We start from the raw sequence: 57671 nt of genomic DNA on the forward strand, positions 1-57671 counted from the left end.
GATGTCCCTGTAATCAGTACTTGATCCGCAACCCCATCCGCTGGGTTATCACTGTCGATCGGAGTAACCTCTTCTATCTCGACGGCAGGTAGTACACTATCCACCGCGGCTTCCGCCGTAACCTCGTCAGATTCATTACCCGCTGCATCTTTAATACTTACTTCAACTTCTAAAGTTTCACCTTCATTCGGCGCATCCACTTTAACGATGATTTCACCTGCAGCAATGTCATCAGCCGTCAATACTGTTTCTTCACCGTTGACGATAACACTGTCACCAGCGATTGCATCTACAGGCAAGTCAATCTTAACGTCGACTTTGCCGTCTGCATCAATTTCATCTGCGGAGATCCACTCATCGCCATTACCAATGATGACCGAATCAGGTGCTGAGGGAGCTGTAGTATCCACAGTTGCTTCAGCTTGAGTCGGATCCGACTCATTACCGTCCTTATCTTTGATAATCACATCAACTTCTAAAGTTTCGCCTTCATTCGGCGCATCCACTTTAACGATGATTTCACCTGCAGCAATGTCGTCAGCCGTCAATACTGTTTCTTCACCGTTGACGATAACACTGTCACCAGCGACTGCATCTGCGGGTAAGTCAATCGTAACGTCGACTTTGCCGTCTGCGTCAATTTCATCTGCTGTAATCCATTCGTCACCATTCCCAATCACCACTGATTCTGGTGCACTTGGTCCTTCATTCGTTTCGCCTGTCCCATTCTCAGAATCATTTCCTGAATCATGCCCTGCCCAAGCTAAAATGCCGCCTGCGACCAATGGAACTGCTGCCCAAGCCCATGGAGAAGTAGCATCACTCTCACCATATAATAGAGGCCCTACATCATTGAGTTCTGCATAGGTCGCACTTAATGCTTCACCATTAGAGCTAAACTCAACCCAGAGTAATTTATGATTAATATCATCTTGCAAGACAAGGCTATTATCTGCATCAAAAAAGCCCATTATTGTTATTAATTCACCACTCTTTAAGACAACAACAAGATTGTTACCTTCCTTTCTATATTCTTTAATATCTTCTGAAGAGATTTTAAGTTGAACGACCGAGGGGCTCTGCGCTGACAATTGTATTTTGTCTGATGCATTTACCTCGATGCCTTGGTGAGACTTTTTATCAATTAACGTAACTTTCTGATCCATGAGTACATCCTTTTTGCTAGTTTCTTTTTTAAGTATTTTGAAGCTGTAAACTGAGTCACTAAATGAAATGTGTCAGGTAGTAGAAATTGATAATTGGTCATTTGTATAAACCAATTGACTATTCGGTTTAGTTTCTAAGTTTTATATTTTTAATTATCTTAACATTGAATTTTTTTAATAAAATACATCTGTCTTATATGAAAATCCCAAAAAATGGGGATTCAAAAATTGTTTAAAATATCTACATAAAATAGTTAAAGTGGACTTGCTAAAATTTATTAATCACAATATTTATCTTTTTAAACATGAGAATCAATATTCAAAAATCACATTAAAAGCTCTATTCGTTGGCATTTTTTTAATCAAAAATAGAGGTTTTTTTGTTCTGTGAATTATATTTTTTTAAGTTTCTATTTATAATCTTATTTTTAGCTTTTTGTTATTTTATGTAAAGTCAACTAAAAAGGTTGGTTTTCTACCTCAATCAATATCGTTCTCACCAAAAATAGTGATAAAAATTTGATTTTTCACTCATAAATTGTGTCTCGTTACTGAGGAAAAAGTTAATGTTTAGAAATTCCATACATGAGACCATCTCAATAATTTTCATCTATTTTACATAGCAGAAGATCTAATGGGTTAGCCAGTTTTTACAAGGGATAAATCAAGAGCGATAAAATATTTCAGGCCCGCAAATGACTTTGCGACCCTGAAATATCCCAGTATCTATTGTTCGTTAAATATTAGATTTAGATACGGATCGAATGCTAAAAATGGCTTGTGTTCAATTGTGCATTGAAGCAAGCTATTTAAATCATTGAAAATTAAAACTTCACTAAGTCACCTTTCAACGCCACACCTGCGAGTGCCGTACCTTTCGCGCATTGGTAAGTCGTCGTACTCCGTGTTTCATTCGACTTATAGAAACTCACAAGATTGGTCACAGCATTTGCACCATTGGCTTTGGCGGTATTTTGGAATTGAATCAATGCTGAACGAAGTACATGATCACATGAACTTTCCGCAGATTTAGCAAAACCGTTGGTCTTTTTATTGGTCACTAAGCCCTTTTCAATCACCTTGCCGCCCGACTTGGTACCTGCCAAATAAAATTTTACCGAGCCATCTAACACACCATCTGCAACTGCACGATTCACTGCTTCTTGAAACTTAAAATCATACATTTTATCGGCAGCCTGAGCTGATGCAATCGCACCTAAAGACAACACAGCGACTGCACAGATTTTTTTGAATAACATGGTTCTACCCTTATCTTATTAGACACGTTTAAAAATCAAGGAGGTATTAATCCCCCCAAAAGCAAAATTGTTGCTCATCATCATTTGCGTTTCTGCTGAACGCATATCTGAAACAATATAATCCAGATCACCACAAGCACTGTCAATCTGATCTAAATTCAGCGTAGGCACCAACTGATTACGTCGCATCATTTCAATGCTCAGCCACGCTTCAATAGCTCCACACGCCCCGAGCGTATGCCCAAAATAACTTTTTAATGAGCTGATCGGTTTTTTACCCAAGATCCGCGCGGTCGCTTGTGATTCGGCAATATCCCCCTGATCGGTTGAGGTACCGTGTGCATTGACATAATCAATATCCGCGGCAGTGAGCTGTGCGTCTGTCAGTGCCAGCTGCATGCAGCGCCCCATCATTTCAGAATCAGGTCGAGTAACATGCTGACCATCGGTATTGCTGCCATAACCAACGATCTCGGCATAAATGGTCGCCCCGCGCGCTTGAGCATGTTCATATTCTTCTAAAATCAAACAACCTGCGCCCTCACCCACCACCAAACCATCCCGATTTGCATCAAACGGACGCGGGGTTGTCTCTGGATGGTCATTTTGCACACTGGTTGCTAACAACACATCAAACACGGCTGAACCGGCAGCACTGAGCTCTTCTGCCCCACCTGCAATCATCACAGTTTGTTTGCCATATTTGATCGCTTCATAAGCCTGACCAATCGCCATGGAACCTGAAGTACAGGCACTTGAAGTCGGCAGCGTTAAACCTTTTAGGCCAAAATATACCGTCATATTGACCGCACTGGTATGTGACATCATACGAATGTAGGTCGTGGCATTCAGTTGACTCATATTGTGCTGAATCAACATCGCGCCAAACTCACGTACCGCATCCACACTGCCCGCAGAGGAACCAAAGGCCACACCTGCATCGCCACTTTTTAAGATATCAGCATGCAGTAAACCCGCGTCTTCCAATGCTTTTTCAGCACATACAGCAGACATTAAGGCAACACGTCCCATGCCACGAGTCACTTTGCGGTTAAAATGCTTCGGTACGGTAAAGGACTCAACAGGACCAGCCAATTTACTGCGTAAATCAGGATAAATTTCCCAGTCGGGCATATAGCGAATGCCGCTTTTGCCTAGTGCAAATTGCTCAAAAATTTGTTCTGCGGTTTCCCCCAAAGAGGTAATCCCTGACATGCCTGTCACAACAACACGTTTCATTAGATTAGGCCTCCATTGACTGAAATCACTTGGCGGGTAATATAACTGGCATCATCACTACATAAAAACTTCACCGCTTTTGCGACTTCTTCCACCTGCCCCATGCGCTGCATCGGGATCATTTTCAAGGCGTGTTCTTTAACTTCTTCCGTGACCATTTCAGTTTCAATCAAGCCCGGAGCCACACAGTTCACCGTAATTTTGCGTTTGGCCAATTCCAGTGCCAATGCTTTGGTCGCGCCAATTAAGCCTGCTTTAGCAGCACTATAGTTCACCTGACCACGGTTACCCATGATTCCAGAGACTGAAGACAAGGTCACAATACGTCCACCCTTTTTCAAGCGGATCATCGGCATCATCAAAGGTTTCAGTACATTATAAAAACCGTTCAGAGAAGTCGAGACCACATCATCCCAGTCTTCATCGGTTAGTGCGGGGAAGGCACCATCACGGGTTAGTCCTGCATTCAACACCGCACCATAAAAAGCGCCATGCTGTGCCATATCTTGCTCTAAAATGGCAGCAATCTTTTCACGCTCATTCACATCGAACATCAGCACATGGCTGGCCTGCCCAAGCGCTTGAATATCCTGAGCCACTGCTTCGGCCTCAGACTGTCTTGAACGGGCATGTACCGTGACATCAAAGCCTGCCTTTGCCAACTCCAAAGCAATCGCTTTACCTATTCCACGACTCGAACCCGTGACTAAAATTCTTCTGCTCACACTAATTTCCCAATGATTTCATTCATATTTTCAGGCTCAAATACGCTCAACATGGCGCTGAACCGATGTTCTTGATATTCAATTTCACAATTAAACTGCCCCAAACCTTCGTGCAGATAACTTTGTTCGACTCGAATCTGCACGGTTGTGCCCAAACTAAAATAGGCACAAGGTAACTGCATTTTACGCGTTCCCAATAAAAAGCCAATTTTTGGTGGTAAGCCCTGAGCTTGTCCTTTATAGCCTGCATAGACGCTGATGGTCTGCGCCATCAGCTCAATGCTGCTCCATGTAGGCAAGCCTTCTGGCTCATAAAACATCAAATCAGGTGTAATGTTAAGTTCTGCAATGGCAAACTCATCATTGGCTTCAATCAAATGGCTCACGAAAACCATCGGTTTCGCATGCGGAATAAACTGTACTGCATCCATCATGGCAAAGCCGTCCCGAAAATTAAACTGATATTGCTGCCGCCAAAAGCAAAAGAATTACTCATCGCATAGCGAATCGATGTAGTCAAATTCGGAGCAAACACATAATTTTGCCCAGTCAAAGCACCGTCCAATTCACCTGCATGATGCAACGGTAACCAAGATTGATCCAATAAAACCTGCTGGCAAATAAAGGCTTCGATTGCACCCGCTGCCCCCAGACAGTGTCCCGTTTTATGTTTGGTGCTACTCAATGCCACAGTTGCATCTGAGAAAACGGTCTGTACTGCCTTAATCTCCATCGCATCATTTTGCGGCGTAGAAGTGCCATGCAAATTTAAATATCCGATATCGCTTGCTCGAAGCTGCGCAGCATCTAACGCTTTTTGCATCGCCTCCGCCGCCCCTCGCCCTTCTGGATGCGGCGCTGAAATATGCCATGCATCCATTGACTCACCACTCGATAGCAACATTACAGGTGCTGGTGCTTTGGACAATAAAAATAGCCCTGCGGCTTCACCAATATTGATGCCGTCACGATTAGCACCACAAGGCTGACAAATACTGCTCGATAAACTTTCCAAACTGTCAAAACCATTTAAGGTCAGCTTGCATAGAGTGTCGACTCCACCAACTAAGACCGCATCGGCCAAACCAGCATTCAACAGACGTTGCCCCGCAGCCATCGCTTTAGCCGCAGAGGAACAGGCAGTAGAAATAGTATAGGCAAGCCCTTCCCAACCCAAGTACTGTTGTAAGGCTTTGGCTAAACTGCCCATTTCTTGTTTTTGATGCTGTACGGACTGCGGTACTGACTGTTGAAACTGTGCTTTCAAGACAGGCTCATTATCCGCAATGCCTGAGGTTGACGTGCCAATAATCACCGCAAGGCGTTGTTTAGGAAACTGTGCAGTATAGGCACGAATCTCAGTTTCAATGTGTGTCAAAGCCGTTAGGGCAAAGCGTAAATTTCGTGAGTCTGCACCGCTCAAGCTTTCAGGCGCTGTTTGGAGCAAGGCTTGATCAAATGCCCCGACCCAGACCAAACGCCCCGCGATCAGATCCTCTCGTTGCGACAGGGTATTTTCGGTGTTTGTTAAGGCATGTTGAAGCTCAGCGGCATTTTGTCCCAAAGCCGACAGCGCCGCACTGAACTGAATGCCGACAGCTGAAACATGCTGTAGATTTTTAGTCATGATGGTCGCCTTGATCATCTTCTAAAGTATTACTCACCGCACTGATCACCATCTGATAAGGCACTTGCAGATTATCCAGCTCAATTGCGCCCTCATTTTGCTGAATTTTCAACACGGGCTGCTGCTGTATATAAATGGTATCGGCTTTCTGTACGACCGCATTTTGAGCAGCATGTAACGCAGCAAAATTCGGATAGGTCGCATACAGAATATCGCGTACCACATAATCAAAAGGCAACAGTTTCATCGGCTCAATCCGCTGTTCAACGTCTACCTTTTGACCATCAAAACTCAGCTTAAACAACAGCTGCCCTGTAAGGCTAAGTGCCAACATCTCAAGCGACTGTCCCCGCTGCTGCTGGTACAGTAAAAAGCTGAAACTCTGGGTTTTCCACTGCACTTCAATTTGGTCTTGGCGCTGGTAATTTTGCGCAGCCCACTGCGGGGTCGCGAGTCCCTGCGCTTTGGGGACCCAGCTTTGGCAGGCACTACAGAGCAGAGCACTGGCTAAAACCCAACTGACAGTTTTCAAGCGCAGCTTAAGTTTCATCAGTCAGCGACTCTTTTTTGGGTTGTTCTTCTCGGCAATATTCGGCCAAAGTACTTAAGCGTTGCTTGGCATTACGATGAATCGGGTTGCTCGTATCCCATGCATAACCTGCCAGTAAAGAAGCAATCATACGGCGGATTTTTTCATCTTGATTCTTTGAAAACACCACATCCTGAAATTCACCCGAATACCATGACTCAACATAGGCACGGAACACTTGAATGCCTTTACGCAGTGGCTTTTCATATTGCTCCATCCAGTCGACCGCCTGACCTTGCAGCACTTGCTCGACCAATGGTACCGCTAGACTGGAAGATTTTAAGGCAATGGTTACCCCCGAAGAAAAGACAGGATCGAGGAACTCGCCTGCATTGCCGAGTAGTGCATAGTTTCCAGATGCCAAATGTTTCACATCGGCAGAGTAGCCCACCAAAGTACGTACAGGAGTGTCATGTTTAGCATGACGCAGTACATGCGACAAACTGGCATCATCAGCCAAAATACGCTTCTGTAAAGCTTCTAAGTCATAGTCCGCACTGCCGTCATACCCGTATTTTTCAAAGAAATCTTGCTCCGCCACGATGCCAAATGAAGAGCGCCCATCGGCAAAGGGAATCAGCCAATACCATGCACGGTGGTCTTTTTCATGCACGGTAATTAAGATTTTCTCACGGTCAAACTCAGGGTCATTCAACAAACCATCTTCAATATGGGTAAAGACTGCACGGCGCACGGGAAAGTCCGACGGACTTTCTAAGTCAAGAAACTTTGGCAAAATGCGGCCAAAACCGCTGGCATCTAAGAGGAATTTGCCTTGAATTTGGTAGTTGTTGCCTTGCGCATCTTTGACCGTCAAAATCGGCTGTAAGGATGCGACATCGACCGCCAAGACTTCATGACCAAAACGGATATCTACCCCCATTTTTTCAGCTTGTTGTGCCAAAAGCTGGTCAAAGTTGGCACGTCGTACCTGCCATGTGGTCCCCGGGCCTTCACTAAACTTTTGGGTAAAGTCATAAAAACTGCGCTGTGAGCCTCTTAAAAAGGACGCACCATTTTTAAACTGAAAGGCATATTCGTCGGCATGCGCACGCACTGTCTCCAACAAACCCGCTTCTTCTAAAAACACCATACACTGTGGCAATAAAGACTCACCGATGGAAAAACGCGGAAAATATTGCTTTTCGATGACCGTGACCTGATAGCCTTTTTGGCGCAGCAAAGCTGCGGCTGAACTACCTGATGGTCCCGCCCCAATAATTAAAACATCTGTTTGTTGCATGGTGCTCATTGCACTGTACCCTTTGACTCAGCTCTTTGGCTGATATTGTTGAACCACTACATGTTTTACATCGGAAGAGGTAAAAAGCGTGGCATAAATAAATGAAAAAATAACGCCCAGTAAAACCGTTAAACCGAAACTGTGAATGGCGTAGGTATGACTGAAAGACAGCAAGCCAAAACTAAAGAAAGTCGACATCATGCACAGGAACAGAGCCATACCCACCACCTGTGGATGATCGTGTCCGTGGCGGTAGAAAATCGCATAGTCCACCCCTATCCCAATGATCAAGAAGGTACCCATAATGCTGAATAAATTAATCTCGACCCCCAGCCAGGCTTGAATCGCAAAAGTTGTCATTAAAGCCATGCTGACAGGCAACACCAAAGGCAGAATGGATTTTTTGCCATAAAGTGCTCCTAAGCCAATGGCTAAAATCATCAAAGCGCTAACTAATAGCCACTGTGCCTGCACACGATGCTGTTTAAACAATTCAGACAGTTGATGAACTGGACGTAACAGTTGTACATCCGCATTTTCAAGCTGTTGCACGGCTTTGACATCATGCACATTTTGCAGCATCACCAAACGTTGCGTCGGACTCATCTGCAAAAAATGCAGGGGATGATCTTTAAAGACGGCTTCGGTCAGCAACGGTTGGTCTTTTAAATGCGCTTGCCAGTTTAAAACATCCGCTACATTGAGCTGTAACGCCTGTGCATATTCCACTAAAGCGGGCTGAGGAATCGCCTGTAACATCGCAATATTGTGTTTTTGCTGCTCAAGCGATGGAATCCACTGCCCTAAAGCTTGTACAGCATCTAACTTTCCAGCCTGCTGTAAGGGCGCAAGTTTTGCCAGTAGTTGCTGTTCATGCTGCTCTAATTCTGCGGGTGTTCGGCCCTGTACCACAAAATATTCGCTGCTTTGCTGTTGCATAAAACGCGAACGAATATATTGATCTTCCTGCTTTAAGGTGACATCCATACTTTGTAAATTGCGGATATCATCATTGCTTTTCAGCAAGGCGAGGCTGCTGCCTGTCAGCAGTAGAATCAGTGAAATCATGCCATAACGCAGCGTGTTGCGGCTCTGCACATAACTGCGTGCTTTGCCAATAAAGCCCAGTGCACGTATCGCAGGTTCCGCATTCAGCGCAGGCAAACGTGGCAGCAGTAAAATACTGGTCACCCATGCGGCACTCAGTCCAACCATGGAAAAGACTGCAATTTGTTTAAAACCCGGAAATGGGGTAAAACTCAGCACCACATAGGCCAATAGCGTGGTCATCAACCCCACAAATAAACTCGGCAATAATGGTTTTAAAACAGAAAATCCATCCACCTGTCGGTGCTGAGACTGCATGGCCATAAAGTAAAATGAAAAATCGACACAGACCCCAATCAGACTGGCGCCAAAAACCAGTGTCATCAGGTGAATTTCACTAAAAATCCAATATGTTACCGCAAAGGCCACCAGACTACCTGTGCCCACCGCAACCATTTCCGTCAGCATGGGTCGTATCGAACGGAAACCAAACCAGACCAGAAGCAAAATCCCGATAGTCGAACCCACGCCAATGGTGGAAATTTCCTCTTTGGCAGAGTTAGTGCCGAACTGTGCAAACAGCAGCGTACCTGTCCAGTGCGGTTTAACTTGCAACTGGTTGAGTTGCTGATTGATATTTTGGATAAACGCAGCGGTCTGCTCTTGGTAGGCAATATTATAAGGGCTGTTATTGAGCTGAAGCACCATCAGGCGCGAGATACCCTGCTCATCACGAATCGTAGCAAAGCCCTGCTCTAAATTGATATCGGCATTGCTTTGTAAAGCGCTTAAACCCACTGCATAACGCGGGAACAGCAGCAAGGGATCTTGCTTGAGCATTTCAGCCGTGATCGGCATGCCGGGACTCATCAGTTGCAATAAGCCCTGCTCTGTCAGTGCGGCATCATCCTGCTCCCGCAAAATCTGCTGATCTGTCTTGGATAATAACCCCGCCTTGTGCTGATACAGCGCTTGGGCAAATTGATCAGGATCAAGCTGTGGACGAACAGGTAAAAACAGCTGACTTTGGTCCGCTTGGGTTTTGAGTACTTGCGTTGCCTGTTCGAGTTGCTGATCCGTTTTGGCATCCAACACCACAAAAACTTTGTCATTTAACTGCTGACTCACATATTGCTGTGCTTGTTCTAGATGAGCATCTTGATGTGCCTCAGGCAGCAAAGCAAAAATATTGGTCTCAATCTTAATGCCTTTATTCAGCCAAGCCGCGCCCAGTGCCAAAGCAATGACACACAGCACCAACAGCCACAGGGCGCTAAACTTATTTTGCCAATTGGAAAAGCGCATTTTCCGCAGCCGTTAAAGTTTGAGGTTGAGCCGTTTGCTGGCTAAAACGAATGATGGTGCGGTTATTGGCTTGTTCCAAAATCGTGATACGGTCCACATAACGCTGACCTTGTGCATCGACTTGGACAAAAAGCTTTTTAAATAGACTGCTTTTCGGCGTCAAGCTGACGTTCCACTGCGCCGGGCTGTAGTTGGCAGATACCACATTAAAGTTTTTAGCGAGTGCCGCTTCATTGCCCGACATTAACTGTAAAAACATCGTCGCTACAGAGCCATAAGGAGTCTTATCGACTTCAATTTGACTGCTAGTACGCTGTGTCTTTTGTACCAACTTACGCGGTGTCACCACCAAATCGGCTTTGACTGGACTTTGAATCTGCCATAGCACCCCCTGGTTTTTGCTGAACAGCACCGTGCCTTTGGACACATAGGTTTTATTCAAAGCGGCCAGTTTTTTCTGCTGCTCAAATTGGGCACGCACCACAGGCGTTGCACCGAGCTGGGCAAACACCTGCTTCAATTCAGTATTTTGTGCATTCACTGCGGGAGCAAGCAAAGTCATCACACTGGCTGTACAGGCAACGACAATCGCCTTAGAAAATTTGTATCGAATCATGCTTGCATTACTCCGCCTTAAACTCAGGCCATGCATTTAAACAGTCCAGCAACACCTGTGGTGACTGGAAGCACATTTCACGTTTTTCAATGTGCACCGCCACTTGCGAGGTATAGCCCTTGGTCAGCTTTCTGCCCGAAACTGCATCGAAAATCAGATATTCAATTTTCAGGCGGTTTTCCCATTCTTTTAAAATGGCACGCACGCGAATTTTTTGCTCAAACTCGATGCCTTGTACATAACGCACATGACTTTCAATCACCGGCCATGCATAGCCCGAGTCACGCATTTGGTTATAGTTATAGTGAAATTGATCTAGCAGTTTGCAACGCGCAATTTCAAAATATTTTAAATAATGCCCGTGCCACACCACATTCATGGTGTCGACATCATGAAAAGGCACTTCAATGATTACATCAGCATGCATGCTCATTTCCTATGAATATTGAACAGCAATGCTGTCTAACAGTTCTAACTGCTCAAAGCGATGAACCAATGCTTGAAGCTCTTGTTGCAAAGGACGATCTTCCTCTACATAGGTGAAGCTCTGAAGCACCCAGTGTTGAAATGCTGTTAAAACAGGGCTGAGTTCTGTATCTACACCTTTGAGTTTAACCGCCTGAACTGCTGCACAGCTAAGTGCCGCAACCACTTGTTCGGTCAGAGTAATGACACGACTGGCATCACGCGCAGCAATGGTGCCCATGCTGACTTTGTCTTGATTATGACATTCGGTTGAGCGTGAGAAAATTGACGCAGCGAGCGTCTGTTTCAACGCTTCTGCTGTCCATGCCGAAACCCCGATTTGCACCGCTTTAAAGCCATGATTCAGCGGTAAACGCTCAGGACTTGAGCCGGTTAAATTACGTGGCAAGCCGTTGTTCATTTTATAGTCCACCAACTGCGCCAACTGACGATCCATCAAGTCAGCAATATTCGCGATCATAATTTTCAGGCTGTCCATGGCTTGGGCAATATGTCCGCCATAGAAATGTCCACCATGCAATACCCGCAGATTGACTGGGTCAATCAATGGGTTGTCATTACTTGAGTTCAGCTCATTTTCAATAAACTGACGCAGCCACAGTTTAGAGTCTTCAAATACCCCGATCACATGTGGTGCACAGCGTAGTGAATAACGGTCTTGCAAGCGTGAACTTTGGTGTTCAGTTTGTACTTCACTGTTTAACCAGTCACGTAACTGAGCTGCAATATTTTGCTGTCCCGGATGTGGTTTTTGTGCAAACAGCACTTCATCAAAATGGCTTGGATTGCCCTCTAATGCCAAAACATTCAATGCGGTAATCAAAGTGCTGGCAAAAGAAATCTGTTCTGCTTTTTTATAGTTTAGGCAAGCAATCGCGGTCATGACCGCTGTACCATTCATCAGGGCTAAGCCTTCTTTAGGACGCATCACCAAAGGCTGCAAACCTTTTTCGTCATATACTTGTGCAATCGGCACGATTTGGCCTTGATAGTACACATCGCGCTCACCGACCAAGGCCCCAGCGATATAAGACAAAGGCGTCAGATCCCCACTGGCACCCACCGAACCTTCTGAGGGAATCACAGGAATCACATCTTCATTCAACATCCAGACCAAACGCTGTAACAAGGCATGCGAGACACCCGAATAACCGCGCGCCAAAGAACATAAACGCACCACCACAACAGCACGTGCGGTAATTAAGTCTAAGTTTTGCCCCATGCCGCAGCCATGAAAACGCGACAAATGCAGCGGCAGCTCATGCACTTGGTGGGCTGGAATTTCAACCAAGCACGAGTCACCATAACCCGTAGTCACGCCATAAATAACGCCTTCGTCTTGCAACAGCTGATCGAGGAAATCTGCGCCGCGTTGAATCAATGCTGTCCATTCAGCAGAGGCAGGCAATGCCACCTGTTTTTCTTTACGCGCTACAGCCACAACATCTTCAATACTGAGCGGAGTTTCCCCAACAATTAACACAAGACTTATCCTTTATTCCAAAAATTATAAAAATTAAACCATTGATAAGGCGCACGTATACAATGCTGTTCCAACAGTTCCACATACTGTCGTGTGGTCTGTTGCATGGCCGGTAAACGCTCTTTACGCGGCCAATTTAACTGCTCAGCTACTTGGTGAATATGCACTTCAAAATGTCTATCAACTCGATAGCAAAACACTGCCAGCACAGGAGCTTTCAATAAACTGGCCAAGATCCAAGCGCCCTGCGGCCACAGCGCTTGCTCGCCTAAAAACGCAACTGATTGTACCCGATCCGACTGCACGGGTACGCGGTCTGCCGCCACAATCACCCATTCACCTTGATCCAACTTATCCTGCAAAATCAGTGCTGTTTCGATTCCCAGCTCATCCACCGAAACCAAATTAACATCGGCATGTTCATTCAGTTTTTTTAAAAATTCATTGAATTTGGTGGCATGTTTTTGATAGACCAACACATTAATTTTCTGCGAATGCTCTGCTTTGACGGCGCGTAGCAATTCAATATTGCCAAAGTGTGACACCACAATGACCGCACCTTTTTGATAGTGCGAACGAAAGTGTGCATGACCATGTAGCTTTAAGTTCTGCTCAGGAATATGCCCAAGCCAACCTTCAATTTTATCTAAAATACATTCGCCAAATTGCATCAAATGCGTATAGCTGTGCCAAAGCTGTGGCTCAGCCTGAAACGGCGACTGCGCACCTGCAAAATGATGCAGTTTTTTTAAGTACAACAACGAAGCTTGACGCGCGGTATTGGAAAAGAGCCAATACCATAAAATCACAAAGTATAAGATGACTCGGCACAGCCAGCGCCCACCCAAACGGTAGAAACCCAGCATCAGCATCAGCGGTAACATCCCGCCCCGCTCTTTCACGGCGCTCCATTTCTGCATATGCTTCTCTGACCGCCTTAGCCTTTGACTTTCTGATAAATCAGTTTGGGGAACCGCAGCAGCATGCCACCCAATAAGCGGCTATGCGCGCGCGCCATGCCCAGATTATCCCGCCAAACATCAAAATGTGAAATGCCGCCTTCAGGGTAAACTACATGCGTGGGCAGATTGATAAACGGTACATTGTCCCATTTCAAACGCACCAAAATTTCCGAGTCAAAGCCCATCCGCGGTTGAAACTTTGCTGTATTTAAAATGTTTACCGTCTGCGCCAAAGGATAAACGCGAAAGCCACACATGCTGTCCTTAATGTCAAAAGACAGGCTGTTAATCCACACCCAAATATGCGTTGCATAACGGCCATAGAGACGTTTTTTTGGAACAGTCGCATCAAAGATCGGCTGACCAATAATCATGGCATCGGGGTGCTGGATAGAGGTGTCTAAAAAGCGTTGCACATCCTGCCAGTCATGTTGTCCATCGGCATCCAATTGCAAGGCATGACTATAACCACATTGAAAAGCATGCTTGAGACCCGTGATCACCGCCTGCCCTTTACCCTGATTATAAGTATGTTCAACCAAATCGACCCTTGGGTAGTCATGCGCGAGCTGATGTAACACTGCCGTACAAGCAGCATCACTGCCATCGTTCACCATAATAATCGGTAACTCAAAAGAGCTTAAATGTGACAATAACGCAGCCAAATAATGCGGATGGTTATACACAGGAATCACAAAGCAGTGTTTCATTTTAGTCTCTCGGCTTAAACGTCTGACGGGACAGCAAACAGCAAACGTCCGGATGCCAATATTTTGTCATGATTTTTCAGCTCAAAACTGACCTTATGCGCTTTTCGGCTGAGCACCAGTTCCACCGCTTGATAGGGCTGGATCAGTCCCTGAAATTTTAACTGTTCAAAACCGTTACACCACAGTAAATCTGCCCAGTTTTGTTTGGCAAAATGCTGAATAAATCCTATTTGTCCTACACCCGGATAAATCGGGAAGTTCGGAAAATGGCCTTTAAAGCATTCCAACTCTGGAATAAATTCTAAAGCATAACTGATCTGCGTATCCTGAGACTGCTGCGTCAATACCACAGGCAAGGTCATCGGCTGAAAGAGTGATTTTAAATACTGTTTATTCAGCTTCGATTGTGCATTTTGTGGCATTTGCGTTAAGAACCGCCACTGCCGCGGAATCGCAATGCTTTCCAACTTCTGCTGTAATTGCTTTTTCAGCTGTACGGTAAATGCCGCTTTGCCCTTTTCGGTGAGCAGCCCCCGAGCATCCTCGGTCAACACTGCCACCACCGCCAAAATCTGACGCTGTTCTTTTTCATGAATTAGGACATGGCACTGCTGTATTTCAGTCAACTCAGCGAGTTTCGCTTCAATCGCATCGAGACTTAAACGCTTTTCTTCAAGTTTGACAATGCGGTCTAAACGCCCCAATAACTGGAATGGACTTTTGGGATTGTCTGCACCCACGACCTGCACTTTATCTCCGGTCAAAATCCAATCCGCGCTAAAGGCATGGTTGGTTTTAACGGCTAACTCTTGCTGCTCGGCGCAGTTAATTTCGACATTGGCAAAGGGTGTCCATAGTGCATCATCTGCCTGACGGTGGGCAATCCCGCCTGTTTCAGAACTGCCAAACACTTCGGTAATCGGGCGGTTCAGCAAAGGTCGTACGCCTGCATCCAACTTTCCGCCAGAGGAATAGACCCGATGGCAATCATGTAACACCACATCTGTAGTCCAGCGCTTCAACAAAGCGGGGCTGGAAATCAGATAATTGGGCAGTTGCAGATGGGCAATTTTCTTTTGAACATCAATCACATCTTCAGGGAAAGCCAGTTGTTTTTGATAGAAACTGCGCCCACTGGCTAAGGGCCACAACAGCTTAAACAACAAACCATAAATATGTTGATGGCTCACCGTAGCAATCGCGACCGCCTGCTCAGGCAAGTCAAAACTGGCTTCTAAACCACAAACTTCATTGAAAAGCTGTTGCAAGCTGCGCGGAATCTTTTTCGGCTGCCCAGTTGAGCCCGAAGTATAAAAGTACAGCTGAGCCTGATTGAAAAAAGCAGCATCAAATTGAAGCTCGAAGGTTGGCGTTACTGTTGACGACAAACGTTTTAAAAAATAAATCTGCTGTTCAGCCAATTCTTTTTCTAAGTCACTGACCCGATGCGGTGGCAACAGCACTTGCTTACCTGCTTGCAACGCCGCAAACAACAATACTAAAAACTCATAACTGTCTTCTTGCCAAAGCGCCCATACAGGCTGTTCCAACGGCTGAATTTGCGCAGCCTGTTCAGCCACATCCAACCAAAAAGTGTGAAAGGAAACGAAACTTGAGTCCGCCTGAATACACAAGGGACGCGATGAATGGAGATGGTGTTGAAAATGACAAGACATAAAATTTGTTTTTAAAAACCGTATTTCTAATCGCTATAGTTCGAGGCCCTGTTTCAGCTGCCCTGACGGAAACGCTGCTATTTCTGTGCCTGATGCAGTCGCTGCTGGCGTTTGCGCAACACAAATTCACCCAGTAACAACCCACCCATCAAGACATAAGAGATCAAGCCGTTATATAGCACCCAAATCTTCATTGGTGCGAAAAAAACGGTGATCAAGGCAATGATCGCATTGATGCAGAAAAACCCACACCAAACTTTGGTGACTTGACGGGTCCATTCTACCCCTTCTTCGGGCAAATTGGGTTCTGCCAAACGTGCAAAACGTTCAATCATCGAAGGCGGTCGAATCAAGGTGCTGGCAAAAATAAACAGCGCCCCGAGACTCATAAAGACAGGATAAAGTTTAAGCCATGCATGATCTTTTAAAATCAAACTCAGCCCGCCACATAAAATCGCAAAACCTGTCAATGGCCACAGCAAAGTATTACCCTTGCTGAATAGACGCAAGACGCCCAGTGCAATCAATACCGCACTGACCCAGACATACTGTCCATACGCCAAAGCATAAGCCACAAAAAAAGGATAGAGGATCAATCCGACCCCTGCTATCCCTTTTAAAATGTTGTTCATGCAGCCGACATATTCTGAATCACGACCACCACATCTTGAACGGTACGCACATTTTTAAAGTCTTCAGGATTAACTTGTTTGCCTGTCAGTTCTTTAATTTTAACAACTAAATCAATGGCATCAATACTGTCGACATCGAGGTCTGAAGCTAGGTTTGATTCTAACTGCACATCTTCAGGCGCAATTTCAAACAGCTCTTCCATCCACTCACGTAATTTTTCTAACACGGTTTCTTGTGCAAGCATAGCAACCTCTTATGCTGTTTTCTGTGCTTCAACCAAAGCCACTAAGCTTTGAATTGATTTAAAATGTTCTTTGGTTTCTGCAGATTCTGCATTTAGATGAATGCCATAGCGCTTTTTCAATGCCAAACCCAGTTCTAAAGCATCAATCGAGTCCAAACCCAGACCATCACCAAACAAAGGTGCGTCTGTATCAATATCTTCAATACGGATGTCTTCAAGAGCGAGGACATCAATAATCATTTGCTTTAATTCATCAGCAAGATTGCTCATTTAGGGATAACTCTTGGTTAAAAAACCACTGTAATTGTTGATTTAATTGACGCACATTTTTGGGATTGACCGTTACATCATCCAATACGTCTTCCACTCGGATCGCATCCAACACTTTTACATGGATATGAAAAGGCTGTTCTGGAATGTGATACCACTTTTCATTTTTGGTCAGGGTTGATGGCGTGCAGCTAATCAGCACGGGGCGAATCGGCACACCAGCACGCAGGGCAATATTGGCCGCACCGCGCTGAAAGTCATTCAGCTGCTCACCTTTTGCTGTCCGTGTCCCTTCAGGAAAGATCAACAAAGATGCCGCGTGATCTTGCTGTAATTTGTGTACACAGTCCTGAATAAATTGTTCAGAACCTGCATTTAAAATATAGCCTGCGCTTTGTACAGGGCCTTTGGTAAATGGATTTGACCACAACGCCTGCTTGACCACACAGTTTGCTTGTTCCATTAAACCAATTAAAACCACCACGTCAATCAGTGTCGGATGATTGGCAATCACCAACTCCTGCTGGCTGTGCTGTAGTTTGTCTAAGCCTTCAACCGTATAGGTCATGATGCCCAGTTTCACCATCATTTCGGTAAAACCTTTAAAACTGTGTTTAATCACCTTTTGAGTGCGCTGCTTTTGAACTTCGAGGTCTGATGAGCTCAGCTTGACCAATGGTGCAATCAAACCACCAATCGCCACGCCGCCCAAGCCAAAGCTGGCAAAGCTAAACCCTGTCGCTCCAACGCGCCATGCATAGTTGGCTTTTTGCTTGATTCGATTTAATTTCAGCATTTCGTCCACGCTTCAGATTCAGTTTGCTCAGCATTAGTCCAAAACGCGTTAAATGCTAAAGCCTGCTGATAAGCTGGCGCTGCATCCGTATGCTTTGGCGTCAACATCAAATTGGCAGGTGCTAATGAAATCATCGCTGACATCGCAAAAGCAGCAAATGACTGATGCTCGATATAAATGCCCGGCAAGGCTTCATCATAATATACCAGCAAAACCTGACGAGCTTCTGGTCTTGTTTTTAACCACGCATAGGCTTCAATCAGCCCATCATTCCACGAGCCCGCCAAACTGGTCGCAGGTGTCGCATCCTGACATAAAATGGAATATAAACCTGAAATTGCATTATGGACCGACGTTGAAAACTGCGTCGGTGAAGGGGTTTGCTCGCTTAACACATCTTCTAAAATATTTAGTGTTTTTGCTTCATCGCCATATTGCGACACCCAAACAATATAATCGACATTGTGGATGTCTAAAGTCTGTATTGCGCTATTCAAAGCCAACTTTGCTAGGCGCGATAAGCGTCGGCGTTGCATCGCAGGAATGTGTTCTATAGCTGATAATTCTTGATCAACCAAGCTCATATTCAAGCGGGATACGTGGAGTTGCATCATCATGATCAGTGTTTAAAAGTTGATAAATTATCAGGCGCGGAATTATAGCACTGAGCCACATTTTTCACAAAAAATAACAAGCGCTGACGGGTTCAAAAAAGGAGGGTACCGCAACACCGATCCTCCCCCTTAAAACAAGAGCAACTAGAGGTAATATTGCGTTCTTTTCTTGGCAAATTTATCCAATTGTTTTAAAAAGCCTTCAAAATAATCTTTCTCTTTTTCCTCAGTACGATAGCCTGCATAGAGAGTCCGACGTAAACCTTCAGGCGCTACGCAGTCCAAACGACGCGAAGTCACCCAACCCTTTTGTTCATATTCGTTCACCACCCAATCGGGTAATGCCCCTATGCCACGCCCACTGGCCACCAACTGAATCAGCATTTGGGTGAGGTCGGTGGTACGGATCTGTTTCGGCAGAATATTGGCTGGAATAAACAGACGCGACATAATATCTAAACGGTGTTTATCCACTGGATAGGTCACCAAGGTTTCTTCAGCAAGTTCTTGCACGGTAATGTCTTTGGCACGAACCAAAGGATGGGTATTGGATAAAACCAAACGCGATTCATACTCAAAAATCGGGAAATACTCCACCCCTTTTAATGCAATCGGGTCGGCCGTAATCAATAAATCAAACTCACCCGTCTGCAATAACTCATGCGGATTGGCCTCAAAACCTGAAGCAAAGTCCAGATCAACATCTGGATATTGTTGGCGATATTGATTTAACAACGGCATTAACCAATCGAAACAGCTATGACACTCGGAGGAAAAAGTAATGCGTCCTGTTTGACCATGCACAATACGGGTGATGTCGCTTTGTGCAATTTGTACCTGCGGCAATACTTCATCAGCCAGTTTTAATAAACGCTGACCCACATTAGAAAAGCTAACGGGCCGACTACGACGGTTCACCACCTCCACCCCAAACCACTGGTCTAACTCACGCAACTGGTGTGATAAAGCTGAAGGTGTTAAGCATAGGTCTCCTGCAGCAGCCACCAATGAGCCATGCTCTCTTAAAGCGGTTAAGGTTTTTAAATGGCGGAGTTCTAACATCTGGCACAGCCCAATTCTTTAATCTTGATGGATGTGGCATAGCTTAACCGATAAAAGCGATATTTGATTATTTTTTTTCACCTTAATTTTCTTTTAATTAGTTTATTTCATTTTAACTTCTATGATCTGCAACGAAAATAGTCGCCCCATTTACAGAGAATGAAAAAATTTAAGTATTTAAATTCACACTCTTCATGATCCATACATGAGCGCCAACTGAAGTAAGGCTTTCTTTTATAACTGTGGATGAATTTTAAGACTATCTCTTGGTCATTCCTAGGTTGAAGCGTGATTCCTTCAGTTTTTAAGAGGTACAACGACCGAATCCAGCCGACCGAGGTCCTATTTAACTCGTACCCATGCCCCGAATTCTCGTGATATGCCTACTTTGATATAGCGAAATCATTTGACCGCAAGCAGCATGCTCTTGTACCTGAGTTAAATTCAGTTCAAATATTGAGAACTGATGATTTTAATCTTTTATCCAAATTGAGCAGGCTAAAGCGTTGAAAAAACATAAAGTACGGGCGAGTAAAACTTCTTACAGCCCTATTCGGGCTTTTTTATGTTCCACGTGAAGCATTATATAAATATCGAATCAAAGTCACTTGTCTCTCAAAATGATGAGATGCCAAACAGAACATACAAAAACAAAAAAGCTTCCAAGATAGGAAGCTTTTTTAAATCTTAAATTTAACCATCAATCGTGAGCTTTAAAATCTCAGCTTTGGTATAACCACGTTCTTTTAAAAGATGTTGAATAGCTTTTTTCTCATCTTGATCTTCAAGGAATTTGCAGCGTTGGATCAAACGCATATCGGTCTCATACTGAAAGTTATGACGACACTCCAATTCCTTATTAGAAGGCGTAGTAAAAAAATGAACCACAGCTAGATACTCTCTTTCATGCTGTTGAAGTGGCCCGCCTTCAACGAATACCTATCTAACACAACTGTTAAACACCCTTTGGGTAAATGATGACGAATCTCGCTCCATTATGCAAGTTTGGGCCTCTCAAATGTTCTCTCTCTACTCATCTACAGCGCTCAAAGCAGGTCTTAATCACCCACCAAAGTCGATTTTAATCATGAAAATTCATCAGCTCATCCTGAAAATTCTTCATCCAATCGCCGTTGATCCGCGCATTAGACGTTTTAAACTGTCTGGTTTAAATAGATAAAAATCATTCAATATGTCGAAGCTCGAACGTCAGAAACTTACCCTCCCCACAGGTCATGACAAACTGCTCTTGCATTCCTGCTGTGCACCTTGCTCAGGTGAAGTCATGGAAACCCTGATTGAATCAGGTATCGATTTTTCTATCTTTTTCTATAACCCCAACATTCACCCTGTAAAGGAATATCTGATTCGCAAAGAAGAAAATATTCGCTTTGCAGAAAAACATCACATTCCATTTATTGACTGTGATTACGACACAGACAACTGGTTTGCACGTGCCAAAGGCATGGAAAATGAGCCAGAGAAAGGGATTCGTTGTACTATGTGTTTTGATATGCGTTTTGAACGGACGGCTTTATATGCAGCAGAACATGGCTTTAGCCTGATCAGCAGCTCTCTCGGTATTTCCCGTTGGAAGAATATGCAACAGATCAATGAGTGCGGGCACCGCTCTGCTTCACATTATGCAGGCATTCACTACTGGGACTATAACTGGCGCAAACATGGCGGTGCGGTACGCATGCTGGACATCAGCAAACGTGAAGAATTTTATCAACAAGAGTATTGCGGCTGTGTGTATTCACTGCGGGATAGCAACCGCTGGCGCATGAGCCAAGGCCGTGAACGCATCAAACTCGGACAAAAGTTCTATTCCAATGCCATGGATCAGGACAGCTGATTTTAGCCCGCAGCCTCCACATACCAATTTTTCCAAGAGCTGGTTCCACGCACCGCAATCGACACGGTCGGAATTAGCTTTTCTTTTAAGATCTTGGTTTGTCCAACGGCTTTGGCTAAGCGTGCTTTGACGGAATGAATACATTCACGGTCACCAAATTCACAGCGGTCTAAGCTGGTTCCACCACAGGGCCCATTGGCCAAGCCTTTGGGACAGGTTTCAGGACAAATATACAGGGTCTCACCTAAACGGCATTGACCACAACTTTCGCAGCCCACCACCGCATGCTTACTCAAATGCTCTGTTTTCATTAACGCTTGGTTGGCACGCGATCGCTCCCAAACATTGAAATTAAAAATAAACCGCCCCACCCCTTTGGCCAGTTTAGATTCAAATAAAGCATCATGCATCAAATGCAGATGTTGGTACTTAATAATCTGACTTGAGGTCGCAGGCCGTGAATAATAAGCCAGCTTCGGATGAAACTCTGTACCAGTTTGCACCTGCCAAAGCGTATTCCAAAGTCGATCACACTCAGCAAAACTCAAGTGCCGATATGCTTCAATATAGCCTTCTAGCAACCTTTGTTCTTTAGGCTGATGGCAAGCCGATAAATGCACCCCCACAAAACCCAAATGTCGACACATTAGAATCTGTAATGCGCAGCGCACATAAACGCGATCACTTAAACTTTGTTCTTTTTCCTGTTGCAACACCTGCAACATATGCGGGGTGATCACAATGCCAGCCACTTTATGTTTCAGCATAAACTTGGCCCGTGGCAAGGTCAGTGGCATGACACAGGCTAACATTTTCTGAGCATACTGATGCTGCGCTAAAAATGCATGTGCATCTTGTAAAGCAGTCATGTCATAGCCCAATTGGGTAATCACATAATCGGCCCCTGCTTTCATTTTTTTATGCAGTTTTAAATATTGCGCCTCTTTTTCCGCTTCAGCATATTTAAACGGATTAAACGCCACACCAATATGAAAACCGCCTTGGCGTTTGGCTTCCATAACAGCATTCACGGACTCCAAATAACGTGTCCGCGGCTCTAGGTCGTGGCTATGGTGGTGCTGTTTTAATTTATCACCCGTTAAGAGTAACAAGTTATTTTGACCCTGTATTTTTGCATCTTGCAAAAACTGCTCAAAGTCTTGTATATCCCGTGCCTTCCCCGAAAAGTGAATGACTTTTTCAATCTCTTGTGGATACTGTTTGGCGACTTGTAAAGGTGCTTCATCGTCATCCGCATGTACCCGATCGGCCAGCGTCATAGCAGCAGGAAAACCTGCAAATTGAGTTTTGACAGACCACTGGGCTTGGTATGCGCTTAAGTATTCAACCAAGACGCAAAATTGTTGCTGTGCAAAATATTGAGCAAGTAGGGACATTACAGGAGAAATAATCCAGAGGATTAAAAAAGAAGAATTATATCAAAAAATCAAAAATAGTTGACGAATCGTCTGATTGTTCGCTACGGCATATTCAATATTTTTTGACTCTCCCTACCCGATGAGTGAACGCAAATATCCACCTTGATCTGATTCATTAGTTGCAGCCCCCCGCTAAAACTGAACCTGAGGGTCAAATTCAAAAAAAAACGACTTGAGCGCTCAACCACACGCCGCCTATAGCACAACAATTATCTAGATCATCCATTGACTAAGCGGATTAATCTATTTTCGATAAAATTATTCTTTTTTATGCTTTTCAATTGTTTAAAGACTAAGCATATTTCAGCTTATTTAAAATCAAGGCATCTTTTCAAGCTGAGATTGACTGTGTATAACAATGGACGACTCAAGGAAATGATTCGCACATAGGCAAAAGCCTGAAAAAAGCTTAAACTATGTGCCAATGAAAACAAATGATATGTCGTCCATGGCGACAACGATGAAGGTGAAGGTTGATGCCGCTCAATACCGTTGAAGAGCTAGTTGCAGATATCCGTGCAGGTAAAATGGTTATCCTGATGGATGACGAAGATCGTGAAAATGAAGGTGATTTAGTTATCGCAGCGACCCATGTTCGCGCAGAAGACATCAACTTTATGATCACCCACGCACGTGGTTTGGTGTGCTTAACGCTCAGCCGTGATCGCTGTAAACAATTGAATCTACCATTGATGGTCGATGCCAATGGCGCACAACATGGCACCAACTTCACGCTCTCCATCGAAGCGGCAGAAGGTATTTCTACAGGGATTTCACCTGCAGAACGTGCGCATACCATTCAAACGGCAGTAGCGGCACATGCCAAACCATCAGACATCGTTCAACCAGGACATATTTTCCCATTGATGGCGCAGCCTGGTGGTGTTCTACACCGTGCAGGTCATACCGAAGCAGGTTGTGATTTGTCTCGCCTAGCAGGTTTAGAGCCTGCATCGGTCATCTGTGAAATCATCAATGAAGATGGCACGATGGCGCGCCGTGCCGATCTTGAAATTTTTGCCGAAAAGCATGGCTTAAAAATTGGCACCATCGCGGATCTGATTCACTACCGTATGACCAACGAACAAACGGTTGAACGGATTGATCAGCAAAGCATTGATACCGAATATGGGACATTTGACTTATATCGTTACCGCGAATTAGGCAATCCAGATATTCACTTGGCTTTGGTGAAAGGCGAACCAAAAGAAGGGGTAACCACCGTTCGTGTCCATGGTTTCAACCCTGTTCGCGACCTGCTCAAGCTCAACAAAAAAGACGGTGAGCCAGCATGGAATCTTGACAAGGCCCTGCAAGAAATCGCAAGCAGCGATCGGGGTGTTTTAGTCTGGATTGGTCAGCGTCATTTACAAGACTTAGGCCCAGCCTTAGACAGCCTTACAGCACCAAAACCAACCAAATCCAATGCTGCTTTATCTCAGCAGTACCAAACCATTGGGGTGGGCGCACAAATTTTACGTGATTTAGGCGTAGAAAAGATGAAGCTTTTGAGCTCACCTTTACGCTTTAATGCACTCTCTGGGTTTAATTTAGAAGTGGTGGAATATATCACCGCACATCAAACAACTTAAAAAATCATCGAGGTTGCTATGGCAATTCGCCGTATTGAAGGTATGTTACATCTCGCTAGCGAAGGCCGTTATGCGATTTTAGTGGGTCGTTTTAATAGTTTTGTTGTCGAACATCTATTAGAAGGTGCAATTGATACATTGAAACGTCATGGTGTATCAGAGGATAATATCACTGTTGTTCATGCACCAGGCGCGTGGGAACTCCCTGTCGTGGCTAAAAAATTAGTGACGTCTGAACGCTTCGATGCCATCATTGCACTGGGTGCTGTGATTCGTGGTAGCACACCGCACTTCGACTTTGTTGCAGGTGAATGTGCCAAAGGTTTAGGCGTGGTTGGCCTAGAATCTGGTCTTCCAGTGATTAATGGTGTATTGACTACGGATAGTATTGAACAAGCGATTGAACGCTCGGGTACAAAAGCAGGTAATAAAGGCGGCGAAGCTGCTCTTACTGCAATTGAAATGGTTAACTTGTTAAAGGCTATTTAACGCTATGTCGCAAACATTGCAAGCAACTTATGCAGCAAAACGTAAAGCACGTCGCTTTGCTGTACAAGGAATTTACGAATGGCAAATGAGCCACAATCCAGTCCATGAGATTGAAGCACGTACGCGTGTGGAAAATGCCATGCACAAAGTGGATCTGAGCTATTATCATGAATTGTTAACCCAAGTGGTTGCCAATCATGAAGCATTGGATGCGCTCTTAATCCCTGTGCTTGATCGCGAAGTTTCTGCGCTTGACGGCGTGGAACTAGCAACTCTTCGTTTAGGCGCATATGAACTCAAGGAACACCTTGAAGTCCCATATCGCGTAGTTTTAGATGAAGCGATCGAGCTTGCTAAGCATTTTGGCGGTGCCGACAGCCATAAATACATCAATGGTGTATTAGATCGTTTAGCGACGACTTTACGTGCAGCAGAAAAGCAACAAGCGAACTCACAGTAGTAGATTTGTTGTATGGCTGAGTTTTCGATCATTGATACCTATTTTAATCGTAAGAGTCTTCATTCTGTCGATTTAGGCGTCGGTGACGACTCAGCCTTGCTCACCCCACCACCACAGCAACAATTGGTCATTTGCGCCGATACTCTGGTTGCTGGACGTCACTTCCCGCTTGATACCAGCCCACATGCAATTGGCTGGAAATCTGTCGCGGTTAATTTATCTGATATCGCTGCAATGGGCGCGAAACCTCAGAGTATTTTACTGGCCTTGAGCTTACCCCAAATTGATCATGACTGGCTCAAAGGCTTTAGTCAGGGTTTATATGATTGCTGTGATCAATTTGGCGTGAGTTTAATTGGGGGAGACACCACCCAAAGCCCACATCTCACCATTTCCGTGACTGCACTGGGCTGGGTCGATATCGGTCAAGCCGTCACCCGTTCTGCCGCTCAAGTGGGTGATTTGATTTGTGTCAGTGGCACTGTCGGTGATGCGGCTTTTGCCTTGCAACACTTGGGACACCCTCTCCAGCAACGTTTAGACTACCCCACCCCACGCTGTGAACTGGGTCAAGCACTCAAAGGTTTGGCGCACAGTATGATTGATGTGTCCGATGGCTTAGCACAAGATCTCGGCCATATTTTAAAAGCATCCCATGTGGGCGCGACCCTACAACTTGATCAACTGCCAATCAACCCCGCTCTACAAGATGTAACACGAGAACAACAATGGCAATATGCTTTGGCGGGTGGCGATGACTATGAATTATGCTTTACAATAAGTCCGCAGAATTATGAAAAACTTTTGCAACAACAAAACCATAGCAGCATCAGTGTCATTGGAAAAATTGATGCCGAAAATGGTCTGCGTTTTCAACAAAATGGCTTAGACCATTCCTTGCAATTTACTGGATATCAACACTTTGCATAAACCCCCTATCCTCTTTCGTCAGATGTCTTGGTATGACCGTTTCATCGTGTTTTGCGGTGTAGGGTTTGGCTCAGGGCTAGCACCTAAAGCACCGGGTACCTTTGGTTCTGCCTTCGCGCTGCTGTTTGTCCCGATTTGGCTTGCAATTGGCTTATCCAACACCATTATTGCCATCATCTTCATGTCTCTTATTGGTATTTATATCTGTGGACATACTGCTAAAGTGATGGGCGTACATGATGATGGGCGTATTGTCTGGGATGAGTTTGCGGGACAATCCATCACCTTTTTACCAGTCCTATATTTAGGGCAAATGAATTGGCTCTGGCTACTGCTGGGTTTTATTTTATTTCGTATTTTTGATGTGTGGAAACCTTGGCCAATTCGCGTCATTGACCAAAAAGTCGAGGGTGGTTTTGGCATTATGCTCGATGACCTGATTGCAGGGCTATGGGCTGCGCTTTGTATTTGGATTTATTTTTATTTCACTGTGGCTTAGGCCATTTTTAGGATTACAACATGTCAACGACTGTTATTATTCTTGCTGCAGGTAAAGGAACACGTATGCGTTCTTCTTTACCAAAAGTATTACAACCACTTGCAGGACGTCCTTTACTTGGTCATGTTATCGACACTGCAAAAAAATTAAATGCAGCCAATATTATTACAATTTATGGGCACGGCGGTGCACGAGTTCAAGAAACGTTTACTCATGAAAAAATTGAATGGGTGGAACAAGCAGAGCAACTCGGAACAGGTCATGCGGTACAAATGACACTCCCTGTCCTTCCACAGGAAGGCAGCTCACTGATTTTATCAGGCGATGTACCTTGCATCTCTCAAAATACGCTACAAAAATTACTCAATGCAACAGCCGAGACAGGCATTGGTCTAGTGACTTTAACTTTAGCCAATGCAACAGGTTATGGGCGTATTGTGCGTGAGAATGGTCAAATTCAAGCGATTGTTGAACATAAAGATGCGACCACAGAGCAGCATCAGATTAAAGAAATTAATACAGGCATTTACTGTGTCAGCAATGCCAAATTGCACGAATGGTTACCACGCTTAAGCAATAATAATGCGCAAGGTGAATACTACCTGACTGATATTGTAGCAATGGCCTTAGCTGATGGGATGCAAGTCGCATCGGTTGAGCCTGAACAAGCCTTCGAAGTTGAAGGGGTCAATGATCGTATTCAGCTCGCTGCATTAGAACGTCAATTCCAAATAGACCAAGCCAAAAAGTTGATGCAACAAGGTATCCATCTGATTGACCCCAGTCGCTTTGACCTGCGTGGAAGCTTAACTGTTGGACAGGACGTACGCATCGACATCAATGTGATTGTTGAAGGCGAATGTGAATTCGGCGACCATGTAGAAATTGGTGCAGGTTGTATCATCAAAAACACCAAGATCGCAGCAGGTACAAAAGTTCAGCCTTATAGTATCTTTGACAGTGCTATGGTCGGTGAAGATGCGCAGATTGGTCCTTTCGCTCGTTTACGCCCAGGTGCAAAACTGGCTGCTGAAGTGCATATTGGTAACTTCGTTGAAGTCAAAAATACCAGCATTGGCCTCGGCTCAAAAGCCAATCACTTTACCTATTTAGGTGATGCTGAAATTGGTACAGGCTCGAACATTGGTGCAGGTACCATTACCTGTAATTATGATGGTGCAAATAAATTTAAAACCATCATTGGTGATGCTGCATTTATTGGCTCCAACAGCTCATTGGTTGCGCCTGTCACCATTGGCAATGGGGCAACCGTCGGTGCAGGCTCCACCATTACCCGTGATGTTGCAGAGAATAGTTTAGCGGTAGAGCGCTCTAAGCAAGTTGCAAAAGAAAACTATCAACGTCCACAAAAGATGAAGAAATAAGAGGATTAGATTATGTGCGGTATTGTCGGTGGCGTTGCAGAACGTAGTATTACCAATATTTTAATTGAAGGTTTAAAGCGCCTTGAATATCGCGGCTATGACTCTGCGGGTTTAGCGCTGGTCAATCAAGGCCAAGTTTTACGCGAAAGACGTGTCGGTAAAGTTTCCAATTTAGAAGAAGCCGTTAATCAATCGGGTATTCTAGGTTCTCTGGGCATTGCACACACCCGTTGGGCAACCCATGGTAAACCAACTGAAGATAATGCACACCCGCACATTTCAGGCGATGTTGCTGTAGTCCATAACGGCATTATTGAAAACTATCAAGAACTTAAAGATGATCTTGAAGCTTTAGGTTATGTATTTACCTCACAGACTGATACCGAAGTGGTCGCTCACTTGGTGAAGGATGCCTTAAAGTCAACTTCAAGCTTGCTGGAAGCTGTGCAACAAGTCGTGCCTCAGCTTAAAGGGGCTTATGCACTGGGTATCGTACATACTGACCATCCAGATGAACTGATTACCGTGCGTGAAGGTTCACCTTTGGTCATTGGGGTAGGTATTGGCGAAAACTTTATCAGTTCAGATCAATTGGCTTTACTGCCTATTACCAATCGTTTTATTTACCTTGAAGAAGGTGATATTGCTCGTTTAACCCGCAATAGCATTGAAGTTTTTGTCGCTGGTCAATTGGTCGAACGCCCAATCAAAGAATTAGATGCTGCCGTCAGCAATGCATCGAAAGGTGAATATAAGCATTACATGCTCAAAGAAATTTATGAGCAACCTGAAGCCATTCAACAAACCATTTCTCAAGCCCTAGATGGCAATGCACTGCGTGAAGATTTTCTTGCCCATGCAGTCGCTGATTTCAAAAAAATTCAGCAAATCCAAATTATTGCCTGCGGGACCAGCTACCATGCAGGCATGATTGCCAAATATTGGTTTGAGCAACTGATTGATCTACCATGCCAAGTAGAAATTGCCAGCGAATTCCGCTATCGCAGCCCTGTCATTGTCAACCATACGCTTTATGTCTGCATTTCACAGTCTGGTGAAACCGCTGATACTTTAGCCGCACTGCGTGATACCCAAAAGCGTGCTGCAGCAAAAGGTACTGACATCACCACCATGACCATTTGTAATGTCGCAACATCGTCTATGGTGCGTGAGACCAATCATAACTTGCTTACACTAGCTGGTCCTGAGATTGGTGTAGCATCAACCAAGGCATTTACCACACAGCTTGCAGCACTCATGTTATTGGTCTTAAAAATCGGTACGATCAAAAATAGCATTTCTGTACAACATGTGGATGAGATTACGGCTGAACTTTGGCATACACCGAAAGTGATTTTAGATACCTTACGTAATGATTCTGAAATCTTACGTTTATCTGAACTTTTCGTAGAGAAGCAGCACTGCTTATTCTTAGGTCGTGGTACGAATTTCCCGATCGCACTCGAAGGTGCATTGAAACTCAAAGAGATTTCATATATCCATGCTGAAGGCTATGCCGCAGGTGAGCTTAAACATGGTCCACTCGCTTTAGTGGACAATGACATGCCTGTGGTCATTCTTGCACCGAAAGATGACATGCTCGATAAACTCAAATCGAATATGGAAGAAGTTCAAGCCCGTGGTGGTGAACTCTTTGTCTTTGCCGATGAAAATAGCGGCATTAAAGCCAAAGACCGTCAGCATGTGGTTTATGTACCAAGCATTAGCCCAATATTAGCTCCAATTGTTTATAGCGTGCCTGTACAACTGCTGTCTTATCATGTTGCAGTCCTTCGTGGTACGGATGTCGACCAACCTCGAAACCTCGCTAAATCGGTTACCGTAGAATAATTATTTAAATAAAGGCTGGGAATCCAGCCTTTATTCTTTGTCTAAATAGAGAATCGCATATGTCGCAACTTACCTGCTTTAAAGCCTATGATATTCGTGGCAAGCTCGGGACAGAGCTGAATGAAGAAATTGCCTATAAAATTGGCCGTGCCTATGGGCAAATTTATCAACCCAAAACTGTGGTCATCGGTTGTGATATACGTTTAACCAGTGAAAGTCTCAAACAAGCCACCATTCAGGGTCTAAATGATGCTGGAGTGAATGTCCTTGATCTTGGTATGACAGGTACCGAAGAGGTTTATTTCGGCGCATTTCATCTAGATGTTCAAGGCGGTATTGAGATTACAGCGAGCCACAACCCCATGGATTACAATGGGATGAAACTGGTTCGTGAACAAGCGCGCCCTATTGGTGCAGATAGCGGTCTGGCAGAAATCCAAGCCTTAGCAGAATCGAGCGCGTTTACGGAAGTCGTGCAAAAAGGCTCAACCACACCCTACAATATTCTACCTGAGTTTATTGAACACCTTATGGGGTATATTAATCCTGCTAAAATCCGCCCATTAAAATTGGTCGTGAATGCAGGAAATGGCGCCGCAGGTCATGTCATTGATGCGATCGAAGAAAAATTTAAAGCCCTAAATATCCCTGTTGAATTTATCAAAATCCATCATGAAGCCAATGGTCATTTCCCCAATGGCATTCCCAACCCGATTTTAGTTGAAAATCGTGATAGCACGCGCCATGCCGTGCTTGAACATCACGCAGATATGGGCATTGCATGGGATGGTGACTTCGACCGCTGTTTCCTTTTTGATGAAAAAGGACAGTTCATTGAAGGTTATTATATTGTTGGTCTTTTAGCACAAGCCTTCTTACTCAAACAATCAGGCGAAAAAATTGTCCATGACCCACGTCTAATTTGGAATACCTTTGATGTCGTAGAGAAATATCAAGGTATCCCTGTTCAGTCGAAATCAGGGCATTCCTTTATTAAAGACAAAATGCGTGAGCACAATGCCGTTTATGGCGGCGAAATGTCTGCACACCATTATTTCCGAGATTTTTCTTATTGCGATAGTGGAATGATTCCATGGTTGTTGGTTATTTCTGTGTTGTCCGAAACGGGACAATCTTTGTCCTCATTGGTTGAAAAAATGATCAAAAAGTTTCCTTGCTCAGGGGAAATCAATTTCAAAGTCGCAGATACTCAAGTCACGATTCAAAAGCTTTTTGATCACTTTGCAAATCACAATCCAAGTATTGACCACACAGATGGCGTAAGTTTAGATTTTGGTGCTTGGCGCTTTAACGTTCGTGCTTCAAATACAGAACCTTTATTACGTTTAAATATTGAAACTCGTTTAGATCGACATCCAAAACCAATGCAAGACTATGTAAATGAATTGACTCAGTTGATTCAAGGTTAATTTTGCATAAGCATAAAACGAATTAATTTGTTTCATTCAACCTATTCACTGGTTATCTTTCTTGTGAATAGGTTGATAGATTCAAAGCTCAGTACGATTCTTTCAAATCGCTCAACAATCAATAAAATAATGAACGATCTAAAGGTATTTCAACACCTAAAGACACACCACTATCACCACCATGCACATCAGAATCACTGACCCATCCACTCAATTTAAGGGGTGTATTTGGGCGGATATAATGTGTCCACGTTAAATCTAAAGCCTTTACTTCATCTTTTTGCGGGAAAGCATGATTAATCTCCAATCCAGACTGATTCACTTTTGCCATCAACACTCGACCCTTTAGACGGTTCATATGGTCAAAGCGAATATCACCACCTAGGCTGTACATTTGCCCGTCGCCACCTATTGCATGACCTAAAGGAAAGCCATGTTGGTAATAGCCATCGGTATAAATATAATGATTATAAGAAATACCTTTAGTATCCCCATTTGTTTGCGTATCCACCCATTCGGCATAGAGTTGGAAAGGCATATTCTTGAATTGTGAAGAGTAATCAACGCCTGCCAAATACATTTTCTTGGCAGGTAATAACCCAGCCTCATCCTCACCCACATACTGCCCATATAGGCTGAGTGGAGCCTTAAACCATTGTTGTAGATTTAAACGGGCATCAAATCCAGCAATTTGATTGGATTTATCCGAGTCTCCATCATCAAAATTATCATTGCCCTTGATCGCCTCCCATAAATTACTCCAGCTCTCTGAACGCCCTTCACCACCCCACTGAAGTGTGCGAGATGCACCTAATTCAAGATAAGGTAACGGTTGAGCTGTTAAGCGAAACCCTAATAATTTAGCATCTGGAATCGCATTGTAATCATCTAATTGCCCGGCAAAAGCTTGGTATTGCCAAAGCCCGATCCAAGACAACCATTTGCTCTCAAATGCTTTCTGCTCTGCACGCTGCATGGTAAAACCATAGACTGGGCGACTAGCATCTCCTCGAATCAAACTACCATCATGCCCAGGCCCCCAATAGGTCGGGATCTGCCCTGCAATCAACCATTGATTCCAGAGTTTTCCAGCTAAATATGAACCTTCTACATTCACATCATGACCGTTATCAATAATTGGATCTTTTTCGGCATTTACACGGAGTCTTGCATCCCATTGAGCTCCACCCGCATTTAATTCAAGTGCTGCTTGATATTGAGACTTTTGCTCATCAGCAAACTTTTGGGGTAAGTTTTGAGGATCTGTTTCTGCAAATAAAGCTAACTTAACCAGTGTATTTTCAGTGGCTAAACTCGATTGAACAGAATCAAGCACTTTCTGTTGTAGCTGATTCTCAATTTTGGCATGAGATAAAGCACGTTGTATTTCTTCACCACTCAAAGGCCATGTAGACGTACTAATTTGAATCACGCCTTGTTGGTTCAACCAATTTAAATCAGTGCGTAAATCTTCATTATTTAAGACAATCCCTTGAGCTACTACAGGCAGTGCTAAAGCAGATAAAATGGCAAATGATAAAACCCTAATGCTTTGATATTTCATAACTATTCTTCAATTTAGCTTATTTTCACAACATCATAGCGAGTTTTATCTACAATTGCAGAATATGCATATGCTGGTTTGCATAATCACTACATTATTCACTCATCGTTTTAAACAGCGCTATCTTTATACTTCTCGAAATCGATGTCACATCCCAACCTAACTTATTGTTAAGTTAAGTATTAAGCTTTAGTAAAACCATTCGGGTTTTGTTTTTGCCAATTCCAACTATCTGCTAACATATCTTCTAGGCTGTATTTTGGTTGCCAGCCCAATTCAGCAATTGCGCGCGCATTATCTGCAAAAGATGTTGCTACATCACCTGAGCGACGTGGTACGATTTCATAAGCGACTGTAACGCCATTCACTTGCTCAAAAGCATTCTTCACTTCAAGGACTGACGAACCATTACCCGTTCCCACATTCCAAGCTCTACAGCCTTGAGCTGCCAAACGATTATTCAATGCACATAAATGCGCATTGGCCAAATCAACGACATGAATATAATCACGCACTCCCGTTCCATCTACGGTATCGTAATCACCACCAAAAATAGATAATTTCAGACGGCGGCCTACTGCTACTTGTGTGACGAAAGGCATAAGGTTATTTGGAATCCCAAGTGGATCTTCCCCAATTTGCCCACTTTTATGCGCACCAACTGGATTAAAATAACGTAATAATGCAATCGACCAACGCTCATCTGCCATTGAAAGCTTTTGTAATAATTGTTCTACGATTAACTTGGTATAACCATAATTATTGTTCGGCATACCTGTGGGCATGTCTTCATTCAGAGGTGAAACATTCATCTCATCGTATACTGTCGCAGAAGAGCTAAATACCAATTTAAAAACCTGAGCACGCTCCATCGCTTTGACCAAACTAATCGAACCCGAAATGTTATTTTCAAAATACTTCAATGGGATTTGTTGGCTTTCACCTACTGCTTTTAAACCCGCAAAATGAATGACCGCATCAATTTTATGTGTCGCAAAGATATGATCTAAAATCTGCTGATCTAAAATATCCCCTTCCACAAAATCCAATTTTTTAGAGGTTAATGCTCTAACGCGTCTTAACGACTCTTCTGAACTATTCGATAAATTGTCTAAAACGACAACATCATGTCCTGCATTTAAAAGTTCAACACAAGTATGTGACCCAATATAACCTGCTCCACCAGTCACTAAAACTTTAGACATGATCTTTTCCTATAAGAATATTAATTAAACCTTGAGTAGACGTATCCAATTGAGATAGGTCTGTCTGTTCCCCATTTAAAATAGGCAACAGTTGATTGGCAATTTCTTTCCCTTTTTCTACGCCCCATTGATCAAATGGGTTGATATTCCACAATACTGACTGTACAAAAACCTTATGCTCATACATCGCAATCAACATGCCTAAACTATAAGGATTCAGTTCCTGCATTAGAATGGTTGTACTTGGCTGATTTCCGTCATATTTTTTATATTCAGGTAAAGAGGCCAATTCGCTTTGATCCAATGCTTGATTACCAAAAGCCAATAAACGTGACTGGGCTAAACAATTAGAAAGAGCTAAATGATGTTGCTCAATCAATGCCTCCGCATTGTCCACATAAGTAAATTGTTCACTGTTATAGCGGTGTATGGGCGCAATAAAATCACTACTAACAGACTGTGTCCCCTGATGCAGCAACTGATAAAATGCATGTTGTGCATTGGGACCAACTTCACCCCAAACAATCGGGCAAGTATCCCATTCCGTTTTTTCACCGTTGCGTTGAATGGACTTACCGTTAGATTCCATTTCCAATTGCTGTAAATAGGATGCAAAATATTTCAAACGACCATCATAAGGTAGTACGGCATGTGTTTGGATATCTAAAAAATTGTTATTCCAAACACCCAGCACGCCCATTAATACCGGAATATTTTGCTCAAAAGGTGCATGCTGGAAATGCTGGTCTATGGCATAAGCACCTGCCAATAATTGCTTAAATCCTTCAACCCCAATATTTAAAGCAATCGGCAAACCAATACAGGACCATAATGAATAGCGACCACCCACCCAATCCCACAGTAAAAATTGATTTTCGGGCGCAATCCCCCAATCCGTCATCTTCTCAGGTTTGGTCGAGACGCCAATAAAATGCTGTTTAAGCATTCTCGGTTCTTGACCCAAAGACTTCTCCAGCCAAATGCGTGCCGTCTGTGCATTAGACAGGGTATCAATCGTGCCGAATGACTTCGAGGAAATAATAAATAAGGTTGTTTCAGGTCGTAACTGATGCAATAGATCAGAGAGTTGCGTACCATCCATCGTTGATACAAAGTGTACCTTCAGTGGCTTAACCGTATTTACTTTAAAATCTGATAATGCATGACTCACCATGAGAGGACCTAAGTCTGATCCCCCCACACCAATATTGACCACATCCAAAATCACTTCACCCGTCGCCCCACGGTACTGACCTGCATGAATTTTCTCAACCAACGTATACATACGCTCTAATTGTGTATGTACCTGTTCAGCAATTTGAAGATGATGTTGATCGTATTTCGGTAAACGAAGTGCCCAGTGCATCGCCGAGCGCTGTTCAGTATAGTTTATTTGCTCTTGTGAAAATAAACGCTTGACCCAAGGTGCTAATCCTTGTGCATGTGCCCATTGAACAAGGGCCTTTAATACCTTTGGATTAATACGATGCTTACTAAAATCAAAAACGATAGGTGCAAAATTTACGGAGAAATTTTGGAACCGTTGTTGATCTTCCGCAAACAAGTCAATTAAATGCTTGACCTTAAATTCATTTTTTAAAGTCTCTAAATGAAAACGAACTGATTTTAGATCCTCTACAGGATAGGGATGAATTTTCCCAGCCATTAGCGCCCTACTCCGATATATGCAAAACCCTGATTTTTAACATAGTCAGGTTGATAAATATTCCGTCCATCCAAAATCAAAGGATGCGCTAATTTGAGTTTTAATTGCGTATAATCCAATGACCAATATTGCTTCCATGCCGTCAAAACACATAAGCCATGGGCTTGGTTGACTGCATCATACTGGTCTTCGCATAAAATTAAATTATCTCGCTCACCATAAATCTCATGTATTTCTGCTAAAGCCTGTGGGTCATGCAAACGTACAGTCACTCCTTGCGCCCACAAAGCAGCAAGCATAGGATGAATTGGTGAAAAACTGGTACTAGAGGTATGCTGTTTGAAAGCAGCGCCCCAAATCGCAATGGTCTTTCCAGCTAAATTTCCATGGTAATAATTCCACAACTTTCGAAAGAGAAACTCTTTTTGTTGCTCATTAATTTCCCAAACTTGCCCCAACAACTGGCTTTTTGTCCCCGTACTACTAATGGTATTGGATAATGTTAAAACGTCATGAGAGAAGTTTTCCCCACCAAAGCCTGCTCCTGAATACAAATAAGACTCACCTATTCGACTATCTGCTGCCATTCCATCTCGAACATGCGCAATATCAATCCCTAATTTTTCAGCAACATCAGCCAAATCATTCATATAACTGATTCGAGTCGCCAACATGCCAGAAATGCTCAATTTGGTAAATTCAGCATCTAAAACGGGCATAAATAGATATTGCTGCCGACGAGGAAAAAGTGGACGTAGCATTTCCTCTAAACGGATTTGGGCTAGCTGATCAGTGCAACCAATAATTACCTTACCTGCACTCGTCACACTTTTAAAGGCTAACCCTTCTTGAATGGTATCTGGAAAATACACCCAATGATCTTCTGGTAAGACAGCTTTTAATTTTTCTGTTCCGTTTAAACCGAAGGTTGAAGCATTAATCATCAACTTGGGATGGATAATGGTCCGCAATTTTAGTTTTTTGACTACATTCAGCGCTTCTGCCTCTTGTGCAGGATTAAAACTAAAAAAATAAGCATCAATATCTAAAGGGAGAGTCGAAAAATCACAATAACTCAGAAACCCATTTTTGTTCTGTTTTTCTAGGGCCTCTACAACATCTTGATCTCTAAGATTAAACAGCACCGTATGGTCCTGTAAATCATTACAAATAAAAACCTGATGTCCACTTTCTGCAAGTAGTGCCGAGATCACACCTGCGTATAAGGTCGTGCCAAACATTGCGATTTTCATGACTCACCCCCTCTTTTTTTTTTTAAAGTTTTAACTCTTGAATTAAAGCCTTAAATTCTATTCCTAGTTTTGGGTGGTCTACGCCATAGTGTAAAACTGCTTTGAGGTAGCCAATTTTGCTACCACAGTCAAACGTACACCCTTTCATACGATAGGCTTCAACAGGTTCAGATTGCTGTAACATCGCAATCGCATCCGTCAATTGAATTTCATTGCCCGCGCCTTTGGGTGTTTGTTCTAATAATGTCATAATCTGAGTTGGCAAGACATATCTCCCCACTACAGACAGATTTGAAGGTGCAGTTCCTACAGCTGGCTTTTCCACAATTCCTTGCATCACAATGCTTTTACCCTCAGCTGGAGTTTCAGTAACATCTACAATACCATACTGGTCAACTAAGTGATCTGGTATAGACTCAACCATAATTTGTGCCGCTTTAGAAATATTAAAACGATCAATCATTAAGCCGAGATCATTGCGATCATCATTATCCTTAACTAAAACGTCAGGCAAAAGCACAGCAAAATCATCATTACCAACAATCGATTTTGCACATAAAACTGCGTGCCCAAGTCCCAATGGTTGCGGCTGACGCACACTAACCACACTCACATGTTTGGGCAAAATATCATTAATCTCTTTGAGTAAATCAAATTTTTGTTTCTGCTCCAGGGTCGTTTCAAGCTCAAAATTACGATCAAAATAATTTTCAATGGAAGCTTTTGAAGAGTGCGTAACTAGAATAATCTGTTCAATGCCAGCAGCTACAGCCTCTTTCACAACGTATTCAATTGCAGGACGGTCAACCACTGTGACCATTTCTTTGGGAATTGACTTACTTGCAGGTAAAAAACGGGTACCCAGACCTGCAACAGGAAGAATGGCTTTTTTGATCATAATACTATCAGCAAATACTTAAATTAAGACGATTCTACTTTATCTGTTTTATTTTGGGGCTCATTTCCCTCAAATAAAGATGGACCTACATACCCTGGGGCATTGATACCCTCCCGCTTACTCATTACCCCCACTGTTTTAAACATGATTTTAAAATCTATCAACGGATTATGATTGTCTACATACCAGACATCACATTTAAAACGCTCTTCATAATCAAGTTCATTGCGGCCGCTCACTTGTGCTAAACCAGTCATACCTGGGCGAACCTCCAAACGACGCGCTTGCTCAGGAGAGTACAACTCAACAAATTCTTTAAGCATTGGTCGAGGACCAACAATACTCATGTCGCCTTTCAGAACATTAATTAGCTGTGGCATTTCATCTAAACTAGTTGAACGAAGCTTTTGTCCAAAGGGTGTAATCCGCTTTTCATCTGGCAAAGGATTTCCATGCTTATCGTTTGCATCTTTCATGGAACGAAATTTAATCATCTTAAAAAGATGCCCATTTTGACCTGGCCGCTCTTGAAGAAAAAAAATAGGAGAACCTAAATTTTTACGAACTTTATAAGTAACCAATAAAAAAATAGGGGATAAAATTATTAATGCGATAAGAGAAATAAATATATCTACTAAGCGTTTCATATCAATCAATACCCAAGATTCTAAATAGTTTTTTATTTACTGTATGAACATCAAATTTTTCAATGGCTATTTTATAGCTTTCTAATCCCATTATGTTCACTTGTTCTGGATTTTCAATAAAAAAACACATTTTTTCTACAAGAACATCAATATCCCATTTAGGCACTAAAAAACCGTTTGCCCCATCTACAACAGTATCCCTACAACCCGGCACATTGGTGGTAATAACGGGACGACCTACAGCCATTGCTTCTTGAGTGCTTCTTGGAACCCCCTCTCTATAATAGGAAGGTAATACAAATACAGCACTTTGAGCAATGTGTTCTATAACATTACTTACAAAACCAGGATATTCAATTACACCTGTTGCGATAATAACATCTAACTTTTCTTTTGATAATCCATAAGGATTTTCAGTATCTAAACCTCCTATTATTTTAAATTTAACATTTGGATATTTTGACTTAACTATTTTAGCTGATTCTAAATATTCATAAACACCCTTTTCTGCAAGCAACCTAGCTATAAAAATAAAAGAGATATCTTGTGTTTCATCCCAACGTTTATAAGGGTAATCCTCCAAACTCAAACCAATAGGTCCTAAAATATCTACCGCATTTGGTTTATGATAAATTTTATTCTTTTCAATTAAATCAATAGGATCGTCCTTGTTTAAAAAAATAATTTTATCTAAAAAAGGAAATACCACCCGATAAAGAGAAATTTGGAAAAATCTCACTATTTTCATCTTAAAGTTTTGACCATGTCGATGAGTTGTAAAAGGTGAGCCTAAGCCCTCAATCATCCCAATAACTTTAGGGGTTTTTGCAAGCTTTGCAGCTAAAGAACCATATATGAGTGGTTTAGTAAAAAATGAAAAAACCAAATCAGGTTGATATTTTTCTATATAAGACTTGATCTCCATCATAGATTTAATATCACTTAACGGGTTCAAACCAGCCCTACTTAAATTATAAACTAAAACTTTAGAACCAAGGCTTTCAATTTTTTTTATCCATTCATCGTTATATTCAGATATCAAAGAATAAACCACATAGTTTTTCTCAACACATGAAATAATAAAATCTTTTCTAAACAAATAAAGATTTGATGCAGTACTTCCAATTAAAAAAATTTTCTTCATATATTAATATTATTTCAAACTAGCTGATTTAAATAAGCGTAATGGATATTTTATATACTCTAAAAAAATAAAATAAATATAACACCCCCACCCCCAATACCCTTTTGACCACAATATATAACAGGCTGCAAGAAAACCATTATGCATACCCTCCATGTTAGAGGAAAGGCCAGATTCACCATATTGCCGCTTAAAGCCATTGGAAAGAACTCGATCAATCATATAAAAATATTTTGAATTATTAGACATTACCCAACATAGAAAATCTTCACAATATCTTAAATTTTCATCAAAATTTTCAAAACAGCTTCTTTTTACCATTACTGTCGGAGTACAAATAATTTGACTGATAGCTAAACTTTTTACATTTATTTTTTTATTTTGAAGAAACTCTTTAGGAGTAGTTACAGGAAAAGCTGAATATCTGTGAAAAGAAAAGCCAAGGTCATTTTCGATCATATATTGATATTGAATAAGAAGTTTTTCAGGATGCCAGACATCATCACAATCTAAAAAAGCAATATACTTTGAATCAGATACTTTAACACCAACATTACGCGCAACTGATGGTCCACTATTCACTTCCAAATAAATGATTTTTAGATCAATTTTAGAATCCACATGAGCACTCTCCAACTCCATTAAAATCGACTTGTCTAAACTACAATCATCAATAATAATAATTTCTTGAGGCAATAAAGTCTGTCTTAAAATAGACTCATATGCTCTTTTTACGTCTAAACCATTATTATAATGAGGCATGATAACTGATATATTACTCATTTACTTTCCCAAAAAAAGGTATATGGTAAAAATGGAGACCCCCCTTGACCTATTGTAGAGTAAAAGTTATTTATCCTCAAAACAAATCCTAAAAAACCAATAAATAATAAAAATAATATATAAAGCCTATATTTCGAGGTTTGTTCATCTTCAGCCAAAACAACTAAAATATAAAAAAGCTCTAAGAATTGGAATCTGATACCTGCATAACTAAATTGTGTTACAATATAAAAGGAAATCTGGATTAAAAATAAATATATATTTCGTCTTAGATTATTTTTAAAAAAATATGTGTTACAAGCTAAGATCAAAACTGTTAAAATCAAAGGTTGCATACCTGAAAATATTGATGGTGATGCAAAATCAGAATAATCTGAAATCTTATATAGTAAATAATTTTTTAATGATAAAAACACTACTAAAGAACCAACCATTATAATCATAAAATTTTTCAGGCTAGCTTTTTGCACAAACTTAATCATTAAAAATAGAACTGTACTCTTATGATTAAGAAAAGAAATTAAAAATAGTATTTTACTTTTTGTTATTTTAAGAAACTTAGTTTCAGAATCAACTATTAACCAACATGAAAAAGCAAAAGCCATACCATAGCGCAAGCCATTCATTGTCATATCATAAAAGAAAATAGGAAAAATTAATAAACTAAATATTATTGCTCTATGTTTTGTTTTCGAAAAGAATAGACACAACACAAAAATTATGAGTAATGAAAAAACATTTAAAACAAACTGTGAATTTAGTTCAAAGTAATATCTGATTTTAGCAAAAAATAAAAAAAAGGGTTCAATACCTCTGCTATTTTCATTTATCGAAAAGATATCTTGATCTAATATACTAATATACGTTTCAGTATCAGTTCCAACGAGCCCCCTTAAAACAACAAGTAAAGTTGCAGGAATCAAAGACATGAAAAATAAAAATTTATACCCATTACCTTTTATTTTCAAAGATAAAATAGACATTAACAGAATAAAAAAATAAGGGAGAATATAGTAAATCACTGTCTACTCAAATTTATAATAGGTAAATAAAATTCTAAAACCAAAATCCTATTTATCTCTTGGTTTTATCAAGCTCATTAACTAAATTTATTTGAAATTTAATTAAAATTTCTTGAAGTTTCTTAGTCGCATCAACAATGCTAGTAATATTCGTAATAGACATATATCTTTCTATTCCTAATAATCGTTTAATATTCAATATTAGTTTAAATATTTTAACCTTCAGGTTATTTCTACTTCCTACCATTTCTATTCTATTTAATAACTCCCTACTAGTTAATGTTGGATATTTTTGCTCTAAAAAAGATAATACTCTTGATTGTAATGTAGGGTCTGCATCTAGAATATTCGAACATAGTTTGTAGACATCAAAATTTTTTAGTAAATCCTCGTGCTTAAACTCTTTAATTGCCGCAAAAGCTGAATCAGCCCATATAGTTTGAACACAGTATATTCTTGGAACATTTATTTCCCATAGATAAGGGATGCTTCTATCTCTCAAATGTGGAGCATTTTCCAAGTCTTTAGAGTTAGACTTCTGTTCACCTTCCTGCACCGAACTACTTACAGAACAAACACCAGGGATGGTTAATGGATAATCAATAACTATAAACTGGTTTATTTTAAAAGATAAAGCTATGGCAGCATAAATATCTGGACTCAATCCTTTCAAATATGCACCAGTTTCCTGCTTTAATTGCTCAAAAATTGCTCTTTTTACAACCCCATGATACAATTTAGGAAAGTCAAACTCCATGTAGTTTGTACATCCATTTTGTATCAGTTTAAGTAATGACTGCTTAGGATCCACTTTTTTCGCCACACCATTGAAATCTCCGATAATAAGGGAGTTACTAACTACCTTTATATGTAAAAATTTTTTCTCGCCTGTCTTTTCCCAACGATAATTAGCTTTTAAATTACCTACAATACATTCAATATTATTTTCTTTAGCCCAGCCCGCTGCTGAAATAATTTCTGGATTAATACCATCATCATCACCAATTAAACAAATATATTCTCCTGTAGCTAATTCAATTGCAGCGTTAAAATTATCAATTGATGAAAATGGTGGTGGCGTATACCGATAAACTAATCGACTATCACCCAGCAAAGACTTTAACATTTCATTCAATGTAGTATCATCACTATTATCTTGAACCACAACTTGAATATTAGCATTTGGAAGTCTCAATATGCTTTGAACCGCACTCAAACAATACTTTTGTCTATTCTTTGTTGCAATAAGAATACTTATCAATGGTTTCACTTGCTCTTTCCTTTAACTTTTTTCAATATCCATACAAAATTTATAAATAAACTATTGGGATATTTTTTGCTATTTATAAATAAATTTAAGACAAAGCTTATTAGGCCAATAATTATCGATTTAAAAATAAATAAATAATCATTACTTAAATCTTTAAAAGCAAACTCAATAATTGCAATCACAAATAATGTTACAGCTACAGGAATGCCAACATCCCAAACCAACCAATTATACACTTGTTTAGGTAAAAACTTATTGACAATAAATATTCCCACCATAAAAAAAGTAGTTATATTTATAAAAATCCATGGGAATGTCACACCGATCATCCCATAATTTTGAATTGAAAAAATCATTAGAGGAATAGTAATAATTATTCCAATAATTCCTGAATATAAATTCACGCGCGTAAAACCATTTGCAAGTGCTAAATAGAATGGAGTGAGTTGTAAGCATAAAAACAATCCACCTACAAGTAACATTTTGACAACATAATTTACTGTCAACGCAATTTTTAGTTGGCCAGTCCATAATGTAATTATTGGAATTGAGTATAAAGCAATACAGAATATTAATGGCGCTGCTATACTTGCTGTTAAAAAGGAATATTTGTGAAAGTTTATTGATACTTCTTCATTATTTTTTTGCGATACAAACTGCGATAACAAAGGGAAAACTGCTATTATAATTGGCATAACTACAATAGTGGGTAACTGTGCTAATGTACTAGCTATTGAATAATAACCAAAGTCTTCCATTGAGAAATACTTACTAGTAACCAGCTTGTCGATTTGTATATTAATTGCAGAAATAAAAGCAATTCCCATCATTCCGAGCGCATATTTTCCAGTAGATTTAATCAAATCCAATGAAAACACTAACCCCTCATTCAAAAGGAGTCGATATAGTGTTTTCCTAAAAAAAAATAAAAGAATTATATTACATATTATTTGCCACCAAAAATATATATCTAGTTTTGGATAAAAATAAATTGGAATTAAAACAATTCCTGATCTAAATAAACTCCAAATTATTCTAATTTTATTAGTTAATACTTGTTGCTGAAGTCCATTCAATCCACCTTCATATAAGGTAGAAAATAATTGTATTGAAATCCCTATTCCTATTAATTTTAGAAAATATGCAACTGAAGTTGGTGTATATATTGTTGATGGTAAAAAATTATTTGCTATAAAATCTGATGAAAAAACTATAATAGAAGCAACCAGAATACATATAAAAATATAAATTCTTTCAAAAGTATATACAAGATTAGATTTCTCTTGCACACTTATATCTCTAGCTAGCTCTCTTGTTAAGGTTGCTGTTAAACCAGCATCAGCAAATACAAGCAAACCCAATATCACGGTGTAAAAATTTATAATCGCATAAGATTCAATACCGAGTATATCAATATAAAATCGAACAAAAATAAATATGGAGACAAAACCCCACAATTTACCTAGATAATTTGCAATGATATTTTTAGTTACTTTATTCACTTAATAAAAACCTTTTAACCACCCTGCAAAATTTCCTAAATGCAAAACTAAAAGATTTCAATCTAATGTTTTGATTATTCAACATGAATACAAAAAACTATTTCCTTCAAATTTCTCATAATCAAAAAATAATACCATCATACTCAATCAAAAACTTATTGTCATACTCTATGTTAAAAACCATGACTTTCAAGTTATCACCCCTTATCTTATAGTTTTTTGACTCTAATTCCTTCCACCCTAAAGAATGATAAAATTTTAATAATGGTTCTTTGCAAAATAAAAAACCAATTTTATTTAAACTAGAAATAATTTTATTCGCTTCTTTCATCAATTCAAAACCGTATCCTTTACCTTTCTCTATTGCACATACATTTCCAACTCCTAAACCTTTTCTAAGTATACCGTTTACAATTAAATCAACATCTATTAAATTCAAATAAGCTACACCTTTTCCATTTAAAAGTAAAAACATATGAAAATCAGAATTTTTAATATTATTTTTGATCCATTGTATCTGCTTATCTAAACTAAAATTCCATTGTATAGATTTTAAATCAACAACCTCTTTAATATCTTGCTCTGTTACATCTTGATGTTTTATTAACTTAATCTCGAACATTTTAACAAACCAACTCCCAAAAATAGTAAAATAAATTTACTTATCTCATTAGAATTCAATATCTAGCTGCCTTTTTATTATCGCGGTAAAAAACGAGCTTTGTTATTATATAAATATTTATACACTTGTCGCTCTAACAACGAATTTGTTTTGATAAATGTCTTATCTTCCAAATAAAAGATACTTTCAGACTTTTGAATTTCACTAGAAATATTCTTAGAAAATCTCACTTTCTCATTTGTTTCCGTATTCTCTAATATTAAAAGCTTTAAATCTAATCTTTTTAAAGTTAAATCACTATTAATTACAACAAAATCATTTAACCAACCATTTAATAACTCAAATTTTTCATCTAATGACTTTGTAATATAAAATTGAGCTTTTTCCATAAGCTTTGCAGGGCTTCCAGCATAAGCTCTATCTGGCAAAGTATCTTTTGTAAGCACTGAATTAATCAAAGCAACACTTCTCCAGCCTAACTTAAGACCAGACCCAACAATACAACTACCCACTAACCATACATCATCTTCAATTATAGTTTCTCTTTTCGAATATAATGTACAACCTTCTATCTGTTCTCCGCTCGCCACATGAGTCCAAATTTGAGAATACATTCCAACTCTTACACCATTTCCTATGACTAACCCACCTGCTCCATCCAATATCGTGTTCTGGCCGAACCAACAGTTATGACCTATATATAAATATTGCTCAGCCATAAGTAACATATCATTATGCAATACATTCCAATCACCCATGCTAAATTTTCCATGAATAAAAATACGCGTATTATCATTAATAATATTATTATCACCAATTGTTACACTTAAGTTTGGGTCATCGCCTAATATCTCAATAACAACATTTTTACCAATTCTGTTAAATTTACCTAATTTAACATTAGGGTGAATTTTAGCCGTTATATCAATTTGATTCATTTAATTTTCTCATTCATTAAAATTAACCCACCAACCGCATGGTAAAGCTAAAAATTTATTTATAAATTCATTCACTCCGTTTAAATTTTCAAAATTATTAAAAACAGAGTAAATATTATTATTGATATGAACACCTGTTGCATACCAATGTTGATTACGAAATTTTTGTAGCGCTTGTGCTTTATCCTCACATAAAACACCAAACACCCAATAATTTGGCTGGGTATCGGATATTAAGTTTAGCGGCTTTATAGATGGAACTTCTCGGATTCTATTATTCCAATCTATCGCATTTTTTCTCTGTTTCTCTAACAACTTAGGCAAATTATCCATTTGCTTCAAACCAATATATGAATTAATTTCACTAAGAGTTGCACCATAGCCCTCTAATGTGATGTCACAATTTGGATTAATTTCACCCGTTGATGTTCTAAAGTTTTTCCTATCAATACCATAGTCACGCATGAGAATTGCTTTCTCGTATAACTCTTTGGAAGAGAAACTTATTGCAGCACCATCTACAGTATTTGGCAACCGAACCGTTTGAAAAGAAAATACCGTTAAATCAGCACCTAAATTCCCTGCTTTTTGAGTATCATACTCTGAGCCAAATGCTTCAATACAATCATCAACAACCCAAATACCACGCTCTTTAGCTAATTGATTGATTGCGGCTATATCACCTAAATAACCACAAAAATGATTATGAAATATTGCTTTTGTTTTTGAAGTGATTCTTTTCTTAACATCATCAACGCAGAGTGAGCCCGTTTTTGGATCAACGTCAGCCCAAATAACCCTGAGCCCCTTAATCACAAAAGGCTGATTCGACGCCAAACAACTTACTGGAGATGCGATTACTTCATCCCCAGGATTTAAATTTAATATTGATAAGGCTAACAGCATAGCTTGATTATAAGAGTTCACCGAAATCACGTACGGATTACCTATAAATTTTGCTAATTCTGATTCAAATAATTGTCCATATTTTCCATATGCTAATTGACCTGAATATAGAATATTCTCTAATTCGGATAAAATATCATTAGGCATATAAGGTTTAAAAATGGGAATCATTACCAACCTTTCCGAATCAATTCAATCATCTTATCGCAATCATCTTTAGTGACCCACCACCCACATGGAATATGTACCATCTTTTCATAAAACCGATCTAAATTAGATAATTCCACAGGATGATCATTTAAGTACTCATGTAAATCATTGCGTTTGTGAAGCTCAGAAGCAGCTATTCCATTTGCCTCCATCATTTTGATAAAGCCAGCCCTATTCTCAACCTTTAATGTGTACAACCAGTAAGATGGCTCTGAGTTATCGTAATACTTAATTAACTCTACACCGCGTACACCTATTAAATTTTGATCAAGGTATTTACCATTTTCTATATACTTATCAACAATTTTATCGATTCCTTCCAACTGTAAAAGGCCTACGCAAGCATTCACATTGTTCATATGATACTTATAACCCTGCTCAGTTATATTATTATCTAATCTAGTTTTATTTTTATCTAATCCGAACCATCTTATAATTTTACCTCGCTCGTAAAGCGCTTTATCTTGAATCTGTAAAGCCCCTCCATCTATTGTTGTTAGATGTTTTATTGCTTGAAAAGAAAATACGGTAAATGGAAAATGATTGCCAGTTTTTTTCCCATCAAATTTAGCACCTATTGCATGTGCTGCATCTTCAATTACAGGAATGCCATACTTTTCAGAAATTGTCTGAATTCTCTTTACGTCAACAGGAATACCCGCATAGTCTACAACGATGATTGCTTTTGTTTTAGGATTGATTGCTTTTTCTATCGAGTCGGATGATATATTGCCAGTCTCATAATCAACATCGGCCCAACGAACTTTTGCCCCAACCATTTTAATAGCGACATTAGTAGGTTCAGCGGTCAATGCTGTACTAATGACTTCATCGCCTTGCCCAACTCCAGCCAATATCAATGCGATATGTAATGCTGCAGTGCCTGAGTTCAATGAAAGCGTATTTCCACTTCCTATATATTCTTCAAATTTTCTTTCAAAATTTTCAACAATCTCACCTTGGGCAATATATCCACTATACAAAACTTCCTCTAAACGAGGAATCAATAGTTCTCTATCAGGTAAACTGGTTTTTATCAGTGGCAACATTTTCTTATCCTTGATGTGATTTTAATTCATCTTGAACATAATCTAAAGTTAATAATAATTCTTTTAGCTCTTCAACATTCAATCTATGGGTATTATGTGAATTATATTCGTCATCAAGTAAGGCAGGTGCATTTTCTTGTACGTACTTACTATAGTTTAGATCTCTAAAATCAGCAGGAATTCGGTAAAATCCCCCTAAATCATCAGCTTTCGCCATTTCTTCTTTAGAACAAAGAGTTTCAAACAGCTTCTCGCCATGACGCTCACCAATAATTTTAATCTCATTATCCGCATTAAAAAGCTCTTTAAGCGCTTGAGCTAAAACCTCAATCGTTGCACCTGGCGATTTTTGTACCAAAATATCACCTGGATTACCCTGACTGAAAGCAAACATAACCAGCTCTACAGAATCTTGTAATGACATCATAAAACGCGTCATATTGGGATTAGTAATCGTTAAAGGCAAACCTTCTTTAATTTGTTTAATGAATAATGGAATTATAGAACCACGCGAACACATCACATTACCATAACGCGTTGCGGTATAAATTGCCTCTATTTTTTTTACTCTTGTATCTCTTGCTTTTGAAACAGCCAACTTTTCCATTAAAGCTTTTGACATACCCATAGTATTAATTGGATATACAGCTTTATCAGTACTTAAAACAACTACACGTTGTACATTATTTCTAGCTGCAGCTTCGAGTACATTTTCTGCACCTAAAATATTCGTTTGAACCGCTTGCATTGGGTAAAACTCACATGATGGTACTTGTTTTAAAGCAGCAGCATGAAAAACAAAATCCACGCCCATCATTGCTTGATTTATATCATTAAAGTTTCGAACATCCCCAAGAATAAAATCAAGTTTTTCATTTTTATACTCAATTCGCATATCTTCTTGTTTTTTCTCATCACGACTAAAAATCCTAATTTCTTTAAGCTGTGAATCTAAGAAACCTTTAATCATAGCGTTACCAAATGAACCAGTACCACCTGTAATCAAGAGAGTTTTCCCTTTAAACATATCAGGTAGCTCTTGAGCGTGTTTAGTTTCCATTTTATCCTCAATTATTTAACTATTAATACAATATGAATCAATCAATACTATCTTTAAAATTAGACGTACTTTTTAAAGCATCTATATTATAAAGACAAGAATTTACATCCAAAAAATTAGCCATTTACACTTGCTGTACAAATATTAATTAATATTTTTTAATTTAAAAATAAATCGAAAGGCTTATATTTCATAACAAAATAAACTCAATATTATATACTATTTTAAATAAAACCCTAAAGAATGATAAGAATTCAATCATTTAAACTATCACCAAAATATCCACTTACATATTTAATCAAAATATTCCGTAATTTTGTTTTACTTCCTTCATCATTTTTATACCAATTAAGTAAGTCAACATACACATGTTGGATTTCATTAAAATCAACAAAATCCTCAAAAGACTTTAAAATCCGCTCATGATCTGTTTTTTCTGCATTTTCGACTTCAATGAGTAATTCCTCATACAATTTCTCACCAGGGCGGAGTCCTGTAAACTGAAGCGCGATATCTCCCAAACCATTTTCATCTATAGGTTTAAACCCACTTAACCGAATCATCTGCCTAGCTAAATCAACAATTTTAACAGGCTCACCCATATCCAGTAGAAAAACATCTCCACCTGTACCCATTGCCCCCGCTTGAATCACCAACTGAGCAGCCTCAGGGATGGTCATAAAGTAACGGGTCACCTCAGGATGCGTCACTGTAACAGGCCCACCCTTCTCTATCTGTTTTTTAAACAAAGGAACAACTGAACCTGATGAACCCAATACATTACCAAAGCGAACTATACTGATTTGTGTTTGTGGTTTTGTTGCCGCTAAACCTTGGCAATATAGCTCTGCCATCCGTTTCGATGCCCCCATCACATTGGTTGGGCGTACGGCTTTATCAGTCGAAATCAAGACAAAGGTTTCAACCCCTTGAGCCACAGCCGCATCGACACTGCGGGCTGTACCAATTGAAGTGTTATAAATGCCTTCAAAAGGGTTGGCTTCAACAAGAGGAACATGTTTATAGGCCGCCGCATGGTAAACGGTTTGTACGGCATATTGATGCAATACACGTTCTAATTTGGCTTGATGTGTCACAGTGCCTAAAATCGGAATTATTCGCGTACCTGAGTTCTGCAATTCGCGGTCAATGGAATACAGTGCAAATTCAGACATTTCAAATAAAACCAGACATGTCGGCTGATGCTTCACTATTTGACGGCACAGCTCTGAACCAATGGATCCACCAGCACCTGTCACCATGACCACTTTATCTTTAATATTTTTTTCTAAAAGGTCTAACTTGGGTGGTACTGGATCACGCCCAAGTAAGTCAATAATATCGACTTCTCGAATATCGGAGACTTGAACGCGACCGCCTACCAGTTGGGTGACACCAGGCAGTTCCATAATTTTGACATTTGAAGGTTCAAAAGACTCAATAATTGCTTTTTTACGTGCACGACTTACAGATGGCATAGCCAGTAATATTTCTTCGATGTGAAATTTACGAAATGCACCAAGTGCCTTTTTCGGTGAAAAGATTTTTAGACCGCTTAAAGACTGCCCTTGTAACGAAGCTTTATCATCAATAAAACAGACGGGCAAATAGTCATCGGAGCGATATAATGCGGCCGCAATTTGTTGCCCCGCAAGTCCCGCACCATAAATCGCGACACGCTTACGGTTTTGCTTTTTCACAAAAGTACGCAGTGTGGCATAGCGAATCACGGCGCGACTCCACCACATCCAAGAAAACAGCACAAAGCCGAACATGAGTGGAATACTCATGGGAATAAAGGCTAAACCGAGTTTCTTAATCGCATATAACCCAACAATCTGGATAAATGTCGCAATCGAAATCCGTAGCAAATAATCTTCATTGAAAGAGCGTACAATGGCGCTATAGATGCCGAGTAAGGCAAAAATCGCGACGCCAAACACCCCAACATAGAGATACCAAAAATCTAGGCCTTCCATCACCGGAACATTGGGTTTGGCTAATCGAATGGCATAAACCAACCACATCATCAAAGGTAAAACACAGATATCCATGACCACTAAAACAATTTGTTTTTGGCGGCGCGGCAAAGATGCGATAACTCGGATAATGTCTTTCACGATGGACTCAACGGGCTAGATGAAGGCAAAAAATTGCATGGCAAATTATACGCTTTTTTACACTGGAATTTGCGAGATAACCTGTTGAATACTATCCACCGTTTTTTGCATGTTGCTTTCGGATAAAGTCGGATGCACCAAGAACATTAAACTGCTTTCTCCTAAACTTTTAGCATTAACTAAACGCTGTTCTGGTCGCCACGGTGTTCCATCAAAGGCTTTTTCTAAATAAACTTCTGAGCATGAACCACTAAAGCATGGCACACCGAGCGCATTAATTTCCGCCATAATGCGATCACGCGACCAGCCTTCTGGCAGTTGTGCTGTATTCACTTGGACATAGGCCTTATATGCCGCGTGGATATAATTTGCAGGTGGCTTTGCCACAGTAAAATAGGGATGATTTTCAAAACTTGCTAAAACGCGATGCATATTGGTACTGCGTAGTTGCGTCCATTCAGGCATTTTTTGGAGTTGTAAACGTCCAATCACGGCCTGCATTTCCATCATGCGCCAGTTGGTGCCAAAGCTGTCGTGTAACCAACGAAAACCGGGCGGATGCTGTTTGTTATAAATGCTGTCAAAGTTTTTACCATGATCTTTATATGACCACATTTTTTTCCATAAATTTTCATCATTGGTGGTGACCATACCGCCTTCACCACCCGTGGTCATGATCTTGTCTTGGCAAAATGACCATGCACCAATATGCCCGATTGAACCTGCGGGTTGACCTTTATAGAGCGCGCCATGGGCTTGGGCACAATCTTCGATGACCCACATGCCTTTTTCCTCAGCCAACTGCATGATCGGCTCCATATCACACATCCAACCCGCCAAATGTACACAAATAATGGCTTTGGTATTAGGAGTAAGCACAGCCTCAATAGTACGGCGTGAAATATTCTGAGAATCCAGTTCAACATCGGCAAAAACAGGATTAGCACCAGCTGTCACAATTGAACTTGCTGAGGCCAAAAATGTCCGTGAAGTGACAATCACATCATCGCCCGCGCCAACGCCAAGTACTTTTAAGGCCAAATCAAGCGCAACTGTGCCATTGGCTAAGGCCACGGCATATTGAGTCTGTGCAAATTGTGCAAATTCTTTTTCAAACTCACGACACTCTTGTCCTGTCCAATAATTGACTTTATTGGATAAAAGAACCTTTGACACCGCATCTGCTTCAGCGGGGGTGAAACTTGGCCACGGTTCAAATGCAGTGTTTAACATGAGTTTTTCCTAAATGAATTATTTACTGGTCAGAATACGGGCTGGATTTCCTACCACCGTCACACCTGCTGGTACACTTTTGGTCACCACAGCGCCCATACCAACCACAGCACCACGACCAATCACCAAAGGCTGTGCAGGTGTGCCTTGTTTAATCACGGCGCCTGCACCAATATAAGCATGGTCTTCAATATGAATATTGCCATTGCATTTTACCCCCGGTGCAAACGTGACGAAATCTCCAATTACACAATCATGCTCGACATAACTATATAAATTGGCATGAAAACATTTACCAATTTTAATATTGGACGTAATCGTTACAAAAGGGCTCAACGCATAACCTGCGCCAAGCTCCACCTCATCCATCAGCAGCGTATTATCCGCCTGTACAGACCACAATGAAATATCGTCTTGCTCAAGTTTCAGAGCAATTTTTTCACGTACTTGGCTATTGGCAATCGCAATCAGTACCGCTTTGAAAGGTACAGGCTCAGCTTTGAATTGTTGGTAGTTCATCGCGCGATGACCATTCACTATAGCGCTTTCGTCTAAAGCATCATCAATAAAGACAATTTCTGCATGCTCTTGTATACGTGCTAATTGTTGACGAGCTACAGGCATTAAGCTTCGCCCGCAACCAGAAACACCATATATTGCATAAAGCTTAGTCATGTTTAGTGCCTGTGAATTTTTGCATGGTCACTTCACCTTCTGCACTAATATCATCTTTCGCGAGAACTTTTTTTACCGTTTTTAGCATGATTTTAAAGTCAAGCCAAAGGGACTGATTTTCAACATACCATGTGTCGAGTTCAAATTTCTTTTCCCATGAGATGGCATTACGTCCATTCACCTGCGCATACCCCGTAATACCGGGGCGCACCTCATGACGTTTGGCTTGTTCAGCATTATATAAAGGCAAATATTCCATCAATAATGGACGTGGCCCTACGATACTCATATCGCCTTTAATGACATTCCATAGCTCTGGCATTTCATCCAAACTGGTGGCGCGTAGCATTTTACCAAAAGGCGTTAAACGCTCACTATCGGGTAAGGGATGTCCTGCCGCATCCATCGCATCTTTCATGCTGCGAAACTTAATCATTTCAAAAGGCTGCCCATGAAGACCTGGGCGGGTTTGGCGAAAGAGAACAGGAGAACCTAGGTTCTTTTTCACTTTATATGCCACCAATGCATAGACTGGAGATAACAGCACCAAGGCTGTTGAAGCTATTGCGACATCTAAAATTCGTTTCAGCATGCTTAAACTCCCATCTCGGACATCATGTGGGCATTCACTTGATAGACATCATATTTCTCTAAAGCGATTTCACGCGAACGCTGTCCCATCTGTACCATCAGTTGAGGGTCATCAATAAAAGTTTGCATGGCTTGCACTAACTCTTCAACCGACTTCACTGGCACCAAATACCCGTTCTGACCATGGATTACCGTTTCACGGCAACCTGGGGCATCGGTGGTGATAATGGCACGCCCCATCGCCATTGCCTCAAGTACGGTGCGAGGTGTACCCTCGCGATAAGAAGGCAGCACATAGACTGAGCTTGCTGCAATTGCAGGACGCACATCACTGAGTTTACCCCAATAATTGACGACTTTCTCTGCCACCCAAGTATCTAGTTCGGCTTGCGCAATTGCAGCAGGATTTTCATCCACCCAGCCGACCAAATGAAACTCAACTTCTGGATGTTCTACTTTGATGATGCGAGCCGCTTCTGCATATTCACGCACACCCTTATCCCCCAGTAAACGAGCAATGAGCAAGAAAGAAGCTTTCACTTGGCCTTGTTCATTTTTCGGCAAATCCAGCACCGCAAAATCCTGCACATTTACTCCAGAACCATTCACCACCACCGTCGGTTTTTGAGGTGATACGAGTTGCATGCTTTGAAATAATTTTAAATCGTCTGGATTTTGAAAAAAGACTTTATGGGCATGTTTGAGTGCTTGTGCATATAGACTATGCACCATTTTTTGAAAAATACTGCGTTTACCCGATTCCGCATTTTGAAAGGCATAACCCAAACCCGTAATCAATGCAAAACGATGGGGCACTTTTGCCAAGCTTGCAGCCAATGTGCCATAAATGACTGGTTTGATGGTATAAGACAACACATAATCGGGCTGAATTTGGCGAATCAGCTGATAGATCGCTTTTAAGGTTTTGAGATCTTGAATTGGGTTGGTTCCTGTACGTTGCATGGGCACCGTATGCACCTGATAACCCAATTGCTGCAATTGATTCAATTCATCAGGATAGTCTTGTAAATCGGGCGCCAGCACATGTATTTCCAAACCCTGAGCATGAATCGCTTCCAATAATTTACCGCGAAAGTTCAGTACAGACGGCAGATAACTACTGATCATCAAAAATTTCATCACCCTTGTCTCCATACCGTCATGTATTGCTGGCTCACGTGCTGAATACTAAAGTTCTGCTCTACCCGCGCCCGTGTTTGCTGCTTTAAACTGTGCTTTTCAGCCTGCGACAATTTTACATATTCTAAAATAGCCGCTTTCAACGCTACTACATCTCGTGGCGCAACCACCCACCCCATCTCTTCTACAATATATTTAGCATCCCCAACATCCGTTGTGATGCAGGGTAAACCTGATGCCATGGCTTCGACCAAGACATTGGGAAAACCTTCCGTAATCGAAGTCATCAAAAAAGCATCGATGGATTGATAAAAAGTAGGCATATCCGAGACTTGATCTAATAGTTGTACTTTTTGTGGATCTAACTGATGCTCAGCAAAGGCTTGTTTGATTTCAGAGGTGTCTAAATTGGCACCACTCCCCGCAATTTTAAAAATAATCGGCTGATCTTTAAGTTCAGCAATTACTTGCAGCAAATAGGGATAGCCTTTGGCCTTATGGTAGCGTCCAGCAAAACCAAGCGTTATCGGTTCATGCAATTGATCATTCAGTTGAAACTGATCTAAAGCAACACCATTGGCAATCACCTGCTGATTTGCATTGTTAAAACCAAACTGTTGATGTTGTTCAAGGGATGAATGTGCACAATACACAATGCCTTTCGGCTGCTGAGAGAAAAGTTTGCTGAGGTGTAATGCGACTTTGGTACTCAGTGACTCTTCTTTATGTGATACCAGTGAATGATGAACCCCCCAAAAAGCAGGTGGTTTTTGTTGCATGCCCAACAGACTTAGACTGGTCATCGCATTGGCATGATACATCCAACCTTGTACCACATTCGGTTGAATCTGTTGCAGTAGCTTTCTGAGTTTAAGCATGACACTGAAACTATTTATACCCTTCCAATTTAAACTGTAGTGTGAAGAGCACAGCTTCAAGGTCTCTGTATACACATCCGACACATTCATTAAAGCAATAATGATGTGCTCATATTCAGCCTGCGTTTGCGCAACCAAACGAGACAACATCATTTCAGCGCCACCCACGCCTGCAAAGTTGGTAATCACATGTACAACGACAGGTTTACTCATACTGACAATCCCATCATCTGAGCATAACGTTGCAATACCGTGTCTTTATGGAACTGCTGACAATGCTGTTCAAATTCAGCCGCAGTATATTGCACATCGTCTGCACAAAGCGCTTGCTGCATAGCTTTTGCTAGTGCAGGTGCATCATCGCAAGGCACCAGTAAACCGAATTTGGAGTGGTTCAAAATTTCCATCGGTCCACTTGGGCAATCGGTACTGACCACTTTAATTTTTGAAGCTAGCGCCTGAATCAGCACACCCGGTAAACCTTCCCAATTCGAACTCAATACGAACAACTCAGCATATTTGAAGTAAGCATAAGGATTGGCATCAAAACCGGGTAAATCCACAACAAGTTGTAAACCTAAATCGGCACGCAATTGCTCAAGTTCCTGACGCAACTCACCCTCACCCAAAATGATCAATCGGGTATTCGACTGCTGTTGATACAAATGAGCAAAGGCACGAATCAAATTGGCAAAGTTTTTTGCTTCTGTTAAACGTCCAACCGCCATGATGACTTTAAGATTAGGCTCAAAAAAACGATGCATTACAGGTGCTTGAAGTTTGACAAAATAACTGTCATCAATCACGGGGTTGTAAATGGTGACTAAATTAGACTGTTGATAGCCATAATATTCACGAAAGTCTTCTAGTACACCATTGGATACACAAACCACTTGATCTGCTAGGGGATAGCTATAGTTCACGAGGCTTTTCAAGACAAACTTGGAAAAACCTTGCAGTTTCATATTTTTCGAAGGTGTCGATACTTCACGGAAGATTAATTTAGTTTTGACTCTAGCCAGTTTCTTGGCAAAGGCGCAAATAATATTGCTATGGGTTTGGGTGGCAACGACTGCAACGTACTGCCCTGTTTTTAATTGTTGTTTCAGTGGCATCAAAGCATTCACCACTCGCCCACAGTTCAAATCAAGCAGTTGGATTTTAGTGCTGACCTCAGGACGTAATTTTCCCTTTTCACCCTGTATATTACAGACAGCCAAATCCACCTGAATACCTTGCTCAGCAAAGCTATTGGCCAACTGGATGACGGTTCGCTCAGCCCCTCCACCACCCAGTGTTGGTAAAAAGAACATCACTTTATTCAACATCATAAAACCCACTTAAACCTAAAGCTGAGATTGTTTTTGTGCTTGAAGCTCAATCGCACGCTGCACACGTTGAGTATAGTCCTGAACCTCTGCAAGCTCAGAATCACTGGCACAAGTGGTTTTGATTTTGGCTTGGAAGTCATCAAAACTACTCACCACTTTGGCAGGGACACCAATTGCTACACTATTATCAGGAATATCTTTCGTCACCACTGAACCTGCGCCAATCACCACATTTGAACCAATCGTGACCCCCGGCATAATGATGCTATTGACCCCAAT

At 41.1% G+C, this 57671-nt stretch carries 55 protein-coding genes and 1 pseudogene (1 of these 56 only partly in view); 9 read left to right on the forward strand and 47 right to left on the reverse strand.

Translation table 11 applies throughout. From position 1 onward, the window contains the following. The 22 genes and pseudogenes from RR876_RS12210 to RR876_RS12315 form a co-directional block, all read right to left on the reverse strand. A pseudogene (locus RR876_RS12210) lies at positions 1-971 on the reverse strand (hypothetical protein); the annotation flags it as partial. Positions 972-1990: 1019 nt separating this feature from the next. Continuing rightward, entirely contained in the window at positions 1991-2425 is a 435-nt protein-coding gene (locus RR876_RS12215; RefSeq protein ID WP_004684337.1) for a hypothetical protein, read from the reverse strand. Between the two features lie 18 nt (positions 2426-2443). After that, the gene (locus RR876_RS12220; protein ID WP_332477726.1) at positions 2444-3664 is read right to left on the reverse strand and encodes a beta-ketoacyl-ACP synthase; all 1221 of its coding nucleotides are present in this window, start codon (positions 3662-3664) and stop codon (positions 2444-2446) included. Beyond that, positions 3664-4389 (reverse strand): 3-ketoacyl-ACP reductase FabG2, encoded by a 726-nt coding sequence (locus tag RR876_RS12225; RefSeq protein WP_332477725.1) that lies wholly within the window; start codon positions 4387-4389, stop codon positions 3664-3666. The genes RR876_RS12220 and RR876_RS12225 overlap by 1 nt, the downstream gene beginning before the upstream one ends. Beyond that, positions 4386-4823 carry a 3-hydroxylacyl-ACP dehydratase gene (locus RR876_RS12230; protein ID WP_332477724.1) on the reverse strand — a complete coding sequence of 146 codons (438 nt, stop codon included), beginning with the start codon at positions 4821-4823 and terminating at the stop codon, positions 4386-4388. The genes RR876_RS12225 and RR876_RS12230 overlap by 4 nt, the downstream gene beginning before the upstream one ends. Further along, positions 4820-6016, reverse strand: a complete 1197-nt coding sequence (locus RR876_RS12235) for a beta-ketoacyl-[acyl-carrier-protein] synthase family protein (RefSeq protein WP_332477723.1) — start codon at positions 6014-6016, stop codon at positions 4820-4822. Before RR876_RS12235 ends, RR876_RS12230 begins: the two co-directional genes overlap by 4 nt. Beyond that, complete coding sequence (locus RR876_RS12240) at positions 6009-6566, reverse strand: DUF3261 domain-containing protein (RefSeq protein ID WP_332477722.1); 558 nt, start codon at positions 6564-6566, stop codon at positions 6009-6011. Before RR876_RS12240 ends, RR876_RS12235 begins: the two co-directional genes overlap by 8 nt. Further along, on the reverse strand, positions 6556-7857 hold the full coding sequence (locus RR876_RS12245; protein ID WP_332477721.1) for an NAD(P)/FAD-dependent oxidoreductase: 1302 nt from the start codon (positions 7855-7857) through the stop codon (positions 6556-6558). Before RR876_RS12245 ends, RR876_RS12240 begins: the two co-directional genes overlap by 11 nt. A gap of 18 nt (positions 7858-7875) precedes the next feature. Continuing rightward, the gene (locus tag RR876_RS12250) at positions 7876-10200 is read right to left on the reverse strand and encodes a hypothetical protein (RefSeq protein ID WP_332477720.1); all 2325 of its coding nucleotides are present in this window, start codon (positions 10198-10200) and stop codon (positions 7876-7878) included. Beyond that, positions 10175-10762, reverse strand: coding sequence for an outer membrane lipoprotein carrier protein LolA (locus RR876_RS12255; protein WP_332477770.1), 588 nt, complete (start codon positions 10760-10762; stop codon positions 10175-10177). The genes RR876_RS12250 and RR876_RS12255 overlap by 26 nt, the downstream gene beginning before the upstream one ends. A 61-nt stretch (positions 10763-10823) precedes the next feature. Further along, a complete protein-coding gene (locus RR876_RS12260) occupies positions 10824-11243 on the reverse strand; it encodes an acyl-CoA thioesterase (protein WP_004684321.1) in 420 nt (139 codons plus the stop codon). Positions 11244-11252: 9 nt separating this feature from the next. Next, a complete protein-coding gene (locus RR876_RS12265) occupies positions 11253-12785 on the reverse strand; it encodes an aromatic amino acid ammonia-lyase (protein ID WP_332481884.1) in 1533 nt (510 codons plus the stop codon). A 5-nt stretch (positions 12786-12790) separates the two neighbouring features. Beyond that, a complete protein-coding gene (locus RR876_RS12270; RefSeq protein ID WP_332477717.1) occupies positions 12791-13705 on the reverse strand; it encodes an acyltransferase in 915 nt (304 codons plus the stop codon). Between the two features lie 17 nt (positions 13706-13722). Then, positions 13723-14457, reverse strand: a complete 735-nt coding sequence (locus RR876_RS12275; protein WP_332477715.1) for a glycosyltransferase family 2 protein — start codon at positions 14455-14457, stop codon at positions 13723-13725. 14 nt (positions 14458-14471) lie between these two features. Beyond that, complete coding sequence (locus RR876_RS12280; RefSeq protein WP_332477714.1) at positions 14472-16133, reverse strand: AMP-binding protein; 1662 nt, start codon at positions 16131-16133, stop codon at positions 14472-14474. Between the two features lie 77 nt (positions 16134-16210). Next, the gene (locus RR876_RS12285; RefSeq protein ID WP_332477713.1) at positions 16211-16765 is read right to left on the reverse strand and encodes a septation protein IspZ; all 555 of its coding nucleotides are present in this window, start codon (positions 16763-16765) and stop codon (positions 16211-16213) included. Further along, the gene (locus tag RR876_RS12290) at positions 16762-17010 is read right to left on the reverse strand and encodes an acyl carrier protein (protein ID WP_005012586.1); all 249 of its coding nucleotides are present in this window, start codon (positions 17008-17010) and stop codon (positions 16762-16764) included. The genes RR876_RS12285 and RR876_RS12290 overlap by 4 nt, the downstream gene beginning before the upstream one ends. 9 nt (positions 17011-17019) lie before the next feature. Further along, positions 17020-17280: a phosphopantetheine-binding protein gene (locus RR876_RS12295; RefSeq protein ID WP_005012584.1), complete on the reverse strand. Its 261-nt coding sequence runs from the start codon at positions 17278-17280 to the stop codon at positions 17020-17022. Then, on the reverse strand, positions 17264-18076 hold the full coding sequence (locus tag RR876_RS12300; protein ID WP_332477712.1) for a lysophospholipid acyltransferase family protein: 813 nt from the start codon (positions 18074-18076) through the stop codon (positions 17264-17266). Before RR876_RS12300 ends, RR876_RS12295 begins: the two co-directional genes overlap by 17 nt. Next, positions 18070-18690 (reverse strand): beta-ketoacyl synthase chain length factor, encoded by a 621-nt coding sequence (locus RR876_RS12305; protein WP_332477769.1) that lies wholly within the window; start codon positions 18688-18690, stop codon positions 18070-18072. The genes RR876_RS12300 and RR876_RS12305 overlap by 7 nt, the downstream gene beginning before the upstream one ends. A 144-nt stretch (positions 18691-18834) precedes the next feature. Next, positions 18835-19752: a LysR family transcriptional regulator gene (locus tag RR876_RS12310; protein ID WP_004983930.1), complete on the reverse strand. Its 918-nt coding sequence runs from the start codon at positions 19750-19752 to the stop codon at positions 18835-18837. A 693-nt stretch (positions 19753-20445) separates the two neighbouring features. Further along, positions 20446-20568, reverse strand: coding sequence for a hypothetical protein (locus tag RR876_RS12315; RefSeq protein WP_004684300.1), 123 nt, complete (start codon positions 20566-20568; stop codon positions 20446-20448). Between the two features lie 376 nt (positions 20569-20944). Here RR876_RS12315 and RR876_RS12320 point away from each other — a divergent pair, with 376 nt between their 5' ends. After that, on the forward strand, positions 20945-21610 hold the full coding sequence (locus RR876_RS12320; protein WP_159126969.1) for an epoxyqueuosine reductase QueH: 666 nt from the start codon (positions 20945-20947) through the stop codon (positions 21608-21610). A gap of 2 nt (positions 21611-21612) precedes the next feature. Here RR876_RS12320 and RR876_RS12325 read toward each other — a convergent pair whose 3' ends face one another. Then, positions 21613-23007, reverse strand: coding sequence for a methylenetetrahydrofolate reductase C-terminal domain-containing protein (locus RR876_RS12325; protein ID WP_332477711.1), 1395 nt, complete (start codon positions 23005-23007; stop codon positions 21613-21615). A gap of 518 nt (positions 23008-23525) precedes the next feature. Here RR876_RS12325 and ribBA point away from each other — a divergent pair. From ribBA to RR876_RS12365, 8 genes are read left to right on the forward strand one after another with little or no spacing between them, the layout of a single operon-like run. After that, on the forward strand, positions 23526-24641 hold the full coding sequence (gene ribBA, locus RR876_RS12330; protein ID WP_004983924.1) for a bifunctional 3,4-dihydroxy-2-butanone-4-phosphate synthase/GTP cyclohydrolase II: 1116 nt from the start codon (positions 23526-23528) through the stop codon (positions 24639-24641). A gap of 18 nt (positions 24642-24659) precedes the next feature. Next, positions 24660-25130, forward strand: a complete 471-nt coding sequence (gene ribE / locus RR876_RS12335) for a 6,7-dimethyl-8-ribityllumazine synthase (RefSeq protein WP_332477710.1) — start codon at positions 24660-24662, stop codon at positions 25128-25130. Positions 25131-25134: 4 nt separating this feature from the next. Further along, the gene (gene nusB / locus RR876_RS12340; protein ID WP_004684291.1) at positions 25135-25590 is read left to right on the forward strand and encodes a transcription antitermination factor NusB; all 456 of its coding nucleotides are present in this window, start codon (positions 25135-25137) and stop codon (positions 25588-25590) included. 12 nt (positions 25591-25602) lie between these two features. Continuing rightward, positions 25603-26520, forward strand: coding sequence for a thiamine-phosphate kinase (thiL, locus tag RR876_RS12345; RefSeq protein WP_332477708.1), 918 nt, complete (start codon positions 25603-25605; stop codon positions 26518-26520). Then, positions 26498-27019 (forward strand): phosphatidylglycerophosphatase A, encoded by a 522-nt coding sequence (locus RR876_RS12350; protein WP_332477768.1) that lies wholly within the window; start codon positions 26498-26500, stop codon positions 27017-27019. Before thiL ends, RR876_RS12350 begins: the two co-directional genes overlap by 23 nt. Before the next feature lie 20 nt (positions 27020-27039). Beyond that, positions 27040-28404: a bifunctional UDP-N-acetylglucosamine diphosphorylase/glucosamine-1-phosphate N-acetyltransferase GlmU gene (glmU, locus tag RR876_RS12355; protein WP_332477707.1), complete on the forward strand. Its 1365-nt coding sequence runs from the start codon at positions 27040-27042 to the stop codon at positions 28402-28404. Between the two features lie 12 nt (positions 28405-28416). After that, positions 28417-30255, forward strand: a complete 1839-nt coding sequence (gene glmS / locus RR876_RS12360) for a glutamine--fructose-6-phosphate transaminase (isomerizing) (protein WP_332477706.1) — start codon at positions 28417-28419, stop codon at positions 30253-30255. A gap of 59 nt (positions 30256-30314) precedes the next feature. After that, on the forward strand, positions 30315-31685 hold the full coding sequence (locus tag RR876_RS12365; protein WP_332477705.1) for a phosphomannomutase CpsG: 1371 nt from the start codon (positions 30315-30317) through the stop codon (positions 31683-31685). A gap of 118 nt (positions 31686-31803) precedes the next feature. Here the strand turns inward: RR876_RS12365 and RR876_RS12370 are convergent, their stop codons facing one another. The 24 genes from RR876_RS12370 to RR876_RS12485 form a co-directional block, all read right to left on the reverse strand. After that, the gene (locus tag RR876_RS12370) at positions 31804-33249 is read right to left on the reverse strand and encodes a capsule assembly Wzi family protein (RefSeq protein ID WP_332477704.1); all 1446 of its coding nucleotides are present in this window, start codon (positions 33247-33249) and stop codon (positions 31804-31806) included. Positions 33250-33431: 182 nt separating this feature from the next. Then, positions 33432-34454 carry a UDP-glucose 4-epimerase GalE gene (gene galE / locus RR876_RS12375; protein ID WP_332477703.1) on the reverse strand — a complete coding sequence of 341 codons (1023 nt, stop codon included), beginning with the start codon at positions 34452-34454 and terminating at the stop codon, positions 33432-33434. Further along, positions 34447-36120 (reverse strand): glucose-6-phosphate isomerase, encoded by a 1674-nt coding sequence (gene pgi / locus RR876_RS12380; protein WP_332477702.1) that lies wholly within the window; start codon positions 36118-36120, stop codon positions 34447-34449. The genes galE and pgi overlap by 8 nt, the downstream gene beginning before the upstream one ends. Then, positions 36120-37373 (reverse strand): UDP binding domain-containing protein, encoded by a 1254-nt coding sequence (locus tag RR876_RS12385; protein ID WP_332477701.1) that lies wholly within the window; start codon positions 37371-37373, stop codon positions 36120-36122. The genes pgi and RR876_RS12385 overlap by 1 nt, the downstream gene beginning before the upstream one ends. A 22-nt stretch (positions 37374-37395) precedes the next feature. After that, positions 37396-38271 (reverse strand): UTP--glucose-1-phosphate uridylyltransferase GalU, encoded by an 876-nt coding sequence (gene galU / locus RR876_RS12390; protein WP_332477700.1) that lies wholly within the window; start codon positions 38269-38271, stop codon positions 37396-37398. Positions 38272-38294: 23 nt separating this feature from the next. Continuing rightward, positions 38295-38918: a sugar transferase gene (locus RR876_RS12395; protein ID WP_332477699.1), complete on the reverse strand. Its 624-nt coding sequence runs from the start codon at positions 38916-38918 to the stop codon at positions 38295-38297. Position 38919: 1 nt separating this feature from the next. Next, positions 38920-40062, reverse strand: a complete 1143-nt coding sequence (locus RR876_RS12400; RefSeq protein WP_332477698.1) for a glycosyltransferase family 4 protein — start codon at positions 40060-40062, stop codon at positions 38920-38922. A gap of 9 nt (positions 40063-40071) precedes the next feature. Continuing rightward, positions 40072-40845 (reverse strand): glycosyltransferase, encoded by a 774-nt coding sequence (locus tag RR876_RS12405; RefSeq protein WP_332477697.1) that lies wholly within the window; start codon positions 40843-40845, stop codon positions 40072-40074. Further along, positions 40842-41867 carry an EpsG family protein gene (locus tag RR876_RS12410; protein WP_332637085.1) on the reverse strand — a complete coding sequence of 342 codons (1026 nt, stop codon included), beginning with the start codon at positions 41865-41867 and terminating at the stop codon, positions 40842-40844. Before RR876_RS12410 ends, RR876_RS12405 begins: the two co-directional genes overlap by 4 nt. A gap of 52 nt (positions 41868-41919) precedes the next feature. Continuing rightward, complete coding sequence (locus RR876_RS12415) at positions 41920-43137, reverse strand: glycosyltransferase (protein ID WP_332477695.1); 1218 nt, start codon at positions 43135-43137, stop codon at positions 41920-41922. Continuing rightward, positions 43134-44639: an oligosaccharide flippase family protein gene (locus RR876_RS12420; protein WP_332477694.1), complete on the reverse strand. Its 1506-nt coding sequence runs from the start codon at positions 44637-44639 to the stop codon at positions 43134-43136. The genes RR876_RS12415 and RR876_RS12420 overlap by 4 nt, the downstream gene beginning before the upstream one ends. Positions 44640-44760: 121 nt before the next feature. After that, positions 44761-45261, reverse strand: a complete 501-nt coding sequence (locus tag RR876_RS12425) for a hypothetical protein (protein WP_332477693.1) — start codon at positions 45259-45261, stop codon at positions 44761-44763. A 77-nt stretch (positions 45262-45338) separates the two neighbouring features. Next, a complete protein-coding gene (locus tag RR876_RS12430; protein WP_332477692.1) occupies positions 45339-46199 on the reverse strand; it encodes a hypothetical protein in 861 nt (286 codons plus the stop codon). A gap of 9 nt (positions 46200-46208) precedes the next feature. Continuing rightward, on the reverse strand, positions 46209-47276 hold the full coding sequence (locus RR876_RS12435) for an aminotransferase class V-fold PLP-dependent enzyme (RefSeq protein ID WP_332477691.1): 1068 nt from the start codon (positions 47274-47276) through the stop codon (positions 46209-46211). Further along, complete coding sequence (locus RR876_RS12440) at positions 47276-48364, reverse strand: DegT/DnrJ/EryC1/StrS family aminotransferase (protein WP_332477690.1); 1089 nt, start codon at positions 48362-48364, stop codon at positions 47276-47278. The genes RR876_RS12435 and RR876_RS12440 overlap by 1 nt, the downstream gene beginning before the upstream one ends. A 4-nt stretch (positions 48365-48368) precedes the next feature. Then, positions 48369-49391 carry a polysaccharide biosynthesis protein gene (locus RR876_RS12445; RefSeq protein WP_089604255.1) on the reverse strand — a complete coding sequence of 341 codons (1023 nt, stop codon included), beginning with the start codon at positions 49389-49391 and terminating at the stop codon, positions 48369-48371. 287 nt (positions 49392-49678) lie between these two features. Next, positions 49679-51544 carry a nucleoside-diphosphate sugar epimerase/dehydratase gene (locus RR876_RS12450; protein ID WP_332477689.1) on the reverse strand — a complete coding sequence of 622 codons (1866 nt, stop codon included), beginning with the start codon at positions 51542-51544 and terminating at the stop codon, positions 49679-49681. A 57-nt stretch (positions 51545-51601) separates the two neighbouring features. Further along, the gene (locus RR876_RS12455; RefSeq protein ID WP_332477688.1) at positions 51602-52777 is read right to left on the reverse strand and encodes a DegT/DnrJ/EryC1/StrS aminotransferase family protein; all 1176 of its coding nucleotides are present in this window, start codon (positions 52775-52777) and stop codon (positions 51602-51604) included. Between the two features lie 18 nt (positions 52778-52795). Then, positions 52796-53452, reverse strand: a complete 657-nt coding sequence (locus RR876_RS12460) for a NeuD/PglB/VioB family sugar acetyltransferase (RefSeq protein WP_332477687.1) — start codon at positions 53450-53452, stop codon at positions 52796-52798. After that, positions 53445-54044 carry a sugar transferase gene (locus tag RR876_RS12465; RefSeq protein ID WP_332477686.1) on the reverse strand — a complete coding sequence of 200 codons (600 nt, stop codon included), beginning with the start codon at positions 54042-54044 and terminating at the stop codon, positions 53445-53447. Before RR876_RS12465 ends, RR876_RS12460 begins: the two co-directional genes overlap by 8 nt. Before the next feature lie 2 nt (positions 54045-54046). Continuing rightward, the gene (locus RR876_RS12470; RefSeq protein ID WP_332477685.1) at positions 54047-55183 is read right to left on the reverse strand and encodes a glycosyltransferase family 4 protein; all 1137 of its coding nucleotides are present in this window, start codon (positions 55181-55183) and stop codon (positions 54047-54049) included. Further along, on the reverse strand, positions 55183-56274 hold the full coding sequence (locus RR876_RS12475; protein ID WP_332477684.1) for a glycosyltransferase: 1092 nt from the start codon (positions 56272-56274) through the stop codon (positions 55183-55185). The genes RR876_RS12470 and RR876_RS12475 overlap by 1 nt, the downstream gene beginning before the upstream one ends. Then, positions 56271-57392: a glycosyltransferase gene (locus RR876_RS12480; RefSeq protein WP_332477683.1), complete on the reverse strand. Its 1122-nt coding sequence runs from the start codon at positions 57390-57392 to the stop codon at positions 56271-56273. The genes RR876_RS12475 and RR876_RS12480 overlap by 4 nt, the downstream gene beginning before the upstream one ends. Positions 57393-57407: 15 nt before the next feature. Next, positions 57408-57671, reverse strand: the final stretch of a protein-coding gene (locus RR876_RS12485) for an acyltransferase (RefSeq protein ID WP_279732323.1). It continues 288 nt past the right edge of the window; only the last 264 of its 552 coding nucleotides appear in the window; its start codon lies off the right edge, out of view; it ends in the stop codon at positions 57408-57410.

The organism is Acinetobacter sp. (genome assembly GCF_036666595.1).
In the GTDB taxonomy this organism is placed as follows: Bacteria; Pseudomonadota; Gammaproteobacteria; order Pseudomonadales; family Moraxellaceae; genus Acinetobacter.

Excerpts from the sequence above, each read along its gene's own strand:
- RR876_RS12215 (WP_004684337.1), bottom strand. The coding sequence starts at position 2,425 with ATGTTATTCAAAAAAATCTGTGCAGTCGCTGTGTTGTCTTTAGGTGCG.
- RR876_RS12220 (WP_332477726.1), bottom strand. The coding sequence starts at position 3,664 with ATGAAACGTGTTGTTGTGACAGGCATGTCAGGGATTACCTCTTTGGGG.
- RR876_RS12230 (WP_332477724.1), bottom strand. The coding sequence starts at position 4,823 with ATGATGGATGCAGTACAGTTTATTCCGCATGCGAAACCGATGGTTTTC.
- RR876_RS12235 (WP_332477723.1), bottom strand. The coding sequence starts at position 6,016 with ATGACTAAAAATCTACAGCATGTTTCAGCTGTCGGCATTCAGTTCAGT.
- RR876_RS12240 (WP_332477722.1), bottom strand. The coding sequence starts at position 6,566 with ATGAAACTTAAGCTGCGCTTGAAAACTGTCAGTTGGGTTTTAGCCAGT.
- RR876_RS12245 (WP_332477721.1), bottom strand. The coding sequence starts at position 7,857 with ATGAGCACCATGCAACAAACAGATGTTTTAATTATTGGGGCGGGACCA.
- RR876_RS12250 (WP_332477720.1), bottom strand. The coding sequence starts at position 10,200 with ATGCGCTTTTCCAATTGGCAAAATAAGTTTAGCGCCCTGTGGCTGTTG.
- RR876_RS12255 (WP_332477770.1), bottom strand. The coding sequence starts at position 10,762 with ATGACTTTGCTTGCTCCCGCAGTGAATGCACAAAATACTGAATTGAAG.
- RR876_RS12260 (WP_004684321.1), bottom strand. The coding sequence starts at position 11,243 with ATGCATGCTGATGTAATCATTGAAGTGCCTTTTCATGATGTCGACACC.
- RR876_RS12270 (WP_332477717.1), bottom strand. The coding sequence starts at position 13,705 with ATGCAGAAATGGAGCGCCGTGAAAGAGCGGGGCGGGATGTTACCGCTG.
- RR876_RS12275 (WP_332477715.1), bottom strand. The coding sequence starts at position 14,457 with ATGAAACACTGCTTTGTGATTCCTGTGTATAACCATCCGCATTATTTG.
- RR876_RS12280 (WP_332477714.1), bottom strand. The coding sequence starts at position 16,133 with ATGTCTTGTCATTTTCAACACCATCTCCATTCATCGCGTCCCTTGTGT.
- RR876_RS12285 (WP_332477713.1), bottom strand. The coding sequence starts at position 16,765 with ATGAACAACATTTTAAAAGGGATAGCAGGGGTCGGATTGATCCTCTAT.
- RR876_RS12290 (WP_005012586.1), bottom strand. The coding sequence starts at position 17,010 with ATGCTTGCACAAGAAACCGTGTTAGAAAAATTACGTGAGTGGATGGAA.
- RR876_RS12295 (WP_005012584.1), bottom strand. The coding sequence starts at position 17,280 with ATGAGCAATCTTGCTGATGAATTAAAGCAAATGATTATTGATGTCCTC.
- RR876_RS12300 (WP_332477712.1), bottom strand. The coding sequence starts at position 18,076 with ATGCTGAAATTAAATCGAATCAAGCAAAAAGCCAACTATGCATGGCGC.
- RR876_RS12305 (WP_332477769.1), bottom strand. The coding sequence starts at position 18,690 with ATGATGCAACTCCACGTATCCCGCTTGAATATGAGCTTGGTTGATCAA.
- RR876_RS12310 (WP_004983930.1), bottom strand. The coding sequence starts at position 19,752 with ATGTTAGAACTCCGCCATTTAAAAACCTTAACCGCTTTAAGAGAGCAT.
- RR876_RS12315 (WP_004684300.1), bottom strand. The coding sequence starts at position 20,568 with ATGCGTTTGATCCAACGCTGCAAATTCCTTGAAGATCAAGATGAGAAA.
- RR876_RS12320 (WP_159126969.1), top strand. The coding sequence starts at position 20,945 with ATGTCGAAGCTCGAACGTCAGAAACTTACCCTCCCCACAGGTCATGAC.
- RR876_RS12325 (WP_332477711.1), bottom strand. The coding sequence starts at position 23,007 with ATGTCCCTACTTGCTCAATATTTTGCACAGCAACAATTTTGCGTCTTG.
- ribBA (WP_004983924.1), top strand. The coding sequence starts at position 23,526 with ATGCCGCTCAATACCGTTGAAGAGCTAGTTGCAGATATCCGTGCAGGT.
- ribE (WP_332477710.1), top strand. The coding sequence starts at position 24,660 with ATGGCAATTCGCCGTATTGAAGGTATGTTACATCTCGCTAGCGAAGGC.
- nusB (WP_004684291.1), top strand. The coding sequence starts at position 25,135 with ATGTCGCAAACATTGCAAGCAACTTATGCAGCAAAACGTAAAGCACGT.
- thiL (WP_332477708.1), top strand. The coding sequence starts at position 25,603 with ATGGCTGAGTTTTCGATCATTGATACCTATTTTAATCGTAAGAGTCTT.
- glmU (WP_332477707.1), top strand. The coding sequence starts at position 27,040 with ATGTCAACGACTGTTATTATTCTTGCTGCAGGTAAAGGAACACGTATG.
- glmS (WP_332477706.1), top strand. The coding sequence starts at position 28,417 with ATGTGCGGTATTGTCGGTGGCGTTGCAGAACGTAGTATTACCAATATT.
- RR876_RS12365 (WP_332477705.1), top strand. The coding sequence starts at position 30,315 with ATGTCGCAACTTACCTGCTTTAAAGCCTATGATATTCGTGGCAAGCTC.
- RR876_RS12370 (WP_332477704.1), bottom strand. The coding sequence starts at position 33,249 with ATGAAATATCAAAGCATTAGGGTTTTATCATTTGCCATTTTATCTGCT.
- galE (WP_332477703.1), bottom strand. The coding sequence starts at position 34,454 with ATGTCTAAAGTTTTAGTGACTGGTGGAGCAGGTTATATTGGGTCACAT.
- pgi (WP_332477702.1), bottom strand. The coding sequence starts at position 36,120 with ATGGCTGGGAAAATTCATCCCTATCCTGTAGAGGATCTAAAATCAGTT.
- RR876_RS12385 (WP_332477701.1), bottom strand. The coding sequence starts at position 37,373 with ATGAAAATCGCAATGTTTGGCACGACCTTATACGCAGGTGTGATCTCG.
- galU (WP_332477700.1), bottom strand. The coding sequence starts at position 38,271 with ATGATCAAAAAAGCCATTCTTCCTGTTGCAGGTCTGGGTACCCGTTTT.
- RR876_RS12395 (WP_332477699.1), bottom strand. The coding sequence starts at position 38,918 with ATGAAACGCTTAGTAGATATATTTATTTCTCTTATCGCATTAATAATT.
- RR876_RS12400 (WP_332477698.1), bottom strand. The coding sequence starts at position 40,062 with ATGAAGAAAATTTTTTTAATTGGAAGTACTGCATCAAATCTTTATTTG.
- RR876_RS12405 (WP_332477697.1), bottom strand. The coding sequence starts at position 40,845 with ATGAGTAATATATCAGTTATCATGCCTCATTATAATAATGGTTTAGAC.
- RR876_RS12425 (WP_332477693.1), bottom strand. The coding sequence starts at position 45,261 with ATGTTCGAGATTAAGTTAATAAAACATCAAGATGTAACAGAGCAAGAT.
- RR876_RS12430 (WP_332477692.1), bottom strand. The coding sequence starts at position 46,199 with ATGAATCAAATTGATATAACGGCTAAAATTCACCCTAATGTTAAATTA.
- RR876_RS12435 (WP_332477691.1), bottom strand. The coding sequence starts at position 47,276 with ATGATTCCCATTTTTAAACCTTATATGCCTAATGATATTTTATCCGAA.
- RR876_RS12440 (WP_332477690.1), bottom strand. The coding sequence starts at position 48,364 with ATGTTGCCACTGATAAAAACCAGTTTACCTGATAGAGAACTATTGATT.
- RR876_RS12445 (WP_089604255.1), bottom strand. The coding sequence starts at position 49,391 with ATGTTTAAAGGGAAAACTCTCTTGATTACAGGTGGTACTGGTTCATTT.
- RR876_RS12455 (WP_332477688.1), bottom strand. The coding sequence starts at position 52,777 with ATGTTAAACACTGCATTTGAACCGTGGCCAAGTTTCACCCCCGCTGAA.
- RR876_RS12460 (WP_332477687.1), bottom strand. The coding sequence starts at position 53,452 with ATGACTAAGCTTTATGCAATATATGGTGTTTCTGGTTGCGGGCGAAGC.
- RR876_RS12465 (WP_332477686.1), bottom strand. The coding sequence starts at position 54,044 with ATGCTGAAACGAATTTTAGATGTCGCAATAGCTTCAACAGCCTTGGTG.
- RR876_RS12470 (WP_332477685.1), bottom strand. The coding sequence starts at position 55,183 with ATGAAATTTTTGATGATCAGTAGTTATCTGCCGTCTGTACTGAACTTT.
- RR876_RS12475 (WP_332477684.1), bottom strand. The coding sequence starts at position 56,274 with ATGAGTAAACCTGTCGTTGTACATGTGATTACCAACTTTGCAGGCGTG.
- RR876_RS12480 (WP_332477683.1), bottom strand. The coding sequence starts at position 57,392 with ATGATGTTGAATAAAGTGATGTTCTTTTTACCAACACTGGGTGGTGGA.